We start from the raw sequence: 57,671 nt of genomic DNA on the forward strand, positions 1-57,671 counted from the left end.
CTACCTTTTCCATTCCTTCTATAACCTTATCCATCCTCGGATCTGTCCATCTACCTGCTGCAGGACCCAGAGCAAGCACTGCATTCTCTCCTATTGGTTGGTAGTATTTTGAGTGTATACTCGAAAAAACACGGTACAAATCAGGATGTCCACCCCATGGCTCACCGGCAGGCCATTGGTCAGTAACTTCAAAATTGCCTAGCCCCGATATATTGTTCACTTGTTCAGTAGGAGTAACTGAAACATCTATACCAAAATTTCTCCACTGTTGTGCTGCAGCAAGTGAGTTTCTATGCCCTCCATATGAAGGATTTGGATTGGCTACAATATTAATTTTCCAAGGTGTACCGTCTGGTAACAACCATTTGCCATTTTTATCTCTTGTAAATCCATTCCTTCCTAACAGTTGTTCCGCTACATCAGGTGCGTATTTCCACCATCCTGGACCAAACATCTCTTTCAACGTTTCTATATCGTTTGGTACCTCGTATCCTCTTTCCCTTGCATATTGGGCTCTTCTTAATATTACCGTTGGATCATACGGTTTGAATGGTTTCCCATTAACTTCTATGTCTAAGGTGAAATTCTTCAACCAATCTTCCATCGGTTCATAATAAATCTCTTGGTAATAAGGTGTTGGAGGAACGTGGAGTGCACCCATAGGTGCAATGCCATCAAACGCTATTCCTATATAATCTACTATATCTATTGCAAGAGTTAATGCCCATCTTACATCTTTTATGTTGTATGGATATACATCGGTATTGAATACTAAACCTGTCATACAAGGATGATTCTCTACCCATGGGTATTCTATTCTATATCCCCTTGAGTATGGATTTCTTTGAAGGAGAGCTTTGAATGCTTCCATTGATAAATCCGTCATGTCTAAATTATGGTTAGCTTGTGCAATTACTTGGTTTGTAGCTTCTCCATAATAATAGAAGAGGACGTATTTTGGTTTTGGTTCACCAAACAACATCCCAGTTGGTGTTCTATCCCAATCTTCCCTTTTTTCCCAAAGTGTCCAATAACCAGCAGGATCATAATCTTTTAGAACATATGGACCACTGCTTACAGGAGGATTGAAATCAAAGGATAAGGGATCTTCTACTTTCTCAAAAATATGTTTTGGGAAAGGTCTCCATGCTCCCCATCTGTCTACAAAATTAGCGTGAAACCGAGAGTTCGGTTCTTTCAATTCAAATACTACTGTGTAATCATCTGTTTTGTATACTTTATCAATGTACATATTGAACTGGTCATGGTAAGCCATTCCTTGATACTTCATGGCTGTTGTGATGGCGTACACAATATCATCCGCAGTAATTTCAACACCATCACTCCAATAACACCCTTTCCTTAACTTAACCGTCATCTGTGTGAAGTCTTCGTTGTAGATTGCGCCTTCTGCTGCAAGAGAATTAATAACTTCTCCTCTGGAGAGTTCCATCGTCCATAATGGTTCCAGCATCAATTGCTGAATACCTTGATCAGGATTTCTCCAGCTAGCAGTAAATATGTTAAAATTACCAGGGGAACCTACTCTTCCGTTTAAAATGCTAGCAATAAGCGTTTCTTCTCTTGGAATCCCAGCTACTTGTGAAAATCCTGCAACAACAAGCAACACGGCAACAAAAATCACTAATAAACTCTTCTTCATCCTTTCACACCTCCTAATGAGTTTTTTACCTTTACTTTGGTTCCCCCCAAAGTAATAAAAATAAAAGTTCATTAATACCCATTTAATCCCATTTTTCTCTTTTTGAGCTTCAAACAAAAAATCATAGAATTCTCAATATTTAAGTAAAACAGCACAAGCAATCACTGGTAAGTTTATCCAATCAATTAATATTCAAATCAACAATAACCCATTTTCGTTCTTTATAATTTACTTTTTAAAAATCAAAACATTCATTGTCTTTGAATTAGAAACCAAAGGAATTTTATTAAATCTTATAATTAAACAGCTTTTTAATCTAACCAATATTTTTTATTGCAGTGTACCAAAATGGATTTTTAAAGTTTTAAAGAAAACAAATGTCTAAATAAGTTCAAATTTTGTTCAGAATAATTATATGTGAGTTAACTTTTTTTGTCAACCATTAATTTATCCAATCAACTAATATTAGAAGCAATTACGAGCAATTATTTGCGATTAGGAAGCTTTTTCTTAGTTTTTCTTGAATTTTGAAAAAAATCGTTTTGTAAGATTTCGTTAGATTTTCTTGTTTAATCGACTTAGATTGTTTTTAATCGTCGTTAAATCGCTCTATTTGAAAGTAAGAAATTTTTTTCATGGTGTTATAATTTTGCTAGAAGATGTGAAATTTTTGTTCGATAGAAAGTGAGGTCTTATACTTGAAAAAGGTCTATATAGATGGGGAACATCTGAGTTTGGAAGATGTGATTAATGTAGCTAGAGATTATTACGAGGTGGCTACAGATAACTCAGCTTTTGAAAACATTGAGAATTCCAGAAAAGTTGTAGAAAAGTTTGCAGAAGAGGAAAAAGTCATATATGGTGTGACTACTGGATTCGGAGAACTTTGCAATGTTTTCATTTCAAACGATAAAACAGAGAAATTACAAAAGAATCTGATCAGAAGCCATGCATGTGGAATCGGGAATCCTTTGGATATAGAAACTGTTAGGGCGATTATGTTGCTTCGTGCGAATTCTTTGGTCAAAGGTTTTTCTGGAATAAGGTTATCCACCATTCAAACTTTGATCGATATGATAAACAAGAAGGTTCACCCGGTAATACCAGAAAAAGGGTCTTTAGGAGCAAGCGGTGATCTAGCTCCATTAGCCCATATGGTTTTACCGATGATGGGAGAAGGAGAAGCTTATTACGACAACAAGCGATTAAATGGAAAAGAAGCAATGAAATTGGCGGGAATAGATACGATAAATCTTGTTGCAAAGGAAGGCCTTGCTTTAATAAATGGAACACAAGTTATGACTGCTATAGGTGCATTATCAATATACGATAGCATAGAACTTTTAAAAACGGCAGATATAATTTCATCGTTGAGTTTTGAGGCATTGAACGGTATCATCGAGGCTTTTGATGAGAGGGTACACAATCTAAGACCTCATAAAGGGCAGATTGAGTCCGCTATCAATTTAAGGAGAATACTTGAAGGTAGTAAAATGGTGTCTCATCAAGGGGTATTACGTGTTCAAGATGCCTATTCCTTGAGATGTATCCCGCAGGTTCACGGTGCTTCACGTGATGCGGTAAATTATATACAAGATATCATCGTGAAAGAGATGAATGCAGCAACCGATAATCCTTTGATATTTTCAAAAGAAGAAGAAGCAATATCCGCGGGGAATTTTCACGGCCAACCAATTGCATTGGGCATGGACTTTTTGGCGATTGCTTTGTCTGAAATTGCAAATATATCAGAAAGACGAATAGAAAGGCTTGTTAATCCTAAATTGAGCGGGTTACCTCCTTTTTTGATAGAAGAAAGTGGCTTGAATTCTGGATTTATGCTTGTTCAATATTCAGCCGCGTCGTTGGTTTCAGAAAATAAAGTCTTAGCCCATCCTGCAAGTGTTGATTCAATTCCTTCTTCTGCAAACCAAGAAGATCACGTTTCTATGGGCACAATTGCAGCGAGAAAAGCGAAGAATATACTAAACAACGTCCAAAAAGTATTAGCTATGGAAATGTTCTGTGCTTGCCAAGCCATAGACCTACGAGGAAACAAAGGTTTAGGAAAAGGTTCAAAGATAGTTTATGATATAGTTAGAGAAAAAATACCGAAGATAAACGAAGACAGAGCGATGTACGAAATGATAGATAAGAGTGAAGAAATCTTAAAATCTGACATAATCGTTAAAGAAGTGGAAAAAGAAATTGGTAAATTACTTTAAAGAAAGGAGAAAATATCATGGTGAACAATATTGATATTTCTAGCGCAATGTCCATTAAGTTGGATGACAAACTGCCTAGTATGCCTAAATTCTTCGAAGGTATAAGAAGGGCACCTAAAAGACCTTTGAACTTATCAAAAAGAGAAGTAGAACTAGCCCTTGCAAACGCTTTAAGGTACGTGCCGGAAAGTTTGCATGAAGAATTGGCTCCAGAATTTTTACAAGAGTTGTTTACTCGAGGTAGAATTTATGGATATAGGTATAGACCTGAGGGCAACATTAAGGCAAAACCTATAGATATGTACAAGGGTAAGTGTATTGAAGGAAAGGCCTTTCAGGTCATGATCGATAATAACTTGGATTTCGATGTCGCTTTGTATCCTTATGAACTGGTAACCTATGGTGAAACTGGTCAAGTTTGTCAAAATTGGATGCAGTACAGGTTGATTAAAAAATACCTAGAAGAACTTACAAGAGAACAAACCTTAGTTGTAGCTTCAGGGCATCCCCTAGGATTGTTCAGATCAACTCCAAATAGTCCACGGGTGATAATAACAAATGCTTTGATGGTTGGTATGTTTGATGACCAAGAACATTGGATCAAGGCACAAGCTATGGGTGTTGCCAACTACGGGCAAATGACGGCTGGAGGGTGGATGTATATAGGACCTCAAGGTATCGTTCATGGCACTTTCAATACCTTGTTGAACGCTGGAAGGTTGAAATTGGGAATACCCCAAGATAGTGATCTAAGAGGGCACTTGTTTGTGAGTTCAGGTTTAGGTGGAATGAGCGGTGCTCAGGCAAAAGCAATAGAAATTGCAAGAGGGGTTGGGATAATTGCAGAAGTAGATTATTCCAGAATACAAACAAGGCTCAACCAAGGTTGGCTAAAAACTTACAGCAAAGATTTGGACGAAGTCTTTGAAATAGCCTTCGATCATCTAAATAGAAAAGAGCCCATTTCCATCGGTTATTATGGTAATATTGTAGATCTATTGGAATACATTGTAAAGAAAGGTATAAAAGTAGATTTGTTATCAGATCAGACATCTTGTCACGCCGCCTACGAGGGAGGGTACTGCCCTCAAGGCTTGACTCATGAAGAGAAGAATCACCTCTTAGAAACAAATAAAGAGAAATTTGTTGAATTAGTCAACAATTCATTGAGAAGACATTTTGAGCTTATAAAAACAATGGTTGAAAGGGGAACCTACTTTTTTGACTATGGGAATAGTTTCATGAAGGCGGTTTTTGATGCAGGCGTGAAAGAAATAGCAAAAAATGGCTTGGATGAAAGCGAAGGATTCATCTTTCCCTCGTATGTGGAAGACATAATGGGACCATTAATATTCGACTATGGTTATGGACCTTTCAGGTGGGTATGTTTAAGTGGAAAACGGGAAGATCTATTGAAAACGGATAAAGCAGCGATGGAATGTATAGATCCCAATAGAAGGGGCCAAGATAGAGACAATTACATATGGATTAGAGATGCTGATAAAAACAATCTCGTTGTAGGTACTCAAGCTCGGATCCTTTACCAGGATGCTATGGGAAGAATGAAGATAGCTCTTAAATTCAATGAAAAGGTTAGAAAAGGGGAAGTTGGCCCCATAATGCTCGGAAGGGATCATCACGATGCAGGTGGAGCTGACTCTCCTTTTAGAGAAACAGCGAATATAAAAGATGGGAGTAATATAATGGCGGATATGGCAACCCATGATTTTGCTGGAAATATAGCAAGGGGAATGAGTTTGGTAACACTGCACAACGGAGGCGGAGTTGGTATCGGTAAAGCCATTAACGGTGGTTTTGGATTGGTTCTTGACGGAAGTGGAAGGGTGGATGAAATAATAAAGAACGCAATTCCATGGGATGTTATGGTTGGGGTTGCCAGACGATCATGGGCTAGAAATGAAGCTTCTATAGAAACATCAATAGAGTACAACAAAGAAAACAAAAACACGGACCACATAACTTTGCCATATATTGCTGATAAAAATATGATAAAAGATTTGGTTGACAAATACTTATGAGGGTTAGGAGGTAGATGTTTTGAACAAAATCGTTGAATGTGTTCCAAATTTCAGTGAAGGAAGAGATAAAGAAAAGTTAGAATGTATTGTAGATGAAGTAAGAAAACAAGAAGGAGTAAAATTATTAGATTACTCTATGGATAAAGACCACAACAGAAGCGTAGTTACTTTTGTGGGAGAACCTGATATGGTAATAGAAGCAGCTTTTAACGCCTGTAAAAAAGCGGCTGAGTTGATAGATTTGAGAACTCATAAAGGTGAACATCCAAGAATGGGGGCTACAGACGTTATCCCGCTCATTCCAATTAAAAACATATCGATGCAAGAGTGTGTAGAATACTCTAAAAAATTGGCAAAAAGAATAGGAGAAGAGTTGAATATCCCCGTAATATTGTATGAAAAATCAGCCAGCCGACCTGAAAGAGAAGATTTAGCCGTTATAAGAAAAGGTGAGTTCGAAGGGATGTTTGAGAAATTAAAACAAGAAGAGTTCAAGCCAGATTTTGGCCCAGATCAACCGCATGAAAGTGCAGGAGTTACCGCCGTGGGCGCCAGGATGCCTTTGATAGCTTTCAACGTGAACCTGAATACCAACAATTTAGACATTGCAAAAAAGATAGCCAAAGCGGTTAGGGGGAAAAGTGGAGGATTTAAATACTGTAAAGCGTTAGGTTTTGAATTGAAAGAAAGGAATATAGTCCAAGTTTCCATGAATATGGTTGATTACACAAAAACACCTTTGTACAGAGTATTTCAAGTGATAGAAAACGAAGCGAACAGATATGGAGTGAACGTTGTTGGAAGTGAAATAGTTGGATTGGTACCGATGAATGCCCTTGTTGATACAGCTGATTACTTTTTAAAATTAGAAGATTTCAGCTATGACCGCGTTTTAGAAAATAAAATTTATGGTGATTGATATGGATGAAAAAGCTACTTTGGTGATAAAAAACATTTCAAATTTAATAACGATGAAGGGGCCTAATAGGCCAAGAAAGAAAGAGGAAATGTCAGAAATTGGCTTAATTAAAAATGGAATCATTTCTGCTTCAAAAGATAAGATTATCTACGTTGGAAGTGGTGACTTGCCAAAAGACATAGAAATAGCTCAAGATGCAAAAATTATAAACGCCCAAGGGAAAACTGTAACACCCGGTTTAATAGACTCTCACACTCATTTGGTTCATGGAGGCTCAAGGGAATACGAATTATTTAAGAAGTTAGAAGGTAAAAGTTACTTAGATATTTTAAATTCTGGGGGAGGAATACACGACACCGTCGAATCAACTAAAAAAGCGTCTTTCGAAGAATTACTTAAAAAGGCAGAAAAGAGTTTAAATAGAATGTTATCTTATGGAGTAACAACCGTTGAAGCAAAAAGCGGTTACGGGCTTGATGACTTTGACACAGAATTGAAACAGCTTGAGGTCATAAGAGAACTCAATAGAATTCACCCCATAGATTTGGTTCCTACATTTTTGGGGGCGCATGCCGTACCTAAAAAGTACCAAGACAACGTCGATAAATTCGTAGATATACTCATAACTGAAATGATCCCGTATGTAGCAGAAAAAAATTTAGCTAAATTTTGTGATGTATTCTGTGAAAAAGGAGTTTTCTCAGTTGATCAATCCAGAAAAATACTCTCTGCTGCAAAAGAACGCGGTCTATTTCTCAAAATTCATGCAGACGAAATAGAACCTTTAGGAGGTGCCGAATTAGCTGCTGAGTTAGGTTGTGTTTCGGCAGATCATTTGGTAGGTGCAAGTGATGAAGGCTTGAAAAAAATGGCCCAGAACAATGTAATAGCCACACTTCTTCCCACAACAACTTTCTTTTTGCAAAGTGAGAAGTATGCAAATGCTAGAAAGATGATTGAACTTGGTATACCAATTGCATTGTCGACCGATTATAACCCAGGAAGTTCGCCTACAGAAAATTTACAATTGGTTATGACGTTTGGGGCACTAAAATTACATATGAATCCAAGGGAAATAATTACATCGGTTACTATTAATGCGGCTTGTGCACTGAAATTAGAAGATAAAATTGGTAGTTTGGAAGTAGGTAAAAAAGCTGATATGGCGATTTTCGATGTACCTAATATAGAATACTTAATATACCACTTCGGAGTAAACCACACTCAAACTGTCATAAAAAATGGAGAGGTATATGATATGATCTCGGTCTCTTGACAAAGCCTATAACGTAGTGTATAATAATTTTGATATATTAACATAAGCAACTTTTTGCCGGGGTGGTGGAATTGGTAGACACGTATGGTTGAGGGCCATATGAGTATTTACACTCGTGCGGGTTCAAGTCCCGCCCCCGGCACCAGAATGAAGGATCGTGTTTTACGATCCTTTTGTTTTTTGAATTAATTTTATTATATTCCTGATTGATAATCTCACTTCTGATTTCTATCTACTGGGGGGTAAAAGTATAGAAAAGAAAACTGAGGTTAACTTTCCCTTTTTTATTGAATTATTAATTGCCTTTTCTTTGTTATTAGTACTTTCCTACTTGAATAAAGCCGCTGTATTAATAGGTTATATTTTGTTTCTTTTTCTTTTAAAACTCTTGGAGAAAGATAGTTTAAAAGTCTTTTTAATCGCTATTTTATTGTTTCCTGCCTTGTTATACATTCCCATCAACCTAAATTCAGAAGTAGGTATTTTAGGAAAAATTATAGACAAAAGAGGAAATTATTATACAGTATTTTCAAAAAAAATCTATTATGAAAATCAGTGGCAGAAATACAGGAATTATTATAAATTTTACTATGGTGAATTCAGCACCGTTCCCATCACCACCGGCAAAAACGTCTACATATACGGGACAATTGAAAACGATTTTTTTAGAGCTGAGTATGTGGCTCCTGCCAACAACAATTCGATTATGAAGATAAAAGATCTTGCAACTAATAGATTGTCTGAAAACATTCAAAATAATGAGGCACTTGATATACTGACAAGCTCTTTTATGGGTAATATACGGGATAAAGAAGTATTTCAAAAAACAGGGACTTTGCATCTATTTGCCGTTTCGGGTATGCATGTTTACATAATTTACTTGATGATGAGCTTCTTTCTGAACTTTTTTATCTTGAAAAGGAATCTAAGACTCATCTTATACTCTACTATCATCGCTTTTTATTTGATTTTTACCGGATTCACCCCAAGTTCTGTACGAGCTGTATTGCTTTTAATTACGTTGAACTTATTCAGACTTTTCGACGTCCCTGTTAGCTCTTTCAACATCTTAGGATTAATAGGATATCTCAACCTATTGTTAATTCCCAATAATCTTATGAACGTTAGTTTCCAAATGAGTTATGCTGCAACTTTTATGATTTTATTTACAATGAACCATGTAGAAAATCAATATTTTAGATCTTTATCTGTCCCCATAGCTGCATATATCGGTATATTTCCTATAGCTCTGATACACTTTGGAGAGATTTCTTTGATTGGACTTTTCATAACGCCTATTCTAACCCCTGCTATTTCATTACTAATCTTATGTAGCGTTCTTTCAATATTATTGCCTTTCAATTTTGTTCATTCTTTTTCAACTTTTTTTGCATTATCAATAAAAAATTTCGTAAATCTTTTTACCTTTTATGAACCAATTGAATTTAGTTCTTTATTTATTCCCTTATTTCTATGGAGTTTGATCTTTTTACTTTATGTCTGGCTTCTTCAAGTTAAAAAAAGAAAAAAGGCCCCAATTAAATAGAGGCCTTTAATTTCGAATTATACTTGTTTACATTGGAGGTTCTTCATCCAAAAGATCTTCTATTTCTGATTGATCAGAAATTTCAATTTTTACAATCCATCCTTTATTTTCGGCGTCTTCGTTTATTATTTCTGGATTGTCTTCAAGATCTTTGTTAACTTCAACAATTTTTCCACTTAAAGGTACATATATATCTTCGGCTGACTTCACAGATTCTATGGTGCACAGGACTTCACCTTTTTTTACTTCTTTGCCAACTTCTGGTAATTCAACGTAGGTTACATCACCCAATTCTTCAGCGGCTTTCGCAGAAATTCCGACAGTCGCAATATTTCCTTCTATTGTTACATATTCGTGGGTAGCTGTGTATTTCTTCATAATACTTGACTCCTCCTTTTAATTTGTAATTTTTGTTGTCTATAGAAATCAAAAAAGTTGCTATAGCGCCCTTCCCCCGCATCCCACCCAAATGATGAGATAATCAATAGTCTGCCTTTTTTACCGCTCTGATTACCCCAACAGTTATTAAAATCGCTATTATGATCTCTGGAATACCGTTTGTTAGGCCTATAGCCAACACTACCCCACCTACGGCTTCCCTTGCTACTCCCATAGCGGTAGCTATCCTGTCGGCAAATAAGAGATACATCATACCTAAAACACCTGCGGTGTTAGTAAAAGTTCCTAAAGCAGCACTTACACCAATAGATACGCTATCTCTCCACTTTGAAACTTTTTCTTTATTACTCGAGAAAAGTTCAAATACTAATCTGTATGAATAATATGAAACTAAACCAATCAATATTCTTGGTAGCACAGAAACTAAAGGATTAACAAAAGCAAAAGACAATATGTTTGGCCTTAAAAGTGCTTGAATTATACTAGATACGCCAAATATTAAACCTATATTCCTGCAATAGGTCCCTCCAATATTGCCCCAATTATAACTGGAATATGCATAGTTGTTGCATTCGCTGGAGGAATAGGGATAAATCCCAATGGAGTAAATCCTAGAACAAAAGAAATACCAGATAACAACGATATAGTTACCAAACGTTTGGTTTTTGCTCTCATGTTTTCTCTCCTTATAATGCGAAAAGTTAGCTACATACATTTAACTATTTCAAATAACAGTCAAACCACGTGGTAATTTCTTTTAATCTTCTTATTCGATGTTTTGGTTTTCCGCTTCTGCTCAACTCATGATTTTCTCCTCTGAACATAACAAGTTTTGATTCAACACCATTGTATTTGAGTGAAGTGAACATCTGCAATCCTTCAGCCAACCAACAACGGTAGTCTTCTTCAGAATGTATAAACAAAGTTGGAGTTTTAACGTTATCGGCGTATTTCATAGGTGAGTGGAACCATAACTTTTCATAATCACTCCAGGGAGTGGCTGCTTGTTGATCTTCAACGAAATAGTAACCGATATCGGTAGTGCCAAATTTAGCTATCCAATTTGCTATACTTCTTTGAGAAGCGGCAGCCTTGAACCTATCAGTATGTCCAATTACCCAGTTGGTCATATAACCACCATAAGAACCACCTGTTACCCCTATTCTATTTTCGTCTATGAAAGAGAACTTTTCCAATACTTTATCAACAAAGTCCATTATGTCTTCATAGTCTATTGTTCCATACTTTCCTCTGATATCTGCAAACTCATCCCCTCTTCCATCACTTCCTCGGGGATTACAAAACATAACAACATAACCCTCATTTGCCCAATACTGCATTTCATGGAAAAAAACATCTCCACCATAAACGGTTTTTGGGCCACCATGAATATCTAAGATTGCAGGGTATTTTTTGTTCTCTTCAAAATTTACAGGTTTCATAACCCATCCTTCTATTTCTATCTCACCTTTACCAAGGAAAGTTATCCTCTCTGGCTTAGATAAAGTTTTTTCTTCTACTACCCATTCGTTGAAAGTAGTTAGTTGTTTCTCTTCATTGCCTTCTAATTCGTATAGTTCTTGAAGTTTCACATCTCTCATTCCTATAAAGATAATACGATCTTTAAATACATCAAAACCATCAACGGATCCGTTTTTTGTGGTTAATTTTTCTCTCTTACCTCTCTCATCTATTTTATTTATGAAAGAACTGCCATACTCTGTGGTTTCAAAATAAAGGTAATCGTTCTCCACTTTGAATTCACTGTTAGAGCCATATCTACAATCAGAACCTACAGAACTCCAAGTACTAAAATCAAAATCAGTTTGAATTTGTTTCACTTCTTTTGTTTGTAAATCCATCAAATAAAATTTGGGATTTTCATTGATTCCGTACTCTTTCATATTGGAACCTAAGAAAATTATTTTCTCTTTTAGAAAGTCTGCATATACGTAATTGAAAGGGTCTTCGTGTGTTAATTTTTCTAAACTTTCTTTCTTTAAGTCATATAAATAAAGATCGGATCTTATTTCCATTTTATCTTTAAAAGTGTTGGAAATAAAAAGCATTAAATCTTTCTCTTTATTCAATTTAAAACCTTCAACGTTTGTCAATTCATCTGTTATAGGGGTAACTTTCTTATCTTCTAACGTATAAATGTATAATCTATTCCTTTTCTTGTTGGTAAATCCCTTTCCATTCGACCAGAAAGGTATTTCATCTAAAACTTCGTAATCTTTTTCTTCTTTGAGCTTATCCAGTTCCTTTTCTTTTTCTTCCTTTGAAAGGTTCTCCAAATTTTTATATTTCGGGTCATAAATACCAGTTACAACAAACTTATCTTTAGATATGGGCTCGATATCTGATGCAAAGAATGGGAGTTCGAAATATTTTTGAGCTTCTCCACCTTTGATGTTTATTATATAATAAATGGTAAAAGGTTCTCCTTTTTCCTTCCTCTTTTTATCCTTTTCCTCTCTCACTGTTGAGAAGATGATATTCTCATCGTCCAACCATACATAAGAGCTTTCTTGATTGAAAGCGGTAAGTTTGTTGATCGTTTTATTATCAACATTGTAAAGCCATATGTTTGAAAGATACTTGTTCTCATCTACATCCATCTCTGAGACAACAAAGGCTAAGTTTTTACCATTCGGTGAAAATTTTGTGTTAGATATAAACTTGTACTTTGTAAAATCCTCTAAAACTAATTTCTCCATTACACTACCTCCTCACGAAATATAATTATTACTGTCGTTAGAAACTCTAGTGCTTACACCTTTTTAAAATCAAAACCTAATTTTCAGTTTGATAGATCTTTGGTTGAGATATTTCAACAAAAGGATCGTCCTGAAATATTAAAGCGTTACTTTCCATACTTTCTTGCCTATCAATGTTATCTATAATTTCTGGACCATAGGTAAGCTGATACAAAGAGTAATTATAAGGGATCCCTATTTCTTTCAATCTTTTAATATCTCTCAACCAATCTGGTTCTTCAACTGGAGCATCTGATGAAATAAAAAGAGACACTTGTGATCTGTATAAATCATAAAATCTAAAGGCATCATTTACCCTTTCACCTAATCTATCTTCAATAAAAACCTTATCGGATTCCATGAATTGAGGTTGTATGTCTACAATAAGGTTATGTTTTTTAATCCTTTCTATTTGATTAGATCTAAGTACTATAGCATGAATTATTCTATGCCTTAATTTAGGATTGACCTTTTCAAAAACTCGTAAAATTTGTTCTATAGCCCCGTCTCCTATAGCATGAGCAGCTAAATGAAGCCCATTGTTTTCACAAAATTCAACGACCGCAGTCAGCTCAGTATCTTCCCATAATTTTTCCCCGTACGTATTGGAATCGTTGTACTTATTAAGCAATAAAGCTGTTCGTGCTCCTAGGGAACCATCTAAATATATTTTAACACATTTAAATTCGTTAAAGTATCCTAGTTCATAATATTTTGAAAGCTCACTATAATCCTTAACGGCAACTTTTTCATATACAAAAAACTCATTATCATGTACAAACGGCAAGTTATCTTTAGAAATACCATGTAAATCATCTGAATGGACAAAACCATAACCTTTATTTTTTAGATACTTCTTTGAGGTTTCGTAATTATTTTTTACGTCTGTGAAAGGGCCAAAGGTTTTATAAAATTTATCGATTGTACTTTCTTTGATTTTTCCTTCTTCAAAATCCACGTAATTACTTGAATCTGAAAAATCAATACTCTCAAAAACCTTTGAATTCACAACCGCAAAATGTCCGCATCTTCTAACCAGCATGATGGGGATTTCTCTATTTATTGAATCCAAAAAATCTTTATCGGGATTTGCAAACTCTTCAGTCCAACCTCTTAAAACAATTTTATTCGATCTTTTACTGACAATTTCTTCTATAATGCTTTTTATTTCAGATAGTTTCTTTCTCTCCAAAGTCGGTTGAGACAGTTTTTCTCCCAATCCCAATATATGTAAATGTGAATCTGTTATCAATGGAGTAACAAATATCTGCTTGTTGTGTTTGGTACTTACAAATTTAAACTTACCACTTCGACTGAGTTTAAACAAAATTCACTTTCCCCTTTTTTAGGTCACTGTTTATTACTTTATCTTAATTCTAACATAAAACTCAACAAAGAAACAGTCCTGTGAATGTAGGGAGTTTAGTAACAGAAATTACCTCGACTACGAAACGTTCACTCTTATAAATGGGAGTGATTTACATTTTAATAGAGAGAAGTGAAATGTCATCTTTATTCTGAAGAAACCAAAAATACTGAAAAGTTTAAAGAAGCTGTAAACTAAGTAAAATTTAGAAACAGTAGGAACCAAAAAATAATGGCGCTTAATTTCGGCGCCTTTATTTTTAGAATCTATAAATGAAAAGGAATTTAGTAGGTTGAAATTGTTGAAGGAATATTAATTCACTTTGAAAAAAATAGCTAAATATCCTAGATTAGCAAAGCGGTATTTGATATCTTCGAACCTCATTTCGTTTATAATAATATTAGATATCAGCCTTTGAAAAGGTAGCCAAGTAATATGATCGATGGGGACCGTCATCTTTCTAGGTCTTCCTAAGTTTTCCCATAGAACCCTTCTTGTGTTTTTAGGTAAGGTTTTATCAAAAGCTGCTTCTAAGAATGTTACCTTTTCTCTATCTAAAAATTTGGCATAAGCTGCAGGATCGACCTTCATCAACGGATGTATGTTTGAATTTAAAAACTCTTGAATGTTCTTAAACTCTCCTATCCTCTTTAAATCATTTTGAAAGGTCTTTTTTAGTCTTTCTCTATCGCTTAAATAAGCTATCTGATCCTTCTTTTTAAGTAGTTCCCTTCTTGTAAATTCCAAGGTAGGTGATTCCCATATAAGTTCAGCCATGTTTCCACCACTGGCTATAATGAAATTGTGCTTTATTTCAGGATTTAAAGCATTAACGATAACAGATACCATGCCCCCAAGACAGTATCCTATCATGAAGTTTCGCTCATGCCAAAGTTCGTTTGCTTTCAAAAAATCTATGATACTTAATATATCAACAACCGCATGTTCCCAGGTGTTTAAGGTTGTATAAATATCAGCAGAAAAATAATTTTTACCACTCATAGATCCGTTAGATGTTCTGGTGTAATTGTCCGGTAATATTGGTACTACAGCCCTTATACCTAATTTGGAAAAATATCGTCCCATTTTTAAGATATATGTAATGTTTTTGGTTCCCAACCCATGAAGTATCAAAGCAACACCCAAAGCTTTCCCTCGAGGCTCAAAAAGATAAATTTCATTAGCTTCTGTACCTTTTTTATTAAATTTGTATAAGGAATTAAATTTTATTAATGATTCTCTATAATTTTTGCCTTTATTTATGAAAGCTTGAGTAAATTCTATATTTTGTTTTGCATAACGAAAATCTATTTTAAAATCCTCTTGTAACATAGGTTCATCTCCCCATTTTCGTTGATCTTTATTTCTATACAGCTCTTCTATCTAATGTATCAACAGTCTCCGTATTTTGACATACTTTTTTAATAAAACTCACCGTTTTTTCAACAAACTTCTGGGTTAAAACATCTTTTAATTCCAATTCGAAAGAATGCTTCCCTTTCGGATGAATTAACAATGCAGAAGGAACACCACATTCTTTTATCTTCTGGTTTAACTTTATAGAAGTTGTTACCGGGACGGTAGCGTCTTTTTCCCCATGTGCTAACAATGTTGGAACCATTCTTTCAGATATATAATTTATAGGTGAATATAGCTTATATTCTTCAAATTTTGTTTTAGGGGTACCTTTCATTGTGGTTGTAACTGCAAACTGGGCAAAAAGCGAATCAACTTGCTTACTCCAGAGATCTAAAAGGTCTGATGGAGCGTACCAAGCTACAACTCCTTTTATGCCCTTCATCTTTTCAAAATGATTATAGTAAGAGTTATATGCTGCATAATAAAGGGACAACGTACCACCTGCTGACGTCCCCATCAACACGATATTTTCTTTGTCTAAACTGAGCTCTTCACTATGATCTTTTATATAATTTAGGGCATCGTTGTAATCTTCTATCAACTCTTCATACTTGTTAAAATAACCATACCTGTAATCTATTGCGACAACAGCAAATCCTCTACTAGCTAAAAACTTGCCCCATGCGGTAACGCTTGATAACTTCCTACTTCCTGTTATCCAACCTCCTCCATGAGCAAAAAAGAGTACAGGATACTTGCTTTTTATTTTAGAAGGATAATATACATCTAATTTCAAAGGTATCTTTTCCTTTTTATACTCTACAGTAATTGCATCAGTATAAGAACCTTTCTTAACTTCCAATGGAAGATTACCAAATACAGATTTCTTTATTGTTTTTACGTTTAATAGAATTATTAGAAAAAAAGTTATTAAAGCATTCCAGAAAAAGAGAAAAAACAAAAGAATAAATCCAAAGATTTTAGCAATTTTTTTATACTTATTCTTCTCAGAAACTTCTTCGTTCACGTTTTCGTTAATTATTCAAATCACTCCAATAGAGTTTTATTATCTATTAACCTTAATTTTTTCTCTGTTTATAACAAAAATATCTGATTCTGAATAATAATTAGTAAAAAAAACATATTTTTTGTCTGCAGAATACGTTGGATAGAAGCAGTCATTTGTCAACATGCTCGATAAATTTCTTTTTTCTCCATTATCGTATTCATATATACTGAAATAGGTTCCGTTAAACTCAGAGTACACAAGTAATTCTGAACCGTTAGACCAATTATCGGTTTGATTATTTGGTTGTGCTATTAACGGTGAAATACTGTTTTCTTCGTCAACAAAGTAAACATTCATACTCGCCGTTTGATGGTCAACACCGTAAAAACTAATTTTGTTACCATCCCACTTAGTGGGCCTAAATTTCAAAAGATCCTTTGATTCTGTTAATTTCTCAAGTTTATGGTAGTATAAGTCATAGACCCAAACTTCAGTCCATTGGCCACTATCTTCATCCATAGTGAATAGAACCAAGGTATTGTCATAAAAATATGGTGAATAAGCATTCTTATCTGTCGGGCTTATTCTTTGAATCTCCTTAGTTTTTAAATTATACAATACAATGTCCCATTTTCCAAACAATGTGGTTTGAAAAGCTAAATATTCATTGTTTGGAGAAATATCAGGAAAATACTCAGCGGAATACTCCAAAGGAATCTTCTTTTCTCTGGCTTCTTCAAAGTCAAAAATATAAATTTCCCTATTTCCAATATATCTATCGCTTACAAGATATATCTTATTATTTTGAAAAACAGGGTATTCATCTACCCCTTTCCAAAACGTGATCTGTAAAACATCCCAATTTTCTCCATATAGAAACCTTTGAAAGGACAATGTCTCCAGAGTTTTCGTCGCAAACTTTTCTACCCAATCATCAGTTTCACCAGATTCTTCCGAATAGGAAAAACCTCCGCCATCAAAGTACCCAAAGGCAATTGTGATATTTTCCTTACTATTTGTAAATATGTTCATTGTCACATCATAATCACTGATATTTATCGAGTTAGACATCGCATCTTTTATCTTTATATTGTACATATAACTTCCAATATTTTTTATTTTTTCTGCAATTTGATTTGTTATCCATGTATTATCGTTTAAATTTATAATCATATTATCTTTTGATAGATTTGCAGAAAAAGAAGCTAACGCAATCGGGATAAATGCAAAGACCAAAAGTATTTTTTTTATCATATTTTTTCTCACCTTATAAATTTTCTGCAATTTTCCTGAAATGATAACCGTAAATTGAAAGAGAAATCATCTTTGGCAAGGCTTTAGGTTTTTTAAATAAGCTCCAAAAAAGCATTCTCCAATATTGTTTCCTTTCTTTACCAATAATTCCTAAAATAATAATGGATTTAATAAAAGCGTTTATTTCTTGGAAGCCTATTTTGGCCTTTGAGAATCCAGGTACCTTATAATTAGTCAAAAATTTTTTCAAACGATCATAATAGTTTTTGGGCTGATAAAGCTTAGCAACCAGATTTTTGTAATTTTTGATTAGGAATTCCAAGTTCATCTTTGGAATTATATTCGTATTGATATCCACATTGTTTCCACTTATTTCCCCCCGTAACCTATTTTCCTTGAGTAATCTTAAATATAATTCACTTCCTCTGGGGGCGTTTAAAATACCAACCATTGCCGTAACTATGCCGTTTTTCTGTATAAACTCGAATTGCCTATCGAAAATTGTGGGTTTATCGCTATCAAAACCGACAATAAAGCCTCCCTGAATTTCAAAACCAAAACTTTGAATTTTTTTGATAGATTCTTCAAGATCTTGTTTGATATTTTGATACTTGTTAGCTTCTCTTAAACTATCCGGATCAGGGGTTTCTAAACCAATAAAAACTCTGTCAAAGCCTGCTTTGAACATCAGATCCATGAGTTCATCATCATTAGAAAAATCTATAGAAACTTCGGTATAGAAAGAAGAAGGGTAATCATGAGTTTCTTGCCACTGTATTACTGCGGGTAACACATCTTTTTTTAATTTTGATTTATTTGAGATAAAATTATCATCTACAAAGAAAACCGAACGCCTCCAACCTGCATCGTACAAAGATTGAAGTTCTTGGATCAATTGTACGCTTGTCTTAGTTCTGGGTTTTCTACCATTCAAGGCCGCAATATCGCAAAATTCACAATTATAAGGGCATCCTCTAGAATACTGGATGCTCATGGACCCATACCATTTGAGATTTAACAGATCCCACCTAGGAATAGGTGTAGCTTCTACATTACAAAAATTTGGTTTCGCATAATATCTTTTAAATTTATTTCTTTTGATATCTTTAACAAGCTCATCCATTAATTCTTCTGCTTCTCCAAGAACAAAATGGTCCACAGTATTTTGAAATGTATCGGGTTCCATTGTAAAAAGAGGGCCACCAGCGACTATAGGTTTACCATAGTCGTTACATTGTTTGATTACCTTTATAGCAGACTCTCTTTGAACAGCCATGGCACTTATAAAAACATAATCTGAATTTAGTATATCCTCTTTTTTTAATTTTTCGCAATTCATATCCACCAACCTAACGTTCCATTCTTTCGGTAGATAAGAAGCTATTGTAATCAAACCCAAAGGTGGCAAAGCAGCACGTTTGGAAATAAATTTCAGCGCGTGTTTAAAGCTCCAAAATGTTTCGGGATAAGCAGGATAAACTAAAAGTATGTCCATAGTTACCCCTCCTTCTGAGTGTTTTATTGCTATCGGTCTGATGATCCCTTTCTTATCAATTTAATTATACCACACTTTTTCATTTTAAATTTTAAAAGTGAAAAAAGTGAATATCTTTAGGAAACGTTTTCATTTTTTTAAAAAAAGAATGATAGAATAACCAGAAGTAAACTATGGGAGGAATTTTATGTTTTTAGGATACCACATTCTAATAAAATTTTTTAAAAATGGAGAATTAACAAACGATTTCCCAAAAGAGAGTTATCGTTATTACGAGAAAAATGCAATAGACGGAGATCTCCAAGGTGTCATTCAAGAATTAGACTATTTAAAAGAGCTTGGGATAGATTTGATATATCTTGGACCCATTTTTAAGAGTAAAACCACACATGGATACGATATTACCAATTATTTTTCTATTTCAGAAAACATAAGTTCCAATTCCGAAGAAGAAGCTAAAGCTATCTTTACAAAGCTTATTGAAGATGCTCATAAAAGAGGGATAAAGGTTATTATCGATCTAGTACTTAACCATGCCTCAAAGGAGTTTGATTTTAATTCCGTCCCTAAAGATTTGAACGTTAAAACTGAAACTCCCCGTTCACCTCAAGAAAAAAGATGGCAAAGATCCTTTTTGTTCTGGAATCTAGATGACGAAGATACAAGAGAATTTTTAATAAGAGTTGGAGAGTATTGGCTAAAAAACTTTGAATTAGACGGATTTAGATTGGACCATGCCTTGGGCTTGCCATTTAAATTTTTAGAGGAATTTTCTATAAGGATGAAAAAAATAAAAAAAGATGTGATAATTTTAGGTGAAGTGTGGGAAGACGAAGGAGATAAGTTAAAAAATTTTAAACTCCTTAAAAAGTTCAAAGGGGATGACGCTCAACGTTTTACCAGTATGTTTGATTTTTCTACTTACGATACTATTAGAGAAGTTTTAGGAAAGAAAAATGGATCATTACTTGATTTATACAATCAAATAGTATTATCAAACCAATTAAACGAAAGGGAATTCCAGTTAACTTATTTTATCGAAAATCACGATCTTCCAAGGTTCATAGATATATGCCAAGAAATAGAAATATTTTACATTGCGCTTGGTTTATTAATGGCTCTTACAGGAAATGTGATGCTAGAATATGGCAATGAGATAGCTTTAAAAGGAGACCAAACAATTCACAATTTTCACGAAAGTGGAAGAGTTGCGATGAAATTCAAAGAAGATTGGTCAAATTTAGAAAAAGAAACCTTCAATTACTGTAAAAATCTCATTAATTTAAGGAAAGTTCACCCCTCTCTATCATCAGGAAGTTACGAACTTCTTACTTCAGAAGAAAATCTACTAATTTTTGAAAAGAAAGCCGTATATGATGAGATAAAAGTAGTAATTTATACCGGAGAACAAGCACATCAATTAGATAAAGAATATTTTGACCTCATTAAAAATGCCAAAGTTTTAACATTAAAAAAAGGCATTTATTATCTTCAATAAATTCAAAATATATTTTTCAGCTCTGTAAGCTTGGATATACTCATAACATCCTTTTCTTGGGTTACAAGAGTTTCTTCATGATTTTTAAACCAAATGGCGCCAATTCCGCATTTCATTGCTGGTAAGATGTCATTTTCAAGATCATCGCCAACATAAACAATTTCATCTTTAGATTTCTTAGACATTAAAATCGCATAATTAAAAATCTTTTCATCAGGTTTAGGAAAGCCGACATCTTCAGAACTAACTAAAATACTAAAATAATCATATATTCCCGAACTTTTCATTTTAACAATTTGAGTGTCTCTAAAGCCGTTTGTCAAAATTCCCAATTCATACTTATCTTTTAAATACTCCAAAGCTTCCACTGCACCATCGATGAGGAGTTTTTGTTTTGATAAAATATTTAGGTAAGAATTATTTATCTCTTCTATCAAATCCTCTCTATGCTTTATTTTTAAAGCATTTAAAGTAATTTCAAAACGAAGAAGTTTTAATTCTTGTTGGCCTATTTCTTTTTTCCTATACATTTCCCATAGTTGTTTATTTATTTTTTTGTAAGATTCCACAAACTTATCCAAAGATGTTCCTCGAAAAACGTGACCATACTTTTGATAGACCAACTTCAATGCTTCTTGTGAATTACTTTCAAAATCCCACAGGGTGTGATCTAAATCAAAGTAGATCATCTTTACTTGGTCTTTCAAATATTTCACCTCTATTCTTCAACTAGATAAAATTGCTGAAAAAAATCTCTCTTTTAATTATAACATTAAACCTTTTTTATTCAAAACTTATGAAATAACCTTTATTTAATCTTTCTTTATTAAAAAGCTGACAAAGTTAATTCTATTTTTACTTTTTTTGTTAGTATAATGTTGGATTTCAATTAGTGATAGAAATAACAAATATAATATTAAATTTTTTTCATATTTAAAAGTGTTATTTGATCTTTTAGTTTATTTCGTGAACTCTTTCACAAAAAAGGGGGTGAAGTTTAAATATTTAACTAAGGTTTTGGTAAAACCCATCTTTTAGTAATTCAAAACTTTTGTTTTAAAAATACCTTTAGACGGGAGGAAAAAGTATGACTAAAACAGTAGAAAAGGTTCTTGGTTTGTTAAGTTTTGCACTAATTCTCATTCTTGGAAACACACTTTTAGCAACAGATATGCTTTTTTTAGACTTTTGATAGGAGTAGGTTTTGGATACACCTTAGCTAGAGCTTATACCGGATTTGCGGGAAGTGTTAATAGGGCTTATAGAACAGGATCTACTCAACTCATGCGTGCTATGATATTCATGTTTTTTATAACCTCTTTGATGATCATGGGATTTTTGTTTAATTCAGATCCAACTAATTACAGCCTTTGGATAAATCCAATTAATTTTGGTTTACTGCTGGGAGCCTTTCTTTTTGGTTTTGGTATGTCTCTGTCCGTTTGTTGTGCTACAGGTGTGCTTACCGACTTAACTATGGGATTTACAAGAGCTTTGATAACGTTGATATTTTTTGGAATAGGTGTTTTTCTAGGATTTCCTATTCAAAGAACGGCTGGATGGGTTACCAATTCCTGGATTACATCTCCAACTGGAGCTAAGTTCAATGGAGGTGTTTTTCTACCGGATTTATTCAAATGGGACGGTTTTCAAGGTTATTTGGGAGCTATCTTATTGTTAGCAATATTTTCCTCCATAGTGATTTTTACATCTTACCAATATGAAAAAAAGAGAATGAAAGAAAAAACATATTTTGGAGTCCCTTGGGAAAAAGAACAAGAAAACAGTAAAAAATTTGATATTTCTAATTTTAAACTTTTTAGTCACGAAACTTATAATCATATATTTGTGAAACCTTGGACTTTAACTGAAGGTGCAATAGTTTTAAGTATACTTTTTGTTCTATTGTTTGTAGTTACAAAGGCTGGTTGGGGGGCTTCTACTCAACATGGGATATTAATAGGCAAAATACTTATGGTTTTTGGTGTTTCGGGAGAGGCTCTCGCTGAGTTTACAAAAATGCCGTCCGCTACCTTTGCTACACCTTTTTTTCAAAATCCATCGTTAGTTCAAAACTTTGGAATAGTAGTAGGAGCGCTAACTTATCTTCTATCAGCAGGTAAATTTGTTGAGTCTTTTAAATCAGAGTTGCGTGTAACTGGAAAAGAAGCCTTTTTATACTCATTGGGCGGTATTTTAATGGGATTCGGAACTCGTTTTGCCAATGGTTGTAACGTTGGGGCATTATACAGCCCTATAGCCGAATTTTCATTATCTGGTTGGATATTTTTGGCTTTCATGATTTTAGGTGCTGTGGTTAGCAATAAGATATTTTATAAGATACCATCAAAAACAGATTTTAAAGTGAATAAGGATTAATACTATAGGAGTTAAAAACTTCTTAAAAAACATAAGATCCATTGCTACTATAACATTTATTTTGTCAAACTAAAGGAGGACTTTAAAATGGGTAAACGAATACTTATAGTTGGAGGAGTTGCAGGAGGTGCCTCAGTAGCCGCAAGAGCAAGAAGGCTAGATGAATCTGCTGAAATAATAATGTTTGAGAGGGGACCTCATGTTTCTTTTTCCAATTGTGCCTTACCATTTCACTTAAGTGGTATGGTAGAAAATAGTGATGATTTGGTTTTGATGACACCAGAGCAATTTAAAAAACAGTATAACATTGAAGCAAGGGTTAACAGTGAAGTTATTAAAATTATAAGGGATCAAAAGAAAGTCGTTGTTAGAAATACGCAAACGGGAGAAGAATACGAAGAACATTATGACAAATTGGTTCTTTCTCCAGGCGCCAAACCTGTTCTTCCAAAAAGTATTGAAGGAATAGACAGAGCAAATGTATTTACAGTCAGAAACGTGGTAGATATAGTTAAAATTAAAGACTACATAGAAAAAAATAATATAAAAGATGTCGCAGTAGTTGGAGGAGGTTATATTGGAATTGAAGTTGCAGAAAACCTTAAATTAGCGGGTTACAACGTTCATTTGATAGAAGCTTTAGACCAAGTGATGCAACCTTTTGACTACGATATGGTTCAGATCTTACATAAAGAGTTATACGATAACGGTGTAAACCTTATTTTAAGTGATTCTGTAACTAAAATCTTTGATGATTATGTAGAATTAAAATCTGGTAAAAAAGTAAATGCTAGAGCTGTTATAATGGCTGTAGGAGTATCCCCTGAAACATCTTTAGCAAAAGAGGCCGGTTTGGAAATAGGTGAAACAGGTGGGATTAAAGTAGATCATAACTACCGAACAAGCGATGATGATATTTATGCTGTCGGAGATGCCATAGAAACTTATTGTGCTTTATCGTGTAAACCCTTAAGACTACCTCTTGCTGGTCCTGCTCAAAGGCAAGCAAGGGCTGCAGCAGATCACATTTATAATATTCCTCATATAAATAAAGGTACGATTGGATCATCGACTGTGAAAGTTTTTAATTTAAATGCGGCTGCCACAGGGCTCAATGAAAAAAAAGCTAAAGCCAATGGTATTCCTTACGACTTTGTTTATATCATTCCTCAGGATAAAGTTGGCTTAATGCCGAATAGTTATCAGCTACATTTAAAGTTGATATACGAAGTTCCTACGGGAAGAATACTGGGAGCACAAGCGATTAGCAAAGGTGATGCTGTTAAACGAATCGATGTGATAGCCACACTAATTCGTATGAATGGGACATTAGAAGACTTAAAAGAATTAGAACTATGTTATGCACCTCTGTTTTCCACTCCAAAAGATCCAGTTAATCATGCTGCACTAGTTGGTTTAAATCTATTACATGGTAGATTCAGACAAGTCCCTGTGACTAAAGTTAGAGAACTTGTGGAAAATGGTGCTTTCATCATCGACTGTCGTGAAAAAGATGAATACGAAAAAGGACATCTCAAAACCGCCGTTAATATACCGTTGAGTGAACTCAGGGATAGACTAAATGAAATACCTAAAGATCGCCCCGTTTATGTTCATTGCCGTTCTTCTCAAAGAAGTTATAATGCGGTTATGGCCCTTCAAGGAAGAGGTTTCAATAATGTCTTTAATATTTCTGGTTCATTCTTGGGTATATGTTATTATGAATATTATTTAGACCAAATCACTGGTAGAGAAAAGATAGTTACCGCTTATAACTTTGATTGATTTATGTTTAGATCAAAAGTATGATATATTTTATAGGCCATCAAGATAATTGATGGCCTTTTATCTAAAATCTTTCTAAAGAGAAGGAATTGTTTGTATGAATAATAATGAATCAAACAAAAAAAACAATCACATTTTATTAACAGTATTTACGTGGTTAACGATATTTTTAACCTGGTATATTGTTACAAAACTAGAAATATTCACTCCAACTTTGCTACCTTCACCCGAAAGAGTCTGGTCAGCATTTTTAAGTTTAGCCAGAGATGGATACAACAATATTCCCTTATGGGTGCATATAGGAACAAGTTTCAAAAGATTGTTCGTTTCTTTAGCCTTTGCTATAATATTTGCTTTACCTATAGGACTTCTAAGTGGTTATTTTAAAAAAGTGGAAGCAATCATAGATTCTATCGTGGAATTTTATAGGCCCTTACCACCTTTAGCTTATTACACGATTCTTATTTTATGGTTTGGTATAGGAGATTTATCAAAAGAAGTTTTACTTTTTTTAGCCGCCTTTGCTCCTATATACATAGCGTGTGTTTCCGCTGTGAGAGGAATAAACCAAGATTATATATTGAGTGCAAGATCCTTGGGAGCAGATCAAATGAATGTGTTTTTTAAAATTGTGTTACCTGCATGTCTACCAGAAATATTTACTGGGATTAGAACTTCTTTTGGTGTTGCATACACAACTCTTGTTTCTTCTGAAATGGTTGCAGCTACATCGGGTATCGGCTGGATGGTAATTGACGCTTCTAACTATTTAAAAAGCGATGTTATATTCGTAGGTATTTTTATAATGGGAATCAGTGGTGTTTTGATAGATTACGGATTACGATCTTTAGAAAGAAAATTAATTTTCTGGAAAGGTAAGGTTTAAAAGCTGGTTTCTTCTTTAGAGGAGGTGTTATGGTATATATGAAAAGTAAATTAATGAAATCTTTACTATTTTTTGCTTTAATTACAATGATAACTCTTATTTTTACAAGTTGTGATAAAAGTCAGCAAGAGTTACCCAAAGAGATTAACATTGGAATTTTAAGGGTACCTAACGATGAAACAATTGCTATTGAACAAGGGCTATTTGATAAATACTTTTCTGATAAAGGTATCCAATGTAATTTTATAGTTTTTGATTCTGGAGTAGAGGCCAATCAAGCTTTTGCCTCAGGAAGTATAGATTTTGCTACTATGGGGAACATAAATTCTATCATTGCTTTTGTTAGAAACCTTGATGTAGAGTTAATTTGGATACACGAAGTCTTAGGTGATATAGAGGCTTTGGTCGTTAGAGAGAACGATGAAATAAACAGTATAAACGATCTTGTTGGTAAAAAGATAGCAACTCCTTTTGCTTCCACTAGTCATTATATTTTATTGAATATTCTCAAAGAAGCTGGAATAGAAGAAAAAGTTCAACTGCTAGATATGAAAACAACCGAGATAGTTGCTGCCTGGTCAAGAGGCGATATAGACGCTGCCTATACTTGGCAACCTTCTTTAGGTGAACTTATAGAAAATGGTGGAAGAGTTTTAATTTCCAGTGAGGATATGTTAGAAAGGGGCTATATTACAGCAAATGTTGCTTTAGTAAGTAAAAACTTTTCAGAAAAGTACCCTGATTTAGTTGTATCTTTTATAGACTGTTTGGCTGAAGCAAACGACATATTTTTAAATGATCCAGAACGTGCCGCTGAGATAGTTTCAAGAAATTTAGGAATATCTCCTGAAACTGCTTTAATCCAAATGCAAGGTTCAATTTGGCTCACAAGAGAAGAAATGATCAATCAAAAATATATGGGGACAAGTGAAAAACCTGGTAATTTTGTAAGAGTTATGAAAGATACATCGGATTTTTTAAAAGTTCAGGGTTTTATCGAAAATTCACCAAGCTTAGAAGAATTTAGCGAATATATTAATCCTTATTACATTGAAAAATCCTTGGAAAAGGATGATGAAAGATAGATAATCTTTATAAAGAAGCTTTGATAAAAATTGAAAATATGAGTGTTAATTACGAAACAAAAACCGGTTTAATAGAAGCATTAAAAGGAGTTAATTTAGAATTAAAAAAAGGTGAATTTCTTTGTATTTTAGGGCCTTCTGGTTGCGGAAAAAGTACTTTGTTAAGGGTAATAGCAGGTTTCATACCATTAACCTCTGGAAAATGTTTGATGCATGAAACCCCTATAGAGAAACCAGACTGGCATAGAGGGGTCGTATTTCAATCTCCCACCTTATATCCATGGTTGACTGTTAAAGGGAACATAGAGTTTGGACCAAAAAGTAGGGGTGTACCAAAAGATAAAATCGAAGAAATTTCAAAATTTTTTATTCAAGAAGTTGATCTTACAGGTTTTGAAGAAAAATATCCTTTCGAGCTTTCCGGAGGTATGAAACAGCGAGTAGCTCTTGCAAGAGTGTTAGCAAATTATCCTGAAGTTATCTTAATGGATGAACCTTTCGGATCTTTAGACGCATTTACTAGAAGCAACATGCAAAATTTGATTCGAAATATTTGGTTAGAAAATAAGTGTAGTATATTTTTCATAACCCATGACGTAGACGAAGCTTTAATGCTAGGTACAAAAGTTTTAGTTATGTCTCCCAGGCCTGGAAAAATAATAAAAGAATTCACCTTAGATTTTACTAACAAGTTGCTAACTCAAAAAGCAAAATATATACTTCATTCAGACGAATATTTCAATACAAAAAGCGAAATTTTAGATTTAATAAATTCTCAAAGTGAAATATAAAAAGATTATTCTTTTTTTGTTCTTAAATTTTTTGCCTCATGTAAGTATACAAAATTTTGGGTGCTGCTTTCACAAATAATCAGCACCCTTATTATTTTTTTTCGAGAATCGTTAAATGAAGCTTCTTCTAAACTCATAAAAGGAACGTTATTCAGATCTAATTTCTCACGTAAAATGGTAGCAGGATTGAGACTTTTGATGTCAGGTGTTACAGAAAATATCACCGATATTATACGTGATATATCATTTTTATTCATTATTTCATTCCATAGCTCTATAACATTTTCAGTTACTTTCATTGGATGGTCTTCGGTTAAAGAAGTTGCTCCCCTAATTCCAACTACCTTATATTCAGAACCCATATTATCATATCCCCCATTTACTTTTATCAAAACACCTAATTATTTAGTTTTTTGTTCCAAATCCAATTCTCGTTTAACAAATACATGTTTATAAAATTCTAATTCATCACCTTTAGTGAAATCTTCGAAATTTTCAAATTGAATTCCACATTCTTTAGGTGCTTCAATGGATTTAACTTCATCTTTATAATGTTTCAAACTCTTAATTTTCACATCGGCAACTAAACCACCATTTCTATAGATTCTAACTCCACCATCCCTTTGAACGTAACCTTCATTTACTTGAACACCAGCAATTTTTCCTACACCTTTTATCTTGAACTCTTCTTTAATTACACCATTTCCAGTAAGCTCTTCCTTTTGAATAGGCTCTAACATACCTTCTAAAGCTTTCTTGATATCATCAATCAAGTCAAATATAATATTATACCTTCTAACTTCTATTCCTTCAGCTTCTGCCATCTTTAATGCCTTTGAATCAGCTTTTACTCTAAAACCCAGAACAATCGCATCTGAAGCGGAAGCTAACATTATATCGCTTGTGCTTACAGGCCCTATCCCGGCATGTATAATTTCTATATTTATTTCTGGATTTTCGAACTTTTGAATAGCATTCTTTAAAGCCTCTATTTCTCCATAAGTACTAGCTTTTAATAAAATATTTAATTTCTTTTTTTCTTCCTCTTCCATTTTTTGCATAATATCTTCAAGCCTCATGTGTCTTTTAGCTGGACCTTTACTTTTTTCTTCTTCTTTTTCTTTGATTTTTTCTGCTAATGCTCGAGCTTCTTCTTTTGAATCAACCACATACATAATAGAATGTGTGTTCGGAACGTCGTTAAAACCTAAAACTTGTACAGGAGTGGAAGGAACGGCTCTTTTTAAACTTTCTCCTCTGTCATTTATCATTCTTCTGACCCTACCATAAGTAGAACCTGAAATAAAGTCATCTCCAACTTTCAATATCCCATCTTTAACTATAACCGTTCCCAAAGGCCCCATAGCCTTATCAACCCGACTTTCTATTATCACTGCTCTAGCCTTTCCTTCAGGGATACATCTTATCTCCTGCATTTCAGCTACTAGAATTATCATTTCCAATAACTCATCGATTCCTTTACCTGTTTTTGCAGAAATTGGAATAGTTATAGTATTTCCACCCCAATCTTCTGGAATAAGATTGAGTTTAGATACCATCTGTTGTTTTGTTAATTCAATGTTGGCATTAGGTTTGTCAATTTTATTTATCGCCACTATTATAGGAACGTTGGCACTTTTTGCATGATTATAAGCCTCTATTGTTTGAGGCATCACCCCATCATCTGCCGCAATGATAAGAACAACTATATCCGTAACTTGAGCTCCTCTGGCTCTCATTTCTGTAAATGCTTCATGACCAGGGGTATCGATAAAAGTAATCTTTTGATCGTTATACTCTATCTGGTAAGCACCTATAGATTGAGTAATACCGCCTTCTTCTTTATCAGCAACATGGGTATTTCTAATTTTATCTAATAGAGTCGTTTTCCCATGATCAACGTGTCCCATAATAGTGACAACCGGTGGACGTGGAGCCAATTTGTCTTTCTCTTTTTCATAAATATCGTTCCACTTTTTGGCAAGAATAACTTCTACATCTTCTTCTTTCTCTTCTGCTTCCTCTTTTTCGATTTCAAAATTCAAAATAACGTTATAACTCATACTAATATCTTCTGCCATGGTTTTATCTAGTTTCTGACCTGGCCTCAATACTATGCCTTTCATAAACATATCTTTTATAATATCGTTTTGTTCTAATTCGAGGCGTTTCGCTAAAATATCAAGCGTTATTTCTTGCGTAGTTATAGTGACTTCTCTTACGGGCTTTTCTTCGACAGGTTCTTCTTCTAATTTTTCCTTGACTTTTATTTTTTCTGGAGTCTTTTTCTTTTCTTTTGGCGGTTCTTTTTGCTTTTTTACTTCCTTTTTAGCTTGCCTTTCTTCCTCAATAAGATCCTTAATAGCTTGCACCGTTTCCTCTTCTATAGTGCTCATATGACTTTTGACAGAGATATTTAATTCCTTTTCCAAAAATTCCATTAATTCTTTAGAGTTCATTCCTAACTCCTTCGCGACTTCGTATATTCGGGTCTTCGACACTTATAAACCACCTCCATTATTGGAACGTCTTCAATATTCCTTCGATAATATTTTCATCTGTAATTCCGACGACGCTTATATTTTGTTTACCAAGAGCCTTAGCTAAAATTGACTTTGGGGAGTTCAATTCTATATAAGGTACATCGAAAATTTCACAATGTTTGATTACATCTAATTTCACTCTTGAACCAGTATCCCTTGGAATAAGTATTACTTTCTTCTTCTGAAATGAACGAATATAATTCCTCAACCCTTGTTTACCATAAACTATCTTATTGGCTTTAGCAGCAAACCCCATATAGCTCAAGATCTTTTGTTCCCTTAAGGAATACTCATTCCCCATGTTGTTTTCTGATCCCCTTTTTCGTGCAACCTTCATTCCTTTTTTATTATAACATTTTATTGCTGTGATTCAAAATATTTTTTCATTACATTTTAAGAAAATACCTTAAAAACTCAAAAAAGGATAAAAAAGATCCATATTGATATTTAAAAAGTATGGTAAAATTACTATAAGAAAACTTTCACAATTCTTAGAGGAGGGATATACGTGGCAAAGTTAATAAGAAAGAACTATCTCATGGCTCCAGGGCCAACCCCTGTTCCAATCGATCTTTTATTGGAAGGTGCAAAGGATACCATCCATCATAGGACACCACAATATTTGGATATTCAAAACAAAGCTTTAGAAAATCTCAAATATCTCTTTCAAACGAAGAATAACGTATACACCTTAGCTGCGTCCGGAACAGGAGCAATGGAAGCCGCAGTTGCTAACCTCGTTTCACCTGGAGATACGGCTATTGCCGTAAATGGGGGAAAATTTGGAGAAAGATGGTGCGAATTATGTAAAGCTTACGGCGCTAATTTAGTAGAAATCGATATCGAATGGGGAAAATATGTTCGAGTAGAACAAATCAAAAAAGAACTAGAAAAACATCCAGAAACAAGAGCTGTTTTCACTACCTTAAGCGAAACTTCTACAGGGGTTGTACATCCCATCAAAGAAATAGCTGAGATTGTAAAAGAAACCAATGCAGTTTTAGTTGTTGATGCTATTTCTGGAATGCTGGCCGAACCTTTAAAAATGGATGAATGGAACATTGATGTTGTAGTTTCTGGAGTTCAAAAAGGATTTATGATGCCTCCTGGCGTAGCAATGATAGCTTTAAGTGAGAAAGCAATGGAGATTGTTGAAAATTCTAACAGCCATAGATATTACTTTGACTTAAGAGCATATAAAAAGAGCTTCCCAGATTCCCCTTACACTCCTCCTGTTAACCTCGTTTACCAATTATTAAAATCAACTGACATGCTAAAAGAAGAAACAATTGAAAACGTTTGGGAAAGACACAGAATCTTAGCTGAAGCAACAAGGGCTGCTACAAAAGCTATGAACTTAGAACTTTTTGCAGAAAGACCCGGAAACGTCCTTACTGCAATAAAAGTACCACAGAATGTTGACGGTAAAGGTATAGTTAAATTTTTGAGAGATGAATGGGGAGTAACCTTTGCTGGTGGTCAGTCACAGCTAAAAGGAAAAATAATAAGAATTGCCCACCTTGGTTACATGTCAAAATTTGATGTTATTGTTGCGGTAAGTGCCTTGGAAATGGCTTTTAACAAATTTGGTTTTGAGATTGAACTAGGTAAAGGTGTAAAAGCTGCTGAAGAAGTTTTTATGAAAGAGGGGGTTTAAAAAAGATGAAAATTCATATAAATGACCCTTTAGATGAGAATGCTTTAAAAAAATTACAAAAAGAATTACCTAATGTAGAAATCACATCGGAACATTTTGAAAAAGATGTTCTTAAAGATAAGATTAAAGAAATTGACGTATTGATTGTAAGAAGTGCAACTAAGGTGACGAGAGAAATATTAGAACATGCAGATAAGTTAAAGATCATAGGTAGAGCGGGTATGGGATTAGATAATATAGATGTTGACACGGCTAAATCGAAAGGTATAACGGTCTTAAATACGCCGGGCCAAAATTCTTTATCCGTTGCAGAACTGGTTATAGGAATGGTTTTAGATATTTATCGACATATTACAATAGGAACGATCGGTCTAAAAAATGAACAATGGGAGAAAAAACAACTAAAAGGATTGGAGTTGTCCGAAAAGACCTTCGGTATAATCGGCTTTGGCTATGTAGGAAAAAATTTGGCAAAATTACTAAAAGGTTTCCAAACCAATACTCTGGTGTTTGATGTTGTTAATATAAGTACTGATGAGCTAAAGCATTATAACGTTAGACAGGTATCTTTAGAAGAATTACTCCAAAATTCTGATGTTATTTCTTTACATATTCCAAAAAACGAAAAAACTTATCATTTTATAAGTGAACCCCAAATCCAAATGATGAAAGATGGTGCAGTAATAATTAATGCTGCAAGAGGAGGTGTCCTCGACGAGAATGCTGTGCTGAAATATCTGAAAAATGGTAAGCTCCTTGGAGTAGGATTGGACGTTTTCGAAGAAGAACCTCCAAAGGGTGATCTCTACAAGGAACTTTTTGCTTTACCAAACGTTGTAGCCACACCCCATATAGGTGCTTCCACAAAAGAAGCCCAAGAACGAGTTGGAATAAATATAGTAGACAGAGTGGTAGAAGAAATTAGGAAACTGAACTAACTCAATGTAGTTATATTTTCTTAAATCAATTTTTAAATTTAATTGTGTAGATTTATGGTATAATCAAATGGTTTTAATTAGTAGTATATGTAACAGATAGAAAAAGAACTTTTTAAAAACTATTTGGAGGTGTAGCTATGAAGATAGTTATTGACAAAGAAGCTTGTATAGGAGACGCTATATGTGAAAGTTTATGCCCAGACGTATTCCAAATGGGAGATGACGGAAAGGCCGAAGTTATTGATGAACAAAGTGACGCACCATGTGTGCAAGATGCCATAGATGCTTGTCCAACTGAAGCCATAAGTATCGAAGAATAAACAGGCAACAAAAATAGTTTTTAAATTAATCGGGGATTTTTCCCCGATTTTTTATTTTTTAATCAATTTGTAGTATAATCTGTTTAGCCCTTAGAATATCTTAACTTTTTTAACTTATAAAAACTTCTATCTTATAATTAATAATGGGCAAAGTTTTCTAGTGGAGGGGTAGAGATGGAAAATGCAAAGGTGTTTGTTATTACCTCCGGAAAAGGAGGAGTTGGTAAAACTACTATCGTAGCTAATTTGGGGGCCACTTTAGCAAAAAAAGGTTACAATGTTTGCCTTATAGATGCAGATATTGGATTAAAAAATCTGGATTTGATTTTGGGTTTGGAAAACAGAGTAGTTTACACTATTATGGACGTTGTAAGTGGTAACAAAACCGTTATGGAAGCACTCGTAAAACACAAACAATTAAAAAATCTCTCTCTTCTGGCTTCTTCTCAAATCGCCAATAAAGATTTAATGTCTCCTCAAGATATGAACAATATAGTCTCTAAACTTTCCAAACATTTCCATTATATTATTATTGATTCTCCCGCCGGAATAGAAAGAGGATTCCAAAATGCTGTTTCATCTGCACAACACGCTATTGTTGTTACTACACCAGACCTGACTGCTATAAGCGACGCGGATAGAGTCGTAGGGTTGCTTGAAAATCAAGGTTATACAGACGACCACATTTCACTAATTGTAAATCGATTAAAATTGAGACTTGTTAGAAGAAACGAAATGCTTTCCGCTGATGATATTAAAGAAGCGTTAGCATTGAATTTAATTGGAATCATACCTGATAGTGAGGAAATTTTACTTTCTTCCAACGAAGGAGCTCCAATATCAACAAACCAAGAAGCTAAACTTTATTCGGTTTTCAATAATATAAGCGATAGAATCTTAGGAAAAGATGTGCCGTTAGAAAAAGATTTGATAGATGTTGACCATGCCCCTCAAGGATTTATAGAATTCATCAAAAGAATATTCAGAAGAGGGTGAAGGTAAATGTGGCCTTTCAAAAGTAAAAAGAATAAAAGTCGGGAAACCGCAATAAAAAGAATGAACTCTTTCTTAAGCACCTCCGATCGAAAAAATGGACCTAAGAGTCAAATGAGATTTGAAAACGTCAAACAAGAAGAGTTGGATTTCGTGATAAACTATATAAAAGATTATGCTGTTAAACATTTGGCAGTAAAAAAAGAAGATGTGAAAGTACACGTCTCCAAAGAAGGCAACTCTATCACCATTGTTGCTAATATAATTTACCAATAACAAAAAAGGAGTTGAAGATTATGACATACACTTATTCTTTAAAAACACATAATAGAGAAGAAATGATCGACATAACCAGCTATATTCAAGAGAGTGTCGAAAATTCAAAAATAGAAGAAGGTATTTTGATCGTATATGTCCCCCATACAACCGCCGCTGTAACAATCAACGAAAACGCAGATCCGTCTGTAAGAAAAGACATCACCAATTTTCTAAAAAATAAAATTCCTAAAAGTAAAGAATATTCTCATCTCGAAGGCAATGCTGACTCACACATAAAATCAACGCTTGTTGGACCATCTTTGACCTTAATTATTGAAAATGGAAAGCTTTTATTGGGAACCTGGCAAGGAATTTATTTCTGTGAGTTCGATGGCCCAAGAAATAGAAATTTTATTGTAAAAATAATCGAAGGTTAAAAGATTGAAGTTAATAATTCTCTATTACAACAAAAATTGACCAGAAATAATCTGGTCAATTTTTTTATCTACTTGCCATTTGCTACGCGAATGAGGGTTTGAACGTTGTTTCAAAAGCATTACGAAAAAAGATTTTGCACAAATCGGCAAAATAGTTGCATTGTGAACTACTTATCTCTAAAGAGGTAAGCTTCCTAATTCAGCGACCGTTGCGAAACATCCTAGAATGAATCTAAGGGTGCTCGACTTACACAGTCTCCAAAGGCTTTACTTTCCCCAGTCCCTGGGGTAGAGTCAGTTTATACAGTGACTAGCTGTTTCCTTATCTGCCGTAAGGCAGTGTTGCAAATGCCTGTTTTAATCCAAACTGCCTAATGTTAACGGCAGCATTTATATCTCTATCATGTTTAGTTCCACATTCAGGACATACCCATTCTCTATCAGAAAGTTTTAAACCTGCGTTCTTATACCCACATACACTACAAGTTTTAGACGAAGGTTCGAACGTTCCTATCTCGATTACTTTCTTACCTAGTCTTTCTGCTTTGTATTTTAGGAACGTCTTGAATTTGTACCATCCTAAATCTGAGATACTTTTAGCTAAGTGGTGATTCTTTAACATGCCTCTTATGTTGAGAGTTTCTACAACAAAGACATCAGCTTGGTTCTCACTGATTTCTTTTGTTAGTTTATGTAGAAAATCCTCTCGTGTATTTTTTATTTTCTCATGTATTCTAGCAACTTCTAATTTTGCTTTGTCCCAATTCTTTGACCTTTGTTCTTTGCTTGAAAACTTTTTATATGCATGTTTTAGTTTTCTTTCGTATTTAGACAAAACTTTAGGAGCTTGATACTTTGTTCCATCGGATAGTACCACACAATCTTTCAATCCCATATCCATACCGATTGAGTTCTCATAGTCTATATCTCTTTCAGGGTAAGAACCTTCTACTTGGAATGTTATAGAGACAAAGTACTTACCTGTTGGAGTTTTAATGAAAGTACAATTTTTTATCTTTGCATTTGGATCTATTTTCCGATGGACTCTTACTTTGATACCTTCTTTAAACTTTGGCACGAATAGAATTCCATATTTATCGTTATTCTCATTTTCATATAACTGTATATGTTGAGGAACTCTAAAAGATTGTCTACTTGATTTCTTTTTAAATTTCGGGTATTTACTCTGTTTCTTGAAGAAACGTTTAAACCCACTTTCTAAATCTTTTATAGACTGTTGTAATGATTGAGAGTTGACATCATTCAACCATCGATACTTCTCTGTCTTTTTAAGAACCGTAAGCACTTTAGCCCACATATAATAATTAGTATACGTTTTAGTATTCTTATATGCCTTGTTAGCAAACTCTAAGAATAGGTTGTAAACAAATCGAGTATGTCCAAAATGTTGGCTAAATTTCTCAATTTGTTCGTTAGTTGGATATATACGAAACTTGTATGTTTTAAGCATATTCAATCACCTTAATTCGATAATTGTATGATATAATACAATTGTATCACATATACATATAATTAACAACATTTTTTGATTCAAATTCGTTTTGTGTTTGAAGCTAGCTATCATCTCTCCAATAAATTGGAGAGTGTTCTCGTTGGATTTTCACAAAATAGTAGAAAAGGGGATAGCCCTAGTTCCTGAAGGTAGACGTATTTTCCCTAATCTCACTGTTTTAGAAAACCTCCGATTAGGTTCGTATTCTCGCAAAGACTCTGAAAAAATAAACGAAGATTTCGATTGGGTACTTACACTTTTCCCGCGATTAAAGGAAAGACTTAAGCAACTTGGGGGTACACTCTCTGGAGGGGAACAACAAATGTTGGCGGTTGCAAGGGGGTTAATGTCAAGGCCAAAGGTTCTAATGCTCGACGAACCATCTCTGGGACTAGCTCCAATTCTAGTCAAAGAGGTTTTAGGAACTATAGAAAAAATAAGCCAACAGGGAGTAACTATATTGCTTATAGAGCAAAATGCTGTTGGTGCGTTAAAAATCGCTAATTATGGTTACGTCTTAGAAACTGGAAAAATTGTTCTTGAAGGTCCGGCAGAAGATCTCTTAGAAAACGATGAAGTTAGGAAAACTTATCTAGGAGTAACGGCTTAAAACCTTGAAACTATTTCATACTTTTCAAGATTTCGAAGAAAGATATCAACAGTACAAGGATTTTCAAGATTTCCAAGATTTCCAAAGATACCAAAACTACCAAAGATTCAACCAGCAAAGATACCAAGATTGTCCTTATTACGACGACTAATTTAAACCAAATACTTTAAAAAGAGGCCTAAAGGCCTCTTTTTTAGTGCGTATAGATAAAATCTAAGTGGTAAAAGTTCTTCGTGAGTAGAGGTAGCGGCAATCAGTAGTTGAAAGCAAAGAGTGTTCATTGGTGGTGTAGGAGAACGGTAGATAAATCAATTATCTACCTTCTGCCCAGTTTTTACATGTCATTTACCTCACAAATGAGAATATGGAAAGTACTTCTAAAACATTATAAATAAAACGTTTTGCACAAGACTGCAAAAAAAGTTGCATTATAAATTTATTTGTTGTATAATTAAGAAAATTACTGTTTAATTTCTTTTCTGTTAGAGAAATATATATTTTTATGAAATTTAGTTCACATAAGATAAAGACCATGAAAATTTTTTCTACATTATTTTTTAGTAAAATAACATCCACACATATTATATGAGGAGGGGAAAAACATGAGAAAAACTGTTGTTTTGGTGTTTTTGGTAGTTATTATGACCTTCACACTCTTTAGTCAAGAAGTTATCAAAATTGGTATGAACTTCGAACTAACCGGACCTGTCTCTGGGTATGGCCAAATGTCAAGAGATGGTGTATTGTTAGCCAACAAGTTGAAACCAACAGTCAACATTGGAGGTAAAGAAATCAAAGTTGAAGTCGTAGCTGTCGATAATAAATCGGACAAAGCAGAATCAGCCAACGCGATAAGAAGGCTTATAGATCACGAAAAGGTAGTAGCAGTCATTGGGCCTGCAACCAGTTCAGCAGCATTAGCTGCAGCTTCAATAGCAGAAGAAAGGCAAATACCAATGGTGGTCAACACCGCCACTAACCCTTTAGTTGCCCAAAACAAAAAGTATGTCTTCAGAACCTGTTTTGAGGATACCTTGCAAGGTGCTCTACTTGCAACATTTGCCTGGGAAGAACTTGGAGCTAAAAACGTCGCCATAATGGTCGATGTAGCTCAAGATTACGTCGTGGGACTTGCCAATTATTTTGAAAAAGCTTTTGAACAGTTTGGGGGAACCTATTTCACAGAATTTTATACAACCGGTGATCAAGATTTCACCGCTCAACTTACGGACGCGCTTTCAAAAAATCCAGATGCTATTTTTATGCCAGGGTACTACGCTGAAATAGCCTTAATCTGTAAACAAGCCAGGGATTTAGGTTTCACAGGTCCCATGTTCGCTGGAGATGGTGCGGACGCACCTGAACTAATACAAATTGGTGGAGAATACGTAGAAGGAGTATCTTATACAACTTACTTCCACGAGGATGCAGAGTTATCCCCTGCTACTAAACCTTTTGTAGAGGCTTATCAAAAAGAATACAACAGAAGAGCCGACGCATTTGGTGCTTTGGCGTATGATGCTTACATGGTAATAGTTAACGCTATTGAGTCTGCACAGTCTACAGATCCTGTAAAAATTAGAGAAGCTTTAGCAAAAACTAAAAACTTTCCTGGTGTCGCTGGTACAATTACGTATCCTCAAGGTTCTGGAAACCCTATAAAACCAGCGGTAATAAACATGGTTGAAAATGGACAATTTGTTTTCCGTACCGTTATAAGACCCAGCATGTGATTTTTAACAATATTAAAGCCATCTCACAAAATGAGATGGCTACACTTTCTTGGATCCAGAAAGGGGGCTCATAATTGACTATCCAAATGTTCTTTCAACATCTAGCAAACGCTATTTCTCTTGGAGGCATATACGCACTTATTGCAATAGGTTATACAATGGTTTATGGCATACTCAATTTAATAAACTTTGCTCATGGTGACATTTTTACTTTTAGCATGTATTTTGCTTTTTACGCAGTTACTCTCTTTTTATTTCCATGGTGGGCAGCTTTTATTTTTGCTATTGTTTTAACAACCCTACTAGGTGCTACAATCGAACGAGTCGCTTACAGACCCTTAAGAAAAGCAAATGCCCCCAAGATCTCAGGATTAATCACTGCAATTGGTGTATCATTCTTCTTACAAAACTTCGCTATAGTTGTTTTTGGTGGAAGAGCAAAATCATTCAATCCACAATTAGGAGTTTACCCAACACAGTTTGCACAAGTATTAAAATTTAGAGATGTAAGGATACCTTTATTAACCTTCATTATTATAGGTGCTTCTATTCTTGCACTCCTTATATTGATTTGGATAGTTTATAGAACAAAAGCCGGCATGGCTATGAGAGCGGTTTCTAAAGATGTTACTGCTGCCAAATTAATGGGCATAAACACCGACAGAACTGTTTCTCAAACCTTTATGTTAGGATCTGCTCTAGCAGCAGTGGGGGGTATTCTCTGGGCTATGAAATACCCTCAAATCTATCCTTATACCGGTATGATACCCGGTTTAAAGGCATTTATAGCTGCTGTTGTCGGAGGAATAGGAAGTATTCCAGGGGCTATGCTTGGAGGTTTTATTTTAGGGGTTGCAGAAATAATGATAGTCGCATTCTTGCCGGCTTTAGCAGGATATAGAGACGCTATTGCATATATTATCTTGATAATAATTCTTCTAGTAAAACCAAACGGGCTTCTCGGTGTTGAAATAGGGGAGAAGGTGTAAATATGGAAAAAACTCTAACTTTTAAGGCCAAATTCTTTTTGACTATTCTTTTTATCTTAGCAATCTTTTTATTACTGTTGACAGCAAATAACAAAGCGAGTGATTATTTAATTTTGATATTGAATTTGATGGCAATTAATATAATATTCGCCGTAAGTTTAACCTTTATTAACGGTATTACAGGCATTTTTTCATTAGGGCATGTTGGATTCATCGCAATTGGGGCATATGTATCGTCCATTTTAACACTTTCTCCTGCTCAAAAAGAAATAAGTTTTTTGATAAAACCTTTAATATACCCTTTAAATGTTATCCAAATCCCTTTCTTACCTGCAATTATAATTGCGGGACTGGTAGCCGCAGCGTTTGGATATTTAGTTGCTGCCCCATCTCTTCGATTAATTGGAGATTATTTAGCCATCGCAACCCTCGGTTTAGGTGAAGTGGTTAGAATCGTTGCAAATAATACCTGGTCTATCACAAATGGGGCTTTAGGTTTAAAAAGCATTCCCCAATATTCTAACCTATGGTGGACTTGGGGATTTGCTTTAATAACTGTTATCTTCATTTCTAGTTTAGTTAAAAGTAGTTATGGAAGAGCTTTAAAGGCAATAAGAGAAGATCCGGTTGCTGCTAAATCTATGGGAATTAACGTCTTCTCACATCAAGTAGTTACTTTTGTAATTGGTTCTTTTTTTGCCGGAGTTGGTGGAGCATTATGGGCTCACTTAATCACTACCATTGATCCTAAATCTTTCATGTTTCAAAAAACCTTTGAAATATTAATAATGGTGGTCATCGGTGGGCTTGGGAGTATCAGTGGGGCTATCATAGGAGCCTCACTTTATACAGTAGGACTAGAGTTCCTTAGAGTTCTAGAAGAACCCATATCGATTGGCTCTATCTACATACCAGGTATCCCCGGAATGAGAATGGTGGTTTTATCTCTCATTCTCATAATTATAATGCTATTTTGGAGAAGAGGCATAATGGGAAAAAATGAAATAACATGGGATGGCATTTATAAACTGATAATGAAGGTAAAAAACAAAAATAGAATGAGAGAGGATGAATGACTTAGAAAAATCCCAAGGAGGCTTCCAATGAGTAATACAAACAATAACGAATATATCTTAGAATTTGAGAATGTAACCAAAAAATTTGGAGGTTTAATAGCTGTTAACAATTTCAATGGCTATTTAAAAAATGGAGAATTACTTGGTCTAATAGGTCCCAATGGAGCGGGGAAAACCACTCTTTTCAATTTGATCACCGGTATATACACTCCAGACATTGGAAAAATTTTATTTAAGAAACAAAAAATAAATTCTAAAAAACCTCACGAAATAACTCAGTTGGGAATTGCTAGAACTTTCCAAAATATTCGTTTGTTTAAAGATATGACAGTTCTAGAAAATGTTTTAGTCTCTCAACATTTGAAATTGAAGAGTTGGATTTGGCTTTTTAAAAGTGTTTTAAAAACTCCTGACGTTTTAAAAGTAGAAAAAGAAATGCAAAATGAAGCCTGGGATCTTCTAGAAGAAGTCGGATTGTCTATTTACGCTAATGACAAGGCAAACTCTCTTCCATATGGATTACAAAGAAAGTTAGAAATCGCAAGAGCACTTGCCACCGGAGCAAAACTACTTCTGTTAGACGAGCCCGCAGCAGGAATGAACCCTCATGAAACGAGTGAATTGATGGAGTTTATAAAACATATAAGACAGGAATATAAGTTATCTATTCTCATTATAGAACACGATATGAAAGTTATCATGGGAATTTGTGAGCGTATATATGTATTGGATTATGGGAAAAAAATCGCTGAAGGTAGTCCGGAGGAGATTCAAAAAGATCCTTTGGTAATAAAAGCCTATTTAGGTGAGGAGTTGGCAATATGAACGGTGAAAATTCAAACATAATTCTTAAAATATCAGATATGCACGTTCACTATGGTGGTATACATGCAGTAAAAGGGATAGATATGGAAATCAAAAAGAATGAAATCACAACCTTGATTGGATCAAATGGAGCCGGAAAAACTACAACCTTGAACGGGATAATGAATGTAGTTAAAAAAAGCGGTGGAACGGTGCTTTTTGATAATGTTGATATTACAAGCATAGAAACACATAAAATAGTAGAAAAGGGAGTAGTTCTAGTTCCTGAAGGTAGACGTATATTCCCTAATCTAACGGTTTTAGAAAACCTCCGATTGGGTTCGTATTCTCGCAAAGACTCTGAAAAAATAAACGAAGATTTCGATTGGGTACTTACACTTTTCCCACGATTAAAGGAAAGACTTAAACAACTTGGAGGCACACTATCTGGAGGAGAACAACAAATGTTGGCGGTTGCAAGAGGACTAATGTCAAGACCAAAGGTTCTAATGCTTGATGAACCTTCTCTTGGACTAGCTCCGATTCTAGTCAAAGAGGTTTTAGAAACTATAGAAAAAATATGTGAAGAGGGAGTAACCATATTGCTTGTAGAACAAAACGCCGTTGGTGCATTAAAAATCGCTCATTATGGTTATGTCTTAGAAACAGGCAAAATTGTTCTCGAAGGACCTGCAGAAGATCTCTTAGAAAACGATGAAGTTAGGAAAACTTATCTAGGAGTGACGGTTTAAAACTTTGAAACTACCACCATGTTTTTTTAAGTTTCTTCTAAGCTTCCATTAAGTGAACATTAAGCATATTGTTTTATTATTTTGATGTATCAAAAATATAAAACATTACTTAGTGGAGGTGTTAGTATGAAAAAAGTTTTTCTGTCTTTCTTTATAGGTATTCTTTTAGTCGGATCGTTATTTGCGCAAGTAGGACCAACTGGTGGGGCTCCAATGTCCCAGGTACAAAATCAGGATCCTGACAACCAGATGTTTCAAGTTCAAGAAAGATTGCAAGAAAGAGTATTATCTCAAGATGTTTCACCAGTATCCGTTACAGGAACTGTCAAAACCATAGTGGATGACGATGTCTCTTTAACCTTGAGTGTTGAAGTAGACTCTGAAATTTACTCAGTAAGAGTACCCAAGAATCTTTTGGATGATGTAAAAGCCGGCGAAAGTATTGAACTAACAGGATACAAGGTAGTAATAAACGACATCAAAAACTTTGTACCTTTAGAGATCAAATATCAAGATAGAACAGTGAATATGCAGAGATATATGGAAAATGTTCGATCTCAAAATTTTGAAGAAAGATATCAAGGAAATTTCCAACAAAACCAAGATTATCAAAGATATAGAGACTATCAAAATTATCAAGATTTCAAAAGATATCAACAGTATAAGGATTATCAAGACTACCAAGATTTTCAAAGATACCAAAACAACCAAAGGTTCAACCAAGAAAGATATCAAGATTGTCCTTATTACAACGACTAATTCAAAGTAAAGACGATGAGAAGAGGCCTAAAGGCCTCTTTTTTTTTTATAAAGAAATAATTAACTTTATAATATTTTTCAAAAATTGAAAAAAACTTCAATATTTGGCTTTAATCGTCCCTAATCATGAAATTTTTTTCATAATCGCCTATAATCGACTTTTTTTAAAAATGAAAATTGTGATTCAATTAATAGTAGAAGTATGGTACTTGTAGGGTAGGCTGCGGGGCGAAGGTAGCATATAATTTATTTAAGAAGGAGAAAAAATGAGAATACAAAATCACCCTATACTAAGTTTTAATAGAGGAAACCAAATAAAATTCTATTACAACGGTAAAGAATTGATAGGTTACGAAGGAGAGACCATTGCGGCAGCTTTGTATGCAAACGGCGTTTTTAAATTCAGTGAAAGTAAGAAATTACACAGGCCAAGGGGAATTTTTTGTGCTATTGGACATTGTTCCTCTTGTTTGATGACAGTTGATGGGGTTCCAAACGTAAGAACGTGCATAACTCCTCTAAAAGATGGAATGAGAATAGAATCAGAAAATATTGGAGTTGAGATAAATGAGTAAAATCCAAAACCTTGAATTATTGGTCGTAGGCGGGGGCCCTGCAGGACTTTCAGCTGCACTTGCTGCTGCTAATTATGGAATTAAAGTATCTTTATCAGAAGAAAGAGAATTTTTAGGTGGACAACTAATAAAACAAACCCATAGATTTTTCGGTTCAGAAAAGGAATACGCAGGCACAAGGGGAATAGATATACTCAAGAAGCTAATCGATGAAGTTAACAAGAATAACAACATAGAAGTGCTATTGTCTTCTAGGGTGTTGGGAATCTATGAAGATAACATTGTAACTATATTAAACGATCATAAAATGAAAAAATATTATCCTCAGAGTATTATTTTTGCAACGGGGGCATCAGAAAAATTTTTAGCTTTTGAGAATAACGACCTTCCTGGCATTTTTGGTGCCGGAGCAGTTCAGACTTTGATGAATGTTTATGGCGTATTACCAGCTACGAATGTCTTAATGATTGGTTCGGGTAATATTGGGTTGATAGTTTCTTACCAGTTACTACAAGCTGGTGTAAAAGTAGCTGCAATAGTTGAAGCAGCGCCAAAAATAGGTGGATACTCTGTTCATGCATCAAAACTCAGAAGGTTGGGCGTACCTATTTTAACATCCCATACCATAAAAAAAGCCATTGGAAAAGAAAAGGTTGAAGGAGCGGTAATATGTGAACTCGACAGCAATTGGAATGAAGTAAAAGGTACTGAGCAACTTATCAAATGCGATGCAATCTGTTTATCGGTAGGATTAACCCCGTTGGTTGACCTGTTAAAACAAAGGAAAGTGAAAACCACTTATGTTTCAGAACTGGGCGGCTACGTTCCCTTAAGAGATGAAAATATGGAAACGTCAATTAAAAATTTATTTGTCGCAGGGGATGTTTCAGGGATAGAAGAAGCAACAGCAGCTATGATTGAAGGCCAAATTGCCGGTTTATCCGTTGCCAAAAGAATCGGAAAAAACAGCAAAGACGAAATTGAAGAAAGAATAGAAGAGGCTAAAAATGAATTAGAATTGCTAAGATCTGGACCTGTAGGCAAGAAAATTAGGAAAGGATTATCTAAATTAGGTTTGAATCACGGGAAAAATTATAACGAAAAATTTTCAGAAGAAGCACTCGATATCTCTCATTTGATGAAAACTGGGGTACCTTCGGAAGAAAACTTAAAAAACAAGTTACCATCAGAAGAAAAGGTCTTTGACAAAGGTCCTATAGCCATATCAGAGTGCTTTCAAAGATTCCCTTGCGACCCCTGCGTAAAAAGCTGCCCTTTCAACGCCATATCTGAAAATGGTAACATCAACAACATTCCCTACGTTGACTTTGAAAAATGCACTGGATGTGGCATATGTGTTAGCAAATGTCCAGGACTGGCAATGCTTGTGATTCATAAAAATTTCAGTGAAACAACCTCGGTTGTAATCATGCCTTACGAATTTCTTCCAAGACCCCATAAAGGAGAAATTGTAAAGGTATTTGATAGAGAGGGAAAATACTTATGTGATGGCAAAGTAATAAGAATATTGGATGGAAAATTTCAAGACAAAACAGCCGCAGTGAGTATAGAAATTCCAAAAGAATACTATTTGCAAGCTAGGAATTTTAAAGTGGAGGAAGGAAATCATGGATGAAAACAAGGTAATAATTTGTAGATGTGAAGATGTAACTTTAAAAGAAATAAGGGATGCCATAAGAAAAGGATTTACCACCGTTGAAGAAATAAAGAGGGTAACAAGAAGCGGGATGGGACCTTGCCAAGGTAAAACCTGTGGTTTATTGATCGCAAAAGAAATTTCACAGATGACGGGCAAACCGATGGAAGAAATAGAACTACAAAGCATCAGACCTCCCTACGGAGGAATAACCTTTGAAGAAGTAACAAAAGGAACCGTAATGGAGAATGATAAATAAACTCTAATAAAATTAGTTAGCAGGTGAAAAACATGAAAAATAAAGCAAACTTTGTGATAATAGGAGGAGGGGTCGTAGGTTGTTCCATTGCCTATAACCTTGCCAAAAAAGGTGTTAAAGATGTAGTTTTACTTGAAAAATCCTATCTTTCAAGCGGAGCAACTGGTAGATGCGGTGCAGGAGTTAGGCAACAATGGGGCACCAAACAAAACTGTCTTCTGGCAAGTGAAAGTATGCATATTTTTGAACACTTTGAAGATATTCTTCAAATAAAAAGAAACATAGAATTAAAGAAAAAAGGTTACTTGTTACTGGCATACTCTGACAAAGAATTAGAACAATTTAAAAAAAATATCGTAGTTCAACACAGTTTAAATATTCCTTCTATTCTTTTAACTCCTAAAGAAGCTAAAGAAATCGTCTCCGACTTAAACATAGAAAAATTGGTAGGAGCCGCCTACTGTGCTAAAGATGGGCATGCCAACCCTTTTCAAGTGACTTTGGGTTACGCAGAAGCTGCACAAAGATTAGGTGTGGAAATAAACAAATTTACCGAAGTCAAAGACATAATAACTAAAAACAACACAGCGCTAGGTGTACAAACAAACAAAGGTTTTATAGAATGTAAAAAGGTAGTTGTAGCTGCAGGAGGTTGGACACAAAATATAGTTAAAATGGCTGGATTAGATCTGCCAATTTACTCTGAAAGACACGAAATATTGGTCACAGAATCTGTTAAAAATGTACTGGATCCAATGTTAATGTCCTTCTCCTACAATATTTACTGTCAACAAGAACCCAATGGAAGCTTCATCATGGGATATGGACCTGAGAACGAGCCCCCTAGTTACAACATGGAAAGTTCATGGGAGTTCCTTGAAACTATGTCGAAAAAGGCAACGTGGTTGCTGCCTCCTCTCAAAAATATTCGTGTCATTAGGCAATGGGCTGGCTTATACAACATCTCACCAGATAGACAACCAATAGTATCACAGATTAACCAGCTAGAAGGCCTCTATGTAGCTTGTGGATTCAGTGGACATGGTTTCATGCTTGCACCAGCCGTTGGGATTCTAATGGCAGATATAGTTACAGGTGATCAATTAACTTACAATGTAATTTTAGATTTAGAAAGATTCAATAGGGGAGAAATCATTGAAGAACCCTCAGTTGTATAAAACTTAAAAAGGAGGAATCAACTTTGAACAACTCGATACCTATTTTCGAAATGCCTGAAAACGAGCCAATTTTAAATTATGGGCCAGGGAGCAAGGAAAAGAAAGAATTAAAGGAAAAACTTTCTGAACTGAAAGGTGAGAAAATCGAAATCCCTCTTATAATTGGTGGGAAAGAAGTAAGAACAGGCGATCTTGGAAAATGTGTTATGCCTCACGATCACAGCCATGTATTGGCAGAATACCACAAAGCTGATGAAAAAGAAATTGCAATGGCAATAGAAAGTTCTTTAGAGGCAAAGAAAGTTTGGGATAAATTTTCATGGGTTGATAGACTATCCATTTTCAAAAAAGCAGCTGAACTGTTATCCACGAATTGGAGGTCAACATTAAATGCAGCAACCATGCTCGGTCAAAGCAAAAACGTTTTTCAAGCAGAAATCGATTCAGCTTGCGAATTGATAGACTTTTTAAGATTCAACTCATACTATGCAACAAAGATATACATGGATCAACCAAAATCTATCAAAGGTGTATGGAATAGATTAGAGTATAGGCCTTTAGAAGGATTCGTTTTCGCAGTTACTCCATTTAATTTCGCTTCTATAGCAGGAAACCTACCCACGGCACCTGCTATCATGGGAAATACGGTTTTGTGGAAACCTGCTTCTTCAGCTGTATATTCTGCATACTTCTTCATGAAATTACTACAAGAAGCCGGATTACCCGATGGAGTAATAAATTTCATACCTGGTTCAGGATCCAAAATTGGAAGTATAGTTTTTAAAGATCCTAACTTTACTGGATTACATTTCACCGGTTCAGCTCCAACTTTTCAAAATATGTGGGAAACAATCGGCAAGAACATAAGAAATTATAAAACTTACCCAAGAATAGTTGGAGAAACAGGTGGAAAGGACTTTGTGATTGCACACGAAAGTAGTGAAATAGAATCACTGGTAACAGCGCTAATTAGGGGAGCATTTGAATATCAAGGTCAAAAATGTTCGGCTGTCTCAAGAGCTTATATACCTGACAACATCTGGCCGAAGGTAAAAGAAAATTTGATCGAAAATTTGAAAGAAATTAAAATCGGCTCTCCAGAAAATTTCACCAACTTTATGAATGCTGTAATTGACAAAGAGGCTTTTGATAAGATAAAAAGTTACATAGATTTTGCAAAGAAAAGTAATGAATCAGAAATAATCTATGGTGGAAAGTGCGATGATTCTATTGGATATTATATTGAGCCAACTGTAATACTAACGACTAATCCAAAGTTTAAAACTATGGTAGAAGAAATATTTGGCCCTGTTTTAAGTATCTACGTTTACGATGCAAAAGAGTTTGACAGTGTATTGAAATTATGTGATGAAACTTCACCCTATGGTTTAACTGGAGCGATCTTCGCTCAGGATAGAAAGGCTATCAAAAAGGCAGAAGAAGTACTTGTCAACGCTGCCGGAAACTTCTACATCAACGATAAACCTACTGGTGCCGTGGTAGCTCAACAACCGTTTGGTGGTGCAAGAGCTTCAGGAACAAACGACAAAGCTGGAAGCGTTACAAACCTTTTAAGATGGGTTTCCGCCAGAGCAGTTAAAGAAAATTTCGTTCCACCAAAAGATTTCAAATATCCATTCATGAAAGAAGAATGAAGACAGCCTCACGGCAAGTAAGTAAAAAGTCCCCACCAGGGGACTTTTTTATTGGAGCGGATAATGGGATTCGAACCCACGACCCCTTGCTTGGCAAGCAAGTGCTCTACCGCTGAGCTATATCCGCAATATTTGGTTGGTGCGCGAGGTGGGACTTGAACCCACACGGATTATTAATCCACAGGATTCTAAGTCCTGCGCGTCTGCCAGTTCCGCCACTCGCGCTAATAACTATAAAAAAATGGTGACCCGCCTGGGATTCGAACCCAGGACCCTTTGATTAAAAGTCAAATGCTCTACCAGCTGAGCTAGCGGGTCACTTAGTAGTTACGTATATCAAAATTCTTTTTTGCAACCGTTGAATATTATAACCGTTCACAACACTTTTGTCAAGTCTAAAGTTAAAACAACAAGTAAAATTGAGTTTAATATTCATTGTTTTTTTACTTTTTTTAATTATTTCTCTTCTTTCAAAAAAATCTCAGACGAGACGAACAAGAGGAAAAGCCCTCCTACAAACAAAACCAAATTAATTATTACAAAATCGTTTAAGCTAATTTGTTTGATATTTCCTGTGTACCTTATTAAATCCACCACATACTTAACCGGTAAAATATTACTTACCCATCTAACAGATGAAGGCAAAAATTCAACAGGGAAATATACCCCTGAAAAGAAAGTCATTGCAACATAAAGGATAGAAGCAATTTCTATCGTTACCGAAGGTTCTTTGAACAACAATAAAAGCAATATCCCAAATCCCATCATCCCTATAGATGAAGTAAAAAACACTATAACAAGCAGTCCCCAATTGAATGTCAAACTCAAATCAAATATTATTTTACCTAAAAAAACTATAATAAACATGGATATGAGATTCAAAAAAAGCTTAGTGGATGAAGCCGATAAAGTAAATTCTATCGGTTTCATTGGTGAGGATTTAAGTCTTTTAATTGTGCCTAGTTTTCGATATCTTCCAAATACATTTATCATTGAAAACATTCCACCTGATAAAAGCGATAATCCTATAACACCTGTCAAAATAAAATCCAAAGAATTTTCTTGACTTTCTCCTATGGGGGTTTCAACAAATTCCACGTTTATATAATCTTCATTCATCCCTATAAAATACTTTTTCAAAAAACTTTCCAATTTTAACTTTAAAAATATATTGCTCTGATTATTTATGTCTGTTCCTTTTTGAACAAAGGTTATTTGATTATTCTCAACCATAATTATTCCCATATCGATTTGATCGCTTTCTAAAGCTTGACTTAAAGAGTTTTTTTCTTCAAAAATTAACACTTGATAAGGAAGAGCTTCTACAATTTCCTCTTCAAAGTTACCAGCGATTCCCAATTTATACTCAACACTTTGGTCAGTCTCTGTACCAAAAATAATCCCGAAAAGAAACATCAATAGAACGGGTAGAAGGAGAGTAAAGAACACTTCGAAACCATTTCTAAAGGTTTCTTTATAAAATATACTCACTAAAGAAAATATGCGTTTATTTTTCACAATAAACCATCCCCTTATAACTCATTGAAAAGATTAAGATAGATGCCATCATCCAGATAACAGGGACGATTATATTAACAGGGACAAGAACATTACCAGTCATCAACTTCCTCATCCCATCCACTAAATAAGTAACAGGGTTAAAATAAACGTACCATCTTATAAACCAAGGTGTATTAGTCACCTCAAAATAAAATCCACTTAAAAAAATGGTCGCTTGATATATGACCTGAGAAATTGCTTCGGCGGATCCCATATTCTTATACAAAGAAGAAAGAAGAAGGCCGACACTCAGTATCACGAGGATTGAAAAACCACTGTAAGCTATAAACTCTGGGTTATATATATCCGGACTAACATCAAAAAGGTAAGCCTCAATGTATAAAACGATCAAAGAAAGTAACAGTAGGATGAGATGTGAAAGTAAAAAGCTAAAAAAGTATTCATTCCCCCTTATAGGAGTGGAGTTTAGCCTTTTAAAAACACCTTTTTCAACGTAATATGAAAAATCAAAAGGCATATTAAATACAGCTACAGTCAAAACAGACATCAAAATAATGGCAGGAAATAGAAAATCTCTGTATCTATACGGTTCTGATTGTTTTATACCTATAATCTCTTCATTAACCGTTAATTTTACTTCTTCCCCTCTTGTATACATCATTATATTCATTTCATTCAAAAATACTTCAAAAATGTCTTTTGCATACATAGAAGCACTATCGTTGGTATAATAAACTTTTATATCAGGAACCTCAATGGTTTCGATCAAAAATTTCAGATTCAGCAAATTAAAGTTTTCAGGGAATACTACAAAAACATTTATCTCGGAATCTTTTAAGTTCTGAAGTCCTTTTTCGAAAGAATCATACTCCTCTACTTTAAAAGGGATATGATTTGATTCAGACGGAGAAAAGACATCATCGAATGTAGTTTTTATTACTCCCTGTAAAGGCTCTTCGTAATATATTCCAACCTTCAAATCTAAATTTTCTGAGGTGCCAATATTTTCAAAGATACTCACGAATAAAATGAAAAATAACGTGGGAAATATTATAGTCCAAAAGGGAACAGCAAATTCTCTTGAAGAATCAATAAAAAATGTCTTTGTGAGATTTATAATTTTTTTCATAATATCTCACCTAATCCCTTAAGCTTTTTCCGGTTAAATGGAGAAAAACGTCCTCTAAGTTAGGCTTTCTAATAACAATATTCGATATATCAAATTTCTTTATTTTTGCATCCTCAAATATTCTTACAAGAGTACTCTCTACATCTTTTGTTTCTATGGTATAAAAATTTTCGTTTTTGGTGACTTGAAAATTTGAATCTTTGAAAAGTTCTTCTTTTATCTCATCAAAGTTCCCATTAGAGTTAATTTCAAAGGTGATTATGGAGTCCATTTTCAATGAATGTATTAGCTCTTTAAGTGTTCCATGGGCTATTACCCGACCTTGATCAAAAATGTAGATTCTATCAGCCAAAAATTCAGCTTCTTCCATATAATGGGTAGTTAGTATTATGGTCTTGCCTAAATTTCTTAAGTCCGATATTTTTTCCCATGTACTTCTTCTTGCTTGAGGATCTAACCCTGTAGTTGGCTCATCAAGAAACAACAACACAGGATCATTAATTACCGCTGTAGCTAACGCTAATCTTTGTAATTGTCCACCTGAAAGTTTTGATACTTTACTATTCTTTTTTTCTTCAAGATTAAACTCCTTCAAAATCTTATTTACATCAAGACGATTTTTGTATAACCCCGAGAATGCCTTAAGGGTTTCCAAAACCTTTAAATTTGGGAAAAAATTAGTATCTTGTAATTGAATGCCTATTCTTTCTTTAATATTAGAATCTACGTTTTCTATCTTTTTTCCAAAATAGTAAATTTCTCCCGCGTCTTTTTTTCTCAATCCTTCGATTATTTCAAGTGTTGTTGTTTTCCCAGCACCGTTTGGACCTAAAATAGCAACGATCTCGCCTTTTTTTACATCAAAAGAAACACCGTCAACCGCTTTTATACTCTTATAATACTTCTTCAAATTCTTCACTTCAATAATACTCTCCATCACAAACATCCCCCCTGTAAGGTTTAAAACCTAAGCCTCTTCTAAAACGTTTCTAAGCCATTTTTTACTTCTATATCTGAAAAAAAGAATTATTGATTTTATAATCTCTTCCATCATCGTTAAAAAATAAACGGTAGGAAAACTTAAATTTAATAACAATCCTCCAATCGCAGCTAGAGGAACACCTATACACCATAACGTAGAGGCTTCAACCAAAAAAGAGAATCTTGTGTCTCCTCCGGCTCTTAAAAATCCGACAACGTTCATACCGTTGAAGATCTTTACCGGTAGAAACCCCATTGAAATAATTATTGTGACTTTTACCATATTTTTAACTTCGTCTGAAACATCGAATACATCAACTACTAAAAATGTAGTTACTATCCCTACAATAGCTGCTATTACACTTATTAACTCCGCCAATTTTAAGGCTTTTTTGGAGGTTTCAAAGGCTTCTTCAAATTTAGATACTCCCAATATATTTCCAATAATTACTGATGCAGCGTTAGCTATAGAAAAAGTCACAGAAACCGCAAACCCTTCTATAGTTGACATAACTCTTTGAGCGGCTATGACATCTGTTCCCATATGAGCATAAACAACAGAATACATAGTGAATCCCAATGACCAGGCAAATTCATTTGCCAAAGTAGGTAAGGCGTAATGAAAGAAGTTTTTCATAAATTTTGAATTCAATTCAGCAACATGTTTAAAATAAGCCCTTCCTGGGAGCTTTCCAACGTAAACTATAAAAACTGTTGCAGTACATCCGATCGCTCTAGCAATCAAAGTTCCTATCGCAGCACCTTTTATACCTAAAACAGGGAAACCAAACTTACCAAAGATTAGCAAATAATTTAGCAAGATGTTTGTAGATAATTCTATAATAGTTATTATCAAAGGCAAATGAGCTTTTCCTATACTTCTAAGCATGAAAGAAAAGACCATTGTAATTGCAAATAATGGATAACTAAAAGCAATTACCTTTAAATAAGGAATTCCAGCTTTAATAACCTCAATATCCGGGCTAAAAAATCTCAAAACTAACTCTGGAGTAAAATAACTCAAAAAAAAGAATGGAATAGAGAAGAGAAGGGAAGACAAGATAGTTAACGCAACAGAACGAGATAAACCATCTTCATCTTTTTTCCCCCAATACTGTGCAAAGAAAATGCCTCCTCCAGAGACTAGTCCAAACAATATTAAGTTGTACAAGAAGAAAAACTGATTTGAAAGTCCAACTGAAGCGATGGCAACCTCTCCCAAAAGACCGATCATTAAGGTATCAACAAAATTAACGCTTGTAAAGATAACTTGCTGAAGCGCTATCGGGAAAGCTATTCTGATTATTCTTTTGTAGATCTCCATAGAACCTCCTAAAATGCATTTTGCAAAATAAAAAATATATGAATATAAAGAATTTTACCACAATAATCATGGTTATTTTTCTAAAAAATTTAAAAATATGTGTTCTCTTCCAAAAAGTCTACTTGGTGCAAGTCTGCTGTTCGCTACCCTAAATACAAAAGTACTTTTTTTACTCGAACTGATCAAATCTTCATTATTTCTGGTATAATTCTTTTTCTTGTTTCCTCTGCTAATTCTTTAATTTCCATAAGTGCTTCTTTAGATATTGGAACATTCACTTCTTCTTTTGAAAATTCAACTTCCTTCATTTTGGATATCTTAAAGAACAATTTCATCGGTTTTTCCATTCTTGTGAACATTAAATTATCTGCTGCTCTTTCCCATACTTTAATTTCATCTGCAAATGCGCTTGTGCTTACAGAAAAGATGTATGTTTTACTTTTGTCGTTTTTAAGAATATTCTCTATGTTTTCTATTACTTTGTCTTTGTACGTAGGAGAAAAAAGAAGTAAGTTCAGAGCAGATCCAAAAACCATCGTTCCCAAACTATTTTTATCAACCATGCTATCAGCTATTTCAATTACTTCATTCCAAATTTCTGGTTTTAACAAGTTCGCTGTTAGAACATTATCTCCCATATTTTCGTATGCCTTAATATGGGGGTCAAATTGAAGCATAGCTATTTTCCCTTGATAATTTTTAAGATCTATATTGTACAATTTGTTCATAGAAGTTTTTAAAAATCCCATCGTTGGATATTGCAAAGGGATAGCGATAACTCCACCCCCTGATTTTAACCACGAAGAAACAAAGGCAAATTCTACTAATGGTTTCCCTGTTCCTCCAGGACCACTTATAAGGGTTGAAGTAGGATAAGGGAAACCTTTAGGTAATACTCTTTGAAGCCATTCCTCTTCCATTTTTAAAACATTCATTTTTTCTTTGCCTCCTCGTATAAATTTGAATGGGCGTTAATGCTAAAGAAATTTCGCTGCCAATGGTGGATATAAGCATTGCCCCAGTTAGGTCCTTCTGTAAGAAACCAAAAACCAAAGGAATAATAGTTACAGCAGGTAATCCTAACCAACGAGTAATTGGAGAAAGTGGTTCTATTATAATATCAGTGAGTCCTGTTATCTCTAAAACGCCATAAGCCATTCCCCCAAGTGCCAACAATGGTATAACTAAATAAACAAAAACACATAAGGTAAAGCAATAGAAATACCCATTCTATAGATTTCAAAGGGATTTTTTCGTTCTCTTTGCCTACTACTTTTAATATATCTTCTTTCACTATTTTTAAGATATCAGATTCTTCGCTCATGCTATCACACTCTTTTTAATTAAGGTATAATAAAATCCATCTTCCCCTTCCCATGATTTTATAAAATCTGCTTTTCCTATGCTTTTAATCATCCGAGGTGCGAGCTCAAGCATCTTCATCATAAAGGAAGTTTATGCAAAGCAAAAATTTGGGGAGGTAATGTAAGTCACGAACCTTTTATATTGTGTTACTCTTGATAGAACAACTTTTTTTAAAAGCTCGTTTTATTATTTGAGAACTAAAAAAACCTAATGTAACTAATATTATAGTCCATGCAAATACCTTTTCCGTTTCTAAATTATTCCTCGCCCAATATAATCCTGCTCCTATACCAGTGTCAATGCTCATTAATTCAGCCATTGTTCCTATTTTCCAACCTCTTTCAATGGTTATCACACCTGCTGAAACTATATAGGGTTTTATCGATGGCAAATATATATATTTCAATTTGCTTCTTCGAGATAGTTGATAAACAGAAGCCATATTTAACAAATCTTTTGATGTGTTATTAATACCTTCTCTCGTATTTATTATAAATATTGGTACAATTGATATAAAAATCGTGAAAACAATTACTCGATAATTTAATCCAAACCAAATAATAGCCAATAATATCCATGATATATTGGGTGTAGATTGTAGTATAACTACCAGTGGGTTAATCATTCTATTTATTTTTTCGTTTAAGCCCATTAACATTCCTGTTGAAACCCCAACAACCATGGCTAAAAGATATCCCAATATAAGCCTAAAAAAACTAAACAACATATAGAGCCATGTTTCAGTTTGTAAAAGCATATGAATCAAGGTGCGAAAGGTGACTACAGGGCTCGGAAGAATTATTGTTTTGTAATTTAAAGATATCAATTGCCAAAGTATTAAAAAAGTTACCACACCTATTATTGAATAAATGTTATCATTTTCTTTGATAGAAAACATTCTCATCTGGCCTTTTACCACCTATAGTTTCTTTGTCAAACTGATAGAATATGTCTAAGTATTCATCAATTGATTCTTTTGCTTCCCAAGAAGGGACTAATCTGAGATTTAATCTTTCCAAGGAGTTAATAGTAACTTTTTCAGGTATGTTCATTTTTTCTTTTCCTAAGACAGCTGCTTCTTCGATATTTTCGTACATCCACTTGATAGCTTTTGAATATTCACTGTTAATTTTCTCAGCTAAATCAGGATTAGCTTCTAAGATATCTCCTCGAATAACAAAACTAGCTTGAGGCAAATCAATTTTTGTTGTCTCTTTCCATGATTATTGTACATCTTCAAATACACGAACTAAAATTAGAAAATCGGGATCTATAACCAGAGCTCGTGCAATTGAAACTCTTTGTTTCATTCCTCCACTTAATTCAGGAGGATAGTAATTTTTGAATCTTAACATTTCAACTCTGTCTAGAACTTCTTCAACTTTTTCCTTTCTTAAATTAAGGATTTTAGAGCTTTTAAACATTTTTGTCATTCAAGCTTCTCTTTCACTTCGCTTACCAAGTAAATAAAATACAAGTACAATTGAAAGAAGTAAAGCAATTGCCACAGATATCCATAACACAGAATGTCCAATCGTGAACTGATAAAAAAGAGTTGCTACAATCCAAGCTAAAACCGTTAGGTAAGTAACTGATAGGCTTCCATAAAAGGGACCAATCTCTTTTAATATAGCCCCAAAAGCTGCAACACAAGGAAAATAAATCAAAATGAACAAAAGATAAGCGTAGGCACGCGCGGGCTGATTATTGAATTTTTCTCTTATTACTGAGAATGTTGTTGGTGCCACTTCAAGTTCACTTATTAAACTTTCTTGATCTTCTTCAACTATTCCAAAACCTAAAGGATCGCCTAACGTACCACCAATACCTTTAAGATTTTCAGGAATAGTAACAAATGATTCTATGATTTGTCCCCAGAATTCAAATCCCTTTCTTTCTACTCCTTCTTCCATATTGGAACTTTCTACGTCTTGCATATAAAGACCGTTTAAAGTTCCTACAACAACTTCTTTAGCAAAAAGTCCAGTAAAAATTGCTACCGAAGCGGGCCAATTGTCTTCTTCAATACCCAAAGGAACAAAAATAGGTGTAATGGATTTTCCTATTACCGAGAGTACGGAATTTTCTGTATCTTCGTTACCTAGGGTTCCATCAGTACCTATAGAATTCAAAAAGCCTAATATCGTTACCACAATAATGATTATTATTCCAGCTCTCTTTAAAAATGCTTTTAATCTAGTCCAAGTGAGAATCATTATATGTTTGAATCTGGGAGGATTGTATGATGGAAGTTCCATTACAAAATGAGAAGTTTCACCTTTAAATACCGTATTTTTTAATAAAAGCCCAGTTAATATTGCTAACGATATACCAACCAAATACAAACTAAAAGTTATTAAAGTCGGTTTTTTTGGAAAGAAAATAATACCAAATAAAGCATAAACGGGTAATCTTGCTCCACAAGACATAAGAGGTGCCATAAATACTGTCAAATACCGATCTTTTTCATTTTCAAGAGTTCTAGTTGCCATTACCGCAGGAACCGTACAACCAAATCCCACCATCAAGGGTACAAACGCTTTCCCTGGCAATCCGATAAATCTCATAAACCTATCCATAACAAAAGCAGCTCTTGCCATATATCCTGAATCTTCTAAAAGGGCAAGCATAAAAAACATCATAAACATAATAGGGACAAAAGTAGCAACAGTCTGAATACCACCACCTATTCCGTTTGCTAGTAATGTAGTGAGCCAATCAGGAGAGTTGATCATGGAAAGCGCATTTCCAATCCCATCTACAAAGATTGTTCCAAAGAAGATGTCAAAAAAATCTATAAAAGCGCCCCCAAAGTTTATAACGATCCAAAAAGTAAAGTACAAAACAACCAAAAATATTGGAATACCTAAAAATCGATTCATTACAATCGCATCGATTCTATCGCTGAAGCT

The 57,671-nt window shown here is 34.4% G+C and carries 52 protein-coding genes, 4 tRNA genes and 2 pseudogenes (1 of these 58 running past the window's edge); 31 read left to right on the forward strand and 27 right to left on the reverse strand.

Going from position 1 to position 57,671, the window contains the following annotated elements; translation table 11 throughout:
• Positions 1 to 1,663: ABC transporter substrate-binding protein (locus tag ACW9JY_RS04920; protein WP_457283590.1), on the reverse strand; the 1,663-nt coding region annotated here is incomplete at its 3' end.
• Positions 1,664 to 2,361: 698 nt separating this feature from the next.
• Here ACW9JY_RS04920 and hutH point away from each other — a divergent pair.
• The 6 genes from hutH to ACW9JY_RS04950 all read left to right on the forward strand — a co-directional run bounded on the left by hutH (position 2,362) and on the right by ACW9JY_RS04950 (position 9,668).
• Positions 2,362 to 3,888, forward strand: coding sequence for a histidine ammonia-lyase (gene hutH / locus ACW9JY_RS04925; protein WP_457283591.1), 1,527 nt, complete (start codon positions 2,362 to 2,364; stop codon positions 3,886 to 3,888).
• A gap of 17 nt (positions 3,889 to 3,905) precedes the next feature.
• Positions 3,906 to 5,927: a urocanate hydratase gene (locus ACW9JY_RS04930; protein ID WP_457283592.1), complete on the forward strand. Its 2,022-nt coding sequence runs from the start codon at positions 3,906 to 3,908 to the stop codon at positions 5,925 to 5,927.
• Between the two features lie 19 nt (positions 5,928 to 5,946).
• Entirely contained in the window at positions 5,947 to 6,846 is a 900-nt protein-coding gene (gene ftcD, locus ACW9JY_RS04935; protein WP_103078021.1) for a glutamate formimidoyltransferase, read from the forward strand.
• Between the two features lies 1 nt (position 6,847).
• Positions 6,848 to 8,122 carry an imidazolonepropionase gene (gene hutI / locus ACW9JY_RS04940; RefSeq protein ID WP_169926242.1) on the forward strand — a complete coding sequence of 425 codons (1,275 nt, stop codon included), beginning with the start codon at positions 6,848 to 6,850 and terminating at the stop codon, positions 8,120 to 8,122.
• A 56-nt stretch (positions 8,123 to 8,178) separates the two neighbouring features.
• A tRNA-Leu gene (locus ACW9JY_RS04945) sits at positions 8,179 to 8,267 on the forward strand.
• Positions 8,268 to 8,510: 243 nt separating this feature from the next.
• A complete protein-coding gene (locus tag ACW9JY_RS04950; RefSeq protein WP_457283593.1) occupies positions 8,511 to 9,668 on the forward strand; it encodes a ComEC/Rec2 family competence protein in 1,158 nt (385 codons plus the stop codon).
• Positions 9,669 to 9,695: 27 nt separating this feature from the next.
• On the opposite strand, the gene gcvH is transcribed toward ACW9JY_RS04950, so the two are convergent.
• The 8 genes and pseudogenes from gcvH to ACW9JY_RS04990 form a co-directional block, all read right to left on the reverse strand.
• The gene (gcvH, locus tag ACW9JY_RS04955) at positions 9,696 to 10,046 is read right to left on the reverse strand and encodes a glycine cleavage system protein GcvH (RefSeq protein ID WP_103078024.1); all 351 of its coding nucleotides are present in this window, start codon (positions 10,044 to 10,046) and stop codon (positions 9,696 to 9,698) included.
• Between the two features lie 103 nt (positions 10,047 to 10,149).
• Positions 10,150 to 10,742, reverse strand: a pseudogene (locus ACW9JY_RS04960) (ECF transporter S component).
• 44 nt (positions 10,743 to 10,786) lie between these two features.
• Positions 10,787 to 12,787: a S9 family peptidase gene (locus tag ACW9JY_RS04965; RefSeq protein WP_103078026.1), complete on the reverse strand. Its 2,001-nt coding sequence runs from the start codon at positions 12,785 to 12,787 to the stop codon at positions 10,787 to 10,789.
• A 76-nt stretch (positions 12,788 to 12,863) separates the two neighbouring features.
• The gene (locus tag ACW9JY_RS04970) at positions 12,864 to 14,153 is read right to left on the reverse strand and encodes an amidohydrolase family protein (protein ID WP_169926243.1); all 1,290 of its coding nucleotides are present in this window, start codon (positions 14,151 to 14,153) and stop codon (positions 12,864 to 12,866) included.
• Positions 14,154 to 14,504: 351 nt separating this feature from the next.
• Positions 14,505 to 15,524, reverse strand: coding sequence for a dienelactone hydrolase family protein (locus ACW9JY_RS04975; RefSeq protein WP_103077462.1), 1,020 nt, complete (start codon positions 15,522 to 15,524; stop codon positions 14,505 to 14,507).
• 34 nt (positions 15,525 to 15,558) lie between these two features.
• Complete coding sequence (locus ACW9JY_RS04980; RefSeq protein WP_103077463.1) at positions 15,559 to 16,578, reverse strand: alpha/beta hydrolase; 1,020 nt, start codon at positions 16,576 to 16,578, stop codon at positions 15,559 to 15,561.
• A gap of 39 nt (positions 16,579 to 16,617) precedes the next feature.
• Entirely contained in the window at positions 16,618 to 17,814 is a 1,197-nt protein-coding gene (locus ACW9JY_RS04985; RefSeq protein WP_457283594.1) for a TolB family protein, read from the reverse strand.
• 13 nt (positions 17,815 to 17,827) lie between these two features.
• Entirely contained in the window at positions 17,828 to 19,309 is a 1,482-nt protein-coding gene (locus ACW9JY_RS04990) for a B12-binding domain-containing radical SAM protein (protein WP_457283595.1), read from the reverse strand.
• Between the two features lie 187 nt (positions 19,310 to 19,496).
• Between ACW9JY_RS04990 and ACW9JY_RS04995 the strand changes: the two genes are divergently transcribed.
• Positions 19,497 to 20,807 carry an alpha-amylase family glycosyl hydrolase gene (locus ACW9JY_RS04995; protein ID WP_457283596.1) on the forward strand — a complete coding sequence of 437 codons (1,311 nt, stop codon included), beginning with the start codon at positions 19,497 to 19,499 and terminating at the stop codon, positions 20,805 to 20,807.
• 2 nt (positions 20,808 to 20,809) lie between these two features.
• Here the strand turns inward: ACW9JY_RS04995 and ACW9JY_RS05000 are convergent, their stop codons facing one another.
• Positions 20,810 to 21,514, reverse strand: coding sequence for a YjjG family noncanonical pyrimidine nucleotidase (locus ACW9JY_RS05000; protein WP_457283597.1), 705 nt, complete (start codon positions 21,512 to 21,514; stop codon positions 20,810 to 20,812).
• 481 nt (positions 21,515 to 21,995) lie between these two features.
• Here ACW9JY_RS05000 and ACW9JY_RS05005 point away from each other — a divergent pair, with 481 nt between their 5' ends.
• The 5 genes from ACW9JY_RS05005 (at position 21,996) to ACW9JY_RS05025 (ending at position 27,733) form a co-directional block, all read left to right on the forward strand.
• A complete protein-coding gene (locus ACW9JY_RS05005) occupies positions 21,996 to 23,186 on the forward strand; it encodes a YeeE/YedE family protein (RefSeq protein WP_457283598.1) in 1,191 nt (396 codons plus the stop codon).
• 87 nt (positions 23,187 to 23,273) lie between these two features.
• Complete coding sequence (locus ACW9JY_RS05010; protein WP_457283599.1) at positions 23,274 to 24,971, forward strand: FAD-dependent oxidoreductase; 1,698 nt, start codon at positions 23,274 to 23,276, stop codon at positions 24,969 to 24,971.
• 97 nt (positions 24,972 to 25,068) lie between these two features.
• Positions 25,069 to 25,857 carry an ABC transporter permease gene (locus tag ACW9JY_RS05015; protein ID WP_103077470.1) on the forward strand — a complete coding sequence of 263 codons (789 nt, stop codon included), beginning with the start codon at positions 25,069 to 25,071 and terminating at the stop codon, positions 25,855 to 25,857.
• Between the two features lie 38 nt (positions 25,858 to 25,895).
• A complete protein-coding gene (locus ACW9JY_RS05020; protein WP_457283600.1) occupies positions 25,896 to 26,942 on the forward strand; it encodes a taurine ABC transporter substrate-binding protein in 1,047 nt (348 codons plus the stop codon).
• A 38-nt stretch (positions 26,943 to 26,980) separates the two neighbouring features.
• On the forward strand, positions 26,981 to 27,733 hold the full coding sequence (locus tag ACW9JY_RS05025; protein WP_457283618.1) for an ABC transporter ATP-binding protein: 753 nt from the start codon (positions 26,981 to 26,983) through the stop codon (positions 27,731 to 27,733).
• A 5-nt stretch (positions 27,734 to 27,738) separates the two neighbouring features.
• On the opposite strand, the gene ACW9JY_RS05030 is transcribed toward ACW9JY_RS05025, so the two are convergent.
• The 3 genes from ACW9JY_RS05030 to ACW9JY_RS05040 are packed head-to-tail and all read right to left on the reverse strand — an operon-like array spanning position 27,739 to position 30,613.
• Complete coding sequence (locus ACW9JY_RS05030) at positions 27,739 to 28,095, reverse strand: chorismate mutase (protein ID WP_103077472.1); 357 nt, start codon at positions 28,093 to 28,095, stop codon at positions 27,739 to 27,741.
• Positions 28,096 to 28,134: 39 nt separating this feature from the next.
• The gene (gene infB, locus ACW9JY_RS05035) at positions 28,135 to 30,234 is read right to left on the reverse strand and encodes a translation initiation factor IF-2 (protein WP_103078036.1); all 2,100 of its coding nucleotides are present in this window, start codon (positions 30,232 to 30,234) and stop codon (positions 28,135 to 28,137) included.
• A gap of 16 nt (positions 30,235 to 30,250) precedes the next feature.
• Positions 30,251 to 30,613: a L7Ae/L30e/S12e/Gadd45 family ribosomal protein gene (locus tag ACW9JY_RS05040; protein ID WP_245857138.1), complete on the reverse strand. Its 363-nt coding sequence runs from the start codon at positions 30,611 to 30,613 to the stop codon at positions 30,251 to 30,253.
• A gap of 171 nt (positions 30,614 to 30,784) precedes the next feature.
• On the opposite strand from ACW9JY_RS05040, the gene ACW9JY_RS05045 reads away from it, so the two are divergent.
• From ACW9JY_RS05045 to ACW9JY_RS05070, 6 genes are all read left to right on the forward strand, one after another.
• A complete protein-coding gene (locus ACW9JY_RS05045; RefSeq protein ID WP_103078038.1) occupies positions 30,785 to 31,933 on the forward strand; it encodes a pyridoxal-phosphate-dependent aminotransferase family protein in 1,149 nt (382 codons plus the stop codon).
• 5 nt (positions 31,934 to 31,938) lie between these two features.
• Entirely contained in the window at positions 31,939 to 32,871 is a 933-nt protein-coding gene (locus ACW9JY_RS05050; protein ID WP_103078039.1) for a D-2-hydroxyacid dehydrogenase, read from the forward strand.
• Between the two features lie 137 nt (positions 32,872 to 33,008).
• Entirely contained in the window at positions 33,009 to 33,191 is a 183-nt protein-coding gene (locus ACW9JY_RS05055; RefSeq protein ID WP_103065168.1) for a ferredoxin, read from the forward strand.
• Between the two features lie 174 nt (positions 33,192 to 33,365).
• Positions 33,366 to 34,187, forward strand: coding sequence for a septum site-determining protein MinD (gene minD, locus ACW9JY_RS05060; RefSeq protein WP_457283601.1), 822 nt, complete (start codon positions 33,366 to 33,368; stop codon positions 34,185 to 34,187).
• A 6-nt stretch (positions 34,188 to 34,193) separates the two neighbouring features.
• Positions 34,194 to 34,460: a hypothetical protein gene (locus tag ACW9JY_RS05065; protein WP_457283602.1), complete on the forward strand. Its 267-nt coding sequence runs from the start codon at positions 34,194 to 34,196 to the stop codon at positions 34,458 to 34,460.
• Positions 34,461 to 34,480: 20 nt separating this feature from the next.
• Positions 34,481 to 34,879: a secondary thiamine-phosphate synthase enzyme YjbQ gene (locus ACW9JY_RS05070; RefSeq protein ID WP_457283603.1), complete on the forward strand. Its 399-nt coding sequence runs from the start codon at positions 34,481 to 34,483 to the stop codon at positions 34,877 to 34,879.
• Between the two features lie 322 nt (positions 34,880 to 35,201).
• On the opposite strand, the gene ACW9JY_RS05075 is transcribed toward ACW9JY_RS05070, so the two are convergent.
• Positions 35,202 to 36,350, reverse strand: a complete 1,149-nt coding sequence (locus ACW9JY_RS05075; protein ID WP_103897973.1) for an RNA-guided endonuclease TnpB family protein — start codon at positions 36,348 to 36,350, stop codon at positions 35,202 to 35,204.
• 91 nt (positions 36,351 to 36,441) lie between these two features.
• Between ACW9JY_RS05075 and ACW9JY_RS05080 the strand changes: the two genes are divergently transcribed.
• The 13 genes and pseudogenes from ACW9JY_RS05080 to pruA all read left to right on the forward strand — a co-directional run bounded on the left by ACW9JY_RS05080 (position 36,442) and on the right by pruA (position 48,439).
• On the forward strand, positions 36,442 to 37,002 hold the full coding sequence (locus tag ACW9JY_RS05080) for an ABC transporter ATP-binding protein (RefSeq protein ID WP_012208115.1): 561 nt from the start codon (positions 36,442 to 36,444) through the stop codon (positions 37,000 to 37,002).
• Positions 37,003 to 37,006: 4 nt separating this feature from the next.
• A complete protein-coding gene (locus tag ACW9JY_RS05085; protein WP_155811035.1) occupies positions 37,007 to 37,153 on the forward strand; it encodes a hypothetical protein in 147 nt (48 codons plus the stop codon).
• Between the two features lie 451 nt (positions 37,154 to 37,604).
• Positions 37,605 to 38,735: an ABC transporter substrate-binding protein gene (locus ACW9JY_RS05090; protein ID WP_103897974.1), complete on the forward strand. Its 1,131-nt coding sequence runs from the start codon at positions 37,605 to 37,607 to the stop codon at positions 38,733 to 38,735.
• 74 nt (positions 38,736 to 38,809) lie between these two features.
• Positions 38,810 to 39,724: a branched-chain amino acid ABC transporter permease gene (locus tag ACW9JY_RS05095; protein ID WP_103897975.1), complete on the forward strand. Its 915-nt coding sequence runs from the start codon at positions 38,810 to 38,812 to the stop codon at positions 39,722 to 39,724.
• Positions 39,725 to 39,726: 2 nt separating this feature from the next.
• A complete protein-coding gene (locus ACW9JY_RS05100) occupies positions 39,727 to 40,800 on the forward strand; it encodes a branched-chain amino acid ABC transporter permease (RefSeq protein ID WP_103897976.1) in 1,074 nt (357 codons plus the stop codon).
• A gap of 27 nt (positions 40,801 to 40,827) precedes the next feature.
• Positions 40,828 to 41,625: an ABC transporter ATP-binding protein gene (locus tag ACW9JY_RS05105; RefSeq protein ID WP_103077483.1), complete on the forward strand. Its 798-nt coding sequence runs from the start codon at positions 40,828 to 40,830 to the stop codon at positions 41,623 to 41,625.
• Entirely contained in the window at positions 41,622 to 42,356 is a 735-nt protein-coding gene (locus ACW9JY_RS05110) for an ABC transporter ATP-binding protein (protein WP_103077484.1), read from the forward strand. The genes ACW9JY_RS05105 and ACW9JY_RS05110 overlap by 4 nt, the downstream gene beginning before the upstream one ends.
• A 126-nt stretch (positions 42,357 to 42,482) precedes the next feature.
• A complete protein-coding gene (locus ACW9JY_RS05115) occupies positions 42,483 to 43,115 on the forward strand; it encodes a hypothetical protein (RefSeq protein WP_457283604.1) in 633 nt (210 codons plus the stop codon).
• A gap of 266 nt (positions 43,116 to 43,381) precedes the next feature.
• Complete coding sequence (locus ACW9JY_RS05120; RefSeq protein ID WP_103077486.1) at positions 43,382 to 43,690, forward strand: (2Fe-2S)-binding protein; 309 nt, start codon at positions 43,382 to 43,384, stop codon at positions 43,688 to 43,690.
• A pseudogene (locus ACW9JY_RS05125) lies at positions 43,683 to 45,038 on the forward strand (FAD-dependent oxidoreductase); the annotation flags it as partial. The gene ACW9JY_RS05120 and the pseudogene ACW9JY_RS05125, both read left to right, overlap by 8 nt.
• Before the next feature lie 280 nt (positions 45,039 to 45,318).
• Positions 45,319 to 45,606 carry a (2Fe-2S)-binding protein gene (locus ACW9JY_RS05130; RefSeq protein ID WP_211286410.1) on the forward strand — a complete coding sequence of 96 codons (288 nt, stop codon included), beginning with the start codon at positions 45,319 to 45,321 and terminating at the stop codon, positions 45,604 to 45,606.
• Positions 45,607 to 45,638: 32 nt separating this feature from the next.
• Positions 45,639 to 46,784, forward strand: coding sequence for an NAD(P)/FAD-dependent oxidoreductase (locus ACW9JY_RS05135; RefSeq protein ID WP_457283605.1), 1,146 nt, complete (start codon positions 45,639 to 45,641; stop codon positions 46,782 to 46,784).
• Positions 46,785 to 46,807: 23 nt separating this feature from the next.
• Positions 46,808 to 48,439 (forward strand): L-glutamate gamma-semialdehyde dehydrogenase, encoded by a 1,632-nt coding sequence (pruA, locus tag ACW9JY_RS05140; RefSeq protein WP_457283606.1) that lies wholly within the window; start codon positions 46,808 to 46,810, stop codon positions 48,437 to 48,439.
• Positions 48,440 to 48,491: 52 nt separating this feature from the next.
• Here pruA and ACW9JY_RS05145 read toward each other — a convergent pair.
• The 13 genes from ACW9JY_RS05145 to feoB form a co-directional block, all read right to left on the reverse strand.
• Positions 48,492 to 48,566 (reverse strand) — tRNA-Gly (locus tag ACW9JY_RS05145).
• A 10-nt stretch (positions 48,567 to 48,576) separates the two neighbouring features.
• Positions 48,577 to 48,664 (reverse strand) — tRNA-Leu (locus ACW9JY_RS05150).
• A 17-nt stretch (positions 48,665 to 48,681) separates the two neighbouring features.
• Positions 48,682 to 48,757, reverse strand: a tRNA-Lys gene (locus tag ACW9JY_RS05155).
• Between the two features lie 138 nt (positions 48,758 to 48,895).
• Positions 48,896 to 49,957 carry an ABC transporter permease gene (locus ACW9JY_RS05160; protein WP_457283607.1) on the reverse strand — a complete coding sequence of 354 codons (1,062 nt, stop codon included), beginning with the start codon at positions 49,955 to 49,957 and terminating at the stop codon, positions 48,896 to 48,898.
• Positions 49,947 to 51,089, reverse strand: a complete 1,143-nt coding sequence (locus ACW9JY_RS05165) for an ABC transporter permease (protein ID WP_457283608.1) — start codon at positions 51,087 to 51,089, stop codon at positions 49,947 to 49,949. The genes ACW9JY_RS05160 and ACW9JY_RS05165 overlap by 11 nt, the downstream gene beginning before the upstream one ends.
• A gap of 10 nt (positions 51,090 to 51,099) precedes the next feature.
• Entirely contained in the window at positions 51,100 to 52,026 is a 927-nt protein-coding gene (locus tag ACW9JY_RS05170) for an ABC transporter ATP-binding protein (protein WP_103077490.1), read from the reverse strand.
• Between the two features lie 30 nt (positions 52,027 to 52,056).
• Entirely contained in the window at positions 52,057 to 53,394 is a 1,338-nt protein-coding gene (locus ACW9JY_RS05175; protein ID WP_457283609.1) for an MATE family efflux transporter, read from the reverse strand.
• Positions 53,395 to 53,576: 182 nt separating this feature from the next.
• Complete coding sequence (locus ACW9JY_RS05180; RefSeq protein WP_457283610.1) at positions 53,577 to 54,329, reverse strand: hypothetical protein; 753 nt, start codon at positions 54,327 to 54,329, stop codon at positions 53,577 to 53,579.
• On the reverse strand, positions 54,280 to 54,576 hold the full coding sequence (locus ACW9JY_RS05185; protein WP_457283619.1) for a nucleoside recognition domain-containing protein: 297 nt from the start codon (positions 54,574 to 54,576) through the stop codon (positions 54,280 to 54,282). The genes ACW9JY_RS05180 and ACW9JY_RS05185 overlap by 50 nt, the downstream gene beginning before the upstream one ends.
• A gap of 319 nt (positions 54,577 to 54,895) precedes the next feature.
• The gene (locus ACW9JY_RS05190) at positions 54,896 to 55,663 is read right to left on the reverse strand and encodes an ABC transporter permease (protein WP_457283611.1); all 768 of its coding nucleotides are present in this window, start codon (positions 55,661 to 55,663) and stop codon (positions 54,896 to 54,898) included.
• Positions 55,635 to 55,955, reverse strand: coding sequence for a hypothetical protein (locus ACW9JY_RS05195; RefSeq protein ID WP_457283612.1), 321 nt, complete (start codon positions 55,953 to 55,955; stop codon positions 55,635 to 55,637). The genes ACW9JY_RS05190 and ACW9JY_RS05195 overlap by 29 nt, the downstream gene beginning before the upstream one ends.
• Positions 55,956 to 55,982: 27 nt before the next feature.
• Complete coding sequence (locus tag ACW9JY_RS05200; RefSeq protein ID WP_457283613.1) at positions 55,983 to 56,192, reverse strand: ATP-binding cassette domain-containing protein; 210 nt, start codon at positions 56,190 to 56,192, stop codon at positions 55,983 to 55,985.
• Positions 56,193 to 57,671, reverse strand: partial view of a Fe(2+) transporter permease subunit FeoB gene (gene feoB, locus ACW9JY_RS05205; protein ID WP_457283614.1) — the 3' portion only. It continues 825 nt past the right edge of the window; only the last 1,479 of its 2,304 coding nucleotides appear in the window; its start codon lies beyond the right edge, outside the window; its stop codon occupies positions 56,193 to 56,195. It abuts the gene before it with no gap.

The organism is Petrotoga sp. DB-2 (genome assembly GCF_054051725.1).

Coding starts and splice junctions, on each gene's coding strand:
- ACW9JY_RS04930 (WP_457283592.1), top strand. CDS start 3,906: ATGGTGAACAATATTGATATTTCTAGCGCAATGTCCATTAAGTTGGAT.
- hutI (WP_169926242.1), top strand. CDS start 6,848: ATGGATGAAAAAGCTACTTTGGTGATAAAAAACATTTCAAATTTAATA.
- gcvH (WP_103078024.1), bottom strand. CDS start 10,046: ATGAAGAAATACACAGCTACCCACGAATATGTAACAATAGAAGGAAAT.
- ACW9JY_RS04965 (WP_103078026.1), bottom strand. CDS start 12,787: ATGGAGAAATTAGTTTTAGAGGATTTTACAAAGTACAAGTTTATATCT.
- ACW9JY_RS04975 (WP_103077462.1), bottom strand. CDS start 15,524: ATGTTACAAGAGGATTTTAAAATAGATTTTCGTTATGCAAAACAAAAT.
- ACW9JY_RS04985 (WP_457283594.1), bottom strand. CDS start 17,814: ATGATAAAAAAAATACTTTTGGTCTTTGCATTTATCCCGATTGCGTTA.
- ACW9JY_RS04990 (WP_457283595.1), bottom strand. CDS start 19,309: ATGGACATACTTTTAGTTTATCCTGCTTATCCCGAAACATTTTGGAGC.
- ACW9JY_RS04995 (WP_457283596.1), top strand. CDS start 19,497: ATGTTTTTAGGATACCACATTCTAATAAAATTTTTTAAAAATGGAGAA.
- ACW9JY_RS05010 (WP_457283599.1), top strand. CDS start 23,274: ATGGGTAAACGAATACTTATAGTTGGAGGAGTTGCAGGAGGTGCCTCA.
- ACW9JY_RS05015 (WP_103077470.1), top strand. CDS start 25,069: ATGAATAATAATGAATCAAACAAAAAAAACAATCACATTTTATTAACA.
- ACW9JY_RS05020 (WP_457283600.1), top strand. CDS start 25,896: ATGAAAAGTAAATTAATGAAATCTTTACTATTTTTTGCTTTAATTACA.
- ACW9JY_RS05025 (WP_457283618.1), top strand. CDS start 26,981: ATGAGTGTTAATTACGAAACAAAAACCGGTTTAATAGAAGCATTAAAA.
- ACW9JY_RS05030 (WP_103077472.1), bottom strand. CDS start 28,095: ATGGGTTCTGAATATAAGGTAGTTGGAATTAGGGGAGCAACTTCTTTA.
- ACW9JY_RS05040 (WP_245857138.1), bottom strand. CDS start 30,613: ATGAAGGTTGCACGAAAAAGGGGATCAGAAAACAACATGGGGAATGAG.
- ACW9JY_RS05050 (WP_103078039.1), top strand. CDS start 31,939: ATGAAAATTCATATAAATGACCCTTTAGATGAGAATGCTTTAAAAAAA.
- ACW9JY_RS05055 (WP_103065168.1), top strand. CDS start 33,009: ATGAAGATAGTTATTGACAAAGAAGCTTGTATAGGAGACGCTATATGT.
- minD (WP_457283601.1), top strand. CDS start 33,366: ATGGAAAATGCAAAGGTGTTTGTTATTACCTCCGGAAAAGGAGGAGTT.
- ACW9JY_RS05065 (WP_457283602.1), top strand. CDS start 34,194: ATGTGGCCTTTCAAAAGTAAAAAGAATAAAAGTCGGGAAACCGCAATA.
- ACW9JY_RS05070 (WP_457283603.1), top strand. CDS start 34,481: ATGACATACACTTATTCTTTAAAAACACATAATAGAGAAGAAATGATC.
- ACW9JY_RS05075 (WP_103897973.1), bottom strand. CDS start 36,350: ATGCTTAAAACATACAAGTTTCGTATATATCCAACTAACGAACAAATT.
- ACW9JY_RS05090 (WP_103897974.1), top strand. CDS start 37,605: ATGAGAAAAACTGTTGTTTTGGTGTTTTTGGTAGTTATTATGACCTTC.
- ACW9JY_RS05100 (WP_103897976.1), top strand. CDS start 39,727: ATGGAAAAAACTCTAACTTTTAAGGCCAAATTCTTTTTGACTATTCTT.
- ACW9JY_RS05105 (WP_103077483.1), top strand. CDS start 40,828: ATGAGTAATACAAACAATAACGAATATATCTTAGAATTTGAGAATGTA.
- ACW9JY_RS05110 (WP_103077484.1), top strand. CDS start 41,622: ATGAACGGTGAAAATTCAAACATAATTCTTAAAATATCAGATATGCAC.
- ACW9JY_RS05115 (WP_457283604.1), top strand. CDS start 42,483: ATGAAAAAAGTTTTTCTGTCTTTCTTTATAGGTATTCTTTTAGTCGGA.
- ACW9JY_RS05120 (WP_103077486.1), top strand. CDS start 43,382: ATGAGAATACAAAATCACCCTATACTAAGTTTTAATAGAGGAAACCAA.
- ACW9JY_RS05130 (WP_211286410.1), top strand. CDS start 45,319: ATGGATGAAAACAAGGTAATAATTTGTAGATGTGAAGATGTAACTTTA.
- ACW9JY_RS05135 (WP_457283605.1), top strand. CDS start 45,639: ATGAAAAATAAAGCAAACTTTGTGATAATAGGAGGAGGGGTCGTAGGT.
- ACW9JY_RS05165 (WP_457283608.1), bottom strand. CDS start 51,089: ATGAAAAAAATTATAAATCTCACAAAGACATTTTTTATTGATTCTTCA.
- ACW9JY_RS05170 (WP_103077490.1), bottom strand. CDS start 52,026: ATGGAGAGTATTATTGAAGTGAAGAATTTGAAGAAGTATTATAAGAGT.
- ACW9JY_RS05175 (WP_457283609.1), bottom strand. CDS start 53,394: ATGGAGATCTACAAAAGAATAATCAGAATAGCTTTCCCGATAGCGCTT.
- ACW9JY_RS05180 (WP_457283610.1), bottom strand. CDS start 54,329: ATGAATGTTTTAAAAATGGAAGAGGAATGGCTTCAAAGAGTATTACCT.
- ACW9JY_RS05190 (WP_457283611.1), bottom strand. CDS start 55,663: ATGAGAATGTTTTCTATCAAAGAAAATGATAACATTTATTCAATAATA.
- ACW9JY_RS05200 (WP_457283613.1), bottom strand. CDS start 56,192: ATGACAAAAATGTTTAAAAGCTCTAAAATCCTTAATTTAAGAAAGGAA.